Source organism: Rodentibacter trehalosifermentans (assembly GCF_002000545.1).
Taxonomy (GTDB): Bacteria; Pseudomonadota; Gammaproteobacteria; order Enterobacterales; family Pasteurellaceae; genus Rodentibacter; species Rodentibacter trehalosifermentans.
On record NZ_MLHL01000006.1, the window covers coordinates 109,844 to 150,530 of the forward strand.

The 40,687-nt window shown below is 37.9% G+C and carries 40 protein-coding genes, 2 tRNA genes and 1 pseudogene (1 of these 43 only partly in view); 15 read left to right on the plus strand and 28 right to left on the minus strand.

The window, feature by feature from the left end; genetic code table 11:
* Positions 1–306 carry the final stretch of a tyrosine-type recombinase/integrase gene (locus BKK52_RS01365; protein WP_238327066.1) on the plus strand. The gene continues 570 nt to the left of window position 1, outside the view, so the window shows 306 of its 876 coding nt (coding positions 571–876); its start codon lies off the left edge, out of view; it ends in the stop codon at positions 304–306.
* A 661-nt stretch (positions 307–967) separates the two neighbouring features.
* Here BKK52_RS01365 and BKK52_RS01370 read toward each other — a convergent pair.
* From BKK52_RS01370 to BKK52_RS01390, 5 genes are read right to left on the minus strand one after another with little or no spacing between them, the layout of a single operon-like run.
* The gene (locus tag BKK52_RS01370; protein WP_077474812.1) at positions 968–2,506 is read right to left on the minus strand and encodes an NAD(P)-binding domain-containing protein; all 1,539 of its coding nucleotides are present in this window, start codon (positions 2,504–2,506) and stop codon (positions 968–970) included.
* The gene (locus BKK52_RS01375) at positions 2,503–2,772 is read right to left on the minus strand and encodes a SemiSWEET family sugar transporter (protein WP_077474811.1); all 270 of its coding nucleotides are present in this window, start codon (positions 2,770–2,772) and stop codon (positions 2,503–2,505) included. The genes BKK52_RS01370 and BKK52_RS01375 overlap by 4 nt, the downstream gene beginning before the upstream one ends.
* Positions 2,773–2,778: 6 nt before the next feature.
* Positions 2,779–3,795, minus strand: a complete 1,017-nt coding sequence (locus BKK52_RS01380; RefSeq protein ID WP_077474810.1) for a Gfo/Idh/MocA family protein — start codon at positions 3,793–3,795, stop codon at positions 2,779–2,781.
* Complete coding sequence (locus BKK52_RS01385; protein ID WP_077474809.1) at positions 3,792–4,625, minus strand: HAD-IIB family hydrolase; 834 nt, start codon at positions 4,623–4,625, stop codon at positions 3,792–3,794. Before BKK52_RS01385 ends, BKK52_RS01380 begins: the two co-directional genes overlap by 4 nt.
* Positions 4,606–5,835 (minus strand): DegT/DnrJ/EryC1/StrS aminotransferase family protein, encoded by a 1,230-nt coding sequence (locus BKK52_RS01390; protein ID WP_077474808.1) that lies wholly within the window; start codon positions 5,833–5,835, stop codon positions 4,606–4,608. The genes BKK52_RS01385 and BKK52_RS01390 overlap by 20 nt, the downstream gene beginning before the upstream one ends.
* 675 nt (positions 5,836–6,510) lie before the next feature.
* On the opposite strand from BKK52_RS01390, the gene BKK52_RS01395 reads away from it, so the two are divergent.
* Positions 6,511–6,586 (plus strand) — tRNA-Lys (locus tag BKK52_RS01395).
* A 515-nt stretch (positions 6,587–7,101) separates the two neighbouring features.
* Here BKK52_RS01395 and BKK52_RS01400 read toward each other — a convergent pair.
* From BKK52_RS01400 to ettA, 4 genes are all read right to left on the minus strand, one after another.
* The gene (locus tag BKK52_RS01400) at positions 7,102–7,443 is read right to left on the minus strand and encodes a SirB2 family protein (RefSeq protein WP_077474807.1); all 342 of its coding nucleotides are present in this window, start codon (positions 7,441–7,443) and stop codon (positions 7,102–7,104) included.
* Positions 7,444–7,532: 89 nt separating this feature from the next.
* Positions 7,533–7,994: an FkbM family methyltransferase gene (locus tag BKK52_RS13740; RefSeq protein WP_208606135.1), complete on the minus strand. Its 462-nt coding sequence runs from the start codon at positions 7,992–7,994 to the stop codon at positions 7,533–7,535.
* Complete coding sequence (locus tag BKK52_RS13745; protein ID WP_208606136.1) at positions 7,906–8,358, minus strand: class I SAM-dependent methyltransferase; 453 nt, start codon at positions 8,356–8,358, stop codon at positions 7,906–7,908. Before BKK52_RS13745 ends, BKK52_RS13740 begins: the two co-directional genes overlap by 89 nt.
* 57 nt (positions 8,359–8,415) lie before the next feature.
* Positions 8,416–10,086 (minus strand): energy-dependent translational throttle protein EttA, encoded by a 1,671-nt coding sequence (gene ettA / locus BKK52_RS01410; protein ID WP_077417908.1) that lies wholly within the window; start codon positions 10,084–10,086, stop codon positions 8,416–8,418.
* Between the two features lie 184 nt (positions 10,087–10,270).
* Here ettA and BKK52_RS01415 point away from each other — a divergent pair, with 184 nt between their 5' ends.
* From BKK52_RS01415 to zevB, 7 genes are all read left to right on the plus strand, one after another.
* The gene (locus tag BKK52_RS01415) at positions 10,271–10,540 is read left to right on the plus strand and encodes a hypothetical protein (RefSeq protein ID WP_077477640.1); all 270 of its coding nucleotides are present in this window, start codon (positions 10,271–10,273) and stop codon (positions 10,538–10,540) included.
* A gap of 42 nt (positions 10,541–10,582) precedes the next feature.
* Positions 10,583–11,104 carry a hypothetical protein gene (locus BKK52_RS01420; RefSeq protein ID WP_077474804.1) on the plus strand — a complete coding sequence of 174 codons (522 nt, stop codon included), beginning with the start codon at positions 10,583–10,585 and terminating at the stop codon, positions 11,102–11,104.
* 36 nt (positions 11,105–11,140) lie between these two features.
* A complete protein-coding gene (locus BKK52_RS01425) occupies positions 11,141–11,566 on the plus strand; it encodes a hypothetical protein (RefSeq protein ID WP_077477642.1) in 426 nt (141 codons plus the stop codon).
* Complete coding sequence (locus tag BKK52_RS01430; RefSeq protein ID WP_077477644.1) at positions 11,556–12,581, plus strand: cell envelope integrity TolA family protein; 1,026 nt, start codon at positions 11,556–11,558, stop codon at positions 12,579–12,581. The genes BKK52_RS01425 and BKK52_RS01430 overlap by 11 nt, the downstream gene beginning before the upstream one ends.
* A 9-nt stretch (positions 12,582–12,590) precedes the next feature.
* The gene (locus BKK52_RS01435) at positions 12,591–12,881 is read left to right on the plus strand and encodes a hypothetical protein (RefSeq protein ID WP_077477645.1); all 291 of its coding nucleotides are present in this window, start codon (positions 12,591–12,593) and stop codon (positions 12,879–12,881) included.
* Between the two features lie 343 nt (positions 12,882–13,224).
* Positions 13,225–13,875 (plus strand): zinc transporter binding subunit ZevA, encoded by a 651-nt coding sequence (gene zevA, locus BKK52_RS01440; RefSeq protein WP_077474351.1) that lies wholly within the window; start codon positions 13,225–13,227, stop codon positions 13,873–13,875.
* A gap of 4 nt (positions 13,876–13,879) precedes the next feature.
* Entirely contained in the window at positions 13,880–14,848 is a 969-nt protein-coding gene (zevB, locus tag BKK52_RS01445) for a zinc transporter permease subunit ZevB (RefSeq protein ID WP_077421637.1), read from the plus strand.
* Between the two features lie 104 nt (positions 14,849–14,952).
* Here the strand turns inward: zevB and BKK52_RS01450 are convergent.
* Positions 14,953–15,028: transfer RNA gene (locus BKK52_RS01450), tRNA-Asn, on the minus strand.
* Positions 15,029–15,426: 398 nt separating this feature from the next.
* On the opposite strand from BKK52_RS01450, the gene uvrB reads away from it, so the two are divergent.
* Positions 15,427–17,463, plus strand: a complete 2,037-nt coding sequence (gene uvrB / locus BKK52_RS01455) for an excinuclease ABC subunit UvrB (protein ID WP_077421633.1) — start codon at positions 15,427–15,429, stop codon at positions 17,461–17,463.
* Between the two features lie 83 nt (positions 17,464–17,546).
* On the opposite strand, the gene BKK52_RS01460 is transcribed toward uvrB, so the two are convergent.
* From BKK52_RS01460 to BKK52_RS01470, 3 genes are read right to left on the minus strand one after another with little or no spacing between them, the layout of a single operon-like run.
* Positions 17,547–18,290 carry a YdcF family protein gene (locus BKK52_RS01460; RefSeq protein WP_077421632.1) on the minus strand — a complete coding sequence of 248 codons (744 nt, stop codon included), beginning with the start codon at positions 18,288–18,290 and terminating at the stop codon, positions 17,547–17,549.
* Positions 18,287–19,246, minus strand: a complete 960-nt coding sequence (locus BKK52_RS01465; RefSeq protein ID WP_077477647.1) for a polysaccharide pyruvyl transferase family protein — start codon at positions 19,244–19,246, stop codon at positions 18,287–18,289. The genes BKK52_RS01460 and BKK52_RS01465 overlap by 4 nt, the downstream gene beginning before the upstream one ends.
* Positions 19,243–20,766, minus strand: coding sequence for an MATE family efflux transporter (locus tag BKK52_RS01470; RefSeq protein WP_077477648.1), 1,524 nt, complete (start codon positions 20,764–20,766; stop codon positions 19,243–19,245). Before BKK52_RS01470 ends, BKK52_RS01465 begins: the two co-directional genes overlap by 4 nt.
* A 128-nt stretch (positions 20,767–20,894) precedes the next feature.
* Here BKK52_RS01470 and BKK52_RS01475 point away from each other — a divergent pair, with 128 nt between their 5' ends.
* From BKK52_RS01475 to BKK52_RS01495, 5 genes are read left to right on the plus strand one after another with little or no spacing between them, the layout of a single operon-like run.
* Positions 20,895–21,665: a glycosyltransferase family 25 protein gene (locus BKK52_RS01475; protein WP_077477649.1), complete on the plus strand. Its 771-nt coding sequence runs from the start codon at positions 20,895–20,897 to the stop codon at positions 21,663–21,665.
* Positions 21,666–22,865, plus strand: a complete 1,200-nt coding sequence (locus tag BKK52_RS01480; protein WP_077477651.1) for a hypothetical protein — start codon at positions 21,666–21,668, stop codon at positions 22,863–22,865. It begins immediately after the preceding gene.
* Positions 22,858–23,742, plus strand: coding sequence for a glycosyltransferase family 2 protein (locus BKK52_RS01485; RefSeq protein WP_077477653.1), 885 nt, complete (start codon positions 22,858–22,860; stop codon positions 23,740–23,742). The genes BKK52_RS01480 and BKK52_RS01485 overlap by 8 nt, the downstream gene beginning before the upstream one ends.
* Before the next feature lie 11 nt (positions 23,743–23,753).
* Complete coding sequence (locus BKK52_RS01490; RefSeq protein WP_077477655.1) at positions 23,754–24,557, plus strand: glycosyltransferase family 2 protein; 804 nt, start codon at positions 23,754–23,756, stop codon at positions 24,555–24,557.
* A gap of 18 nt (positions 24,558–24,575) precedes the next feature.
* Complete coding sequence (locus BKK52_RS01495) at positions 24,576–25,679, plus strand: lytic murein transglycosylase (protein WP_077477657.1); 1,104 nt, start codon at positions 24,576–24,578, stop codon at positions 25,677–25,679.
* A 42-nt stretch (positions 25,680–25,721) separates the two neighbouring features.
* Here the strand turns inward: BKK52_RS01495 and BKK52_RS01500 are convergent, their stop codons facing one another.
* The 15 genes and pseudogenes from BKK52_RS01500 to BKK52_RS14140 all read right to left on the minus strand — a co-directional run bounded on the left by BKK52_RS01500 (position 25,722) and on the right by BKK52_RS14140 (position 40,420).
* On the minus strand, positions 25,722–26,309 hold the full coding sequence (locus BKK52_RS01500; RefSeq protein ID WP_077477659.1) for a lipoprotein HlpB: 588 nt from the start codon (positions 26,307–26,309) through the stop codon (positions 25,722–25,724).
* 103 nt (positions 26,310–26,412) lie between these two features.
* Complete coding sequence (locus BKK52_RS01505; RefSeq protein ID WP_077477661.1) at positions 26,413–26,730, minus strand: c-type cytochrome; 318 nt, start codon at positions 26,728–26,730, stop codon at positions 26,413–26,415.
* A 9-nt stretch (positions 26,731–26,739) separates the two neighbouring features.
* A complete protein-coding gene (locus BKK52_RS01510) occupies positions 26,740–27,225 on the minus strand; it encodes a TlpA family protein disulfide reductase (protein ID WP_077474342.1) in 486 nt (161 codons plus the stop codon).
* Positions 27,215–27,886 carry an ABC transporter ATP-binding protein gene (locus BKK52_RS01515; protein WP_077477663.1) on the minus strand — a complete coding sequence of 224 codons (672 nt, stop codon included), beginning with the start codon at positions 27,884–27,886 and terminating at the stop codon, positions 27,215–27,217. The genes BKK52_RS01510 and BKK52_RS01515 overlap by 11 nt, the downstream gene beginning before the upstream one ends.
* A 45-nt stretch (positions 27,887–27,931) precedes the next feature.
* Positions 27,932–29,065 carry an ABC transporter permease gene (locus tag BKK52_RS01520; RefSeq protein ID WP_077477664.1) on the minus strand — a complete coding sequence of 378 codons (1,134 nt, stop codon included), beginning with the start codon at positions 29,063–29,065 and terminating at the stop codon, positions 27,932–27,934.
* Positions 29,052–30,383, minus strand: a complete 1,332-nt coding sequence (locus BKK52_RS01525; RefSeq protein ID WP_077477666.1) for an ABC transporter permease — start codon at positions 30,381–30,383, stop codon at positions 29,052–29,054. Before BKK52_RS01525 ends, BKK52_RS01520 begins: the two co-directional genes overlap by 14 nt.
* A gap of 2 nt (positions 30,384–30,385) precedes the next feature.
* Positions 30,386–31,792, minus strand: a complete 1,407-nt coding sequence (locus BKK52_RS01530) for a Fe-S-containing protein (RefSeq protein WP_077477668.1) — start codon at positions 31,790–31,792, stop codon at positions 30,386–30,388.
* Positions 31,793–31,903: 111 nt separating this feature from the next.
* Complete coding sequence (locus BKK52_RS01535; protein ID WP_077415632.1) at positions 31,904–32,422, minus strand: iron transporter; 519 nt, start codon at positions 32,420–32,422, stop codon at positions 31,904–31,906.
* Positions 32,423–32,440: 18 nt separating this feature from the next.
* Positions 32,441–34,342 (minus strand): FTR1 family iron permease, encoded by a 1,902-nt coding sequence (locus BKK52_RS01540; RefSeq protein ID WP_077477670.1) that lies wholly within the window; start codon positions 34,340–34,342, stop codon positions 32,441–32,443.
* A gap of 392 nt (positions 34,343–34,734) precedes the next feature.
* The gene (locus BKK52_RS01550) at positions 34,735–35,400 is read right to left on the minus strand and encodes a HEPN domain-containing protein (RefSeq protein WP_077477672.1); all 666 of its coding nucleotides are present in this window, start codon (positions 35,398–35,400) and stop codon (positions 34,735–34,737) included.
* Positions 35,401–35,535: 135 nt separating this feature from the next.
* Positions 35,536–37,236, minus strand: a complete 1,701-nt coding sequence (locus tag BKK52_RS01555; protein WP_077474334.1) for a LeoA/HP0731 family dynamin-like GTPase — start codon at positions 37,234–37,236, stop codon at positions 35,536–35,538.
* Between the two features lie 11 nt (positions 37,237–37,247).
* On the minus strand, positions 37,248–39,446 hold the full coding sequence (locus tag BKK52_RS01560) for a hypothetical protein (RefSeq protein WP_077474333.1): 2,199 nt from the start codon (positions 39,444–39,446) through the stop codon (positions 37,248–37,250).
* A 74-nt stretch (positions 39,447–39,520) separates the two neighbouring features.
* Positions 39,521–39,832 (minus strand): WYL domain-containing protein, encoded by a 312-nt coding sequence (locus BKK52_RS14305; RefSeq protein ID WP_482822346.1) that lies wholly within the window; start codon positions 39,830–39,832, stop codon positions 39,521–39,523.
* Positions 39,833–39,898: 66 nt separating this feature from the next.
* A pseudogene (locus BKK52_RS14310) lies at positions 39,899–40,039 on the minus strand (WYL domain-containing protein); the annotation flags it as partial.
* Between the two features lie 6 nt (positions 40,040–40,045).
* Positions 40,046–40,420 carry a DeoR family transcriptional regulator gene (locus BKK52_RS14140; protein WP_306291868.1) on the minus strand — a complete coding sequence of 125 codons (375 nt, stop codon included), beginning with the start codon at positions 40,418–40,420 and terminating at the stop codon, positions 40,046–40,048.
* Between the last annotated feature and the right edge of the window lie 267 nt (positions 40,421–40,687).

The following is a 40,687-nucleotide window of genomic DNA, read 5'->3' on the forward strand; positions in this document are numbered from 1 at the left end:
AGAATAGGGGATGATGAAGATGCTCAATTTTTTAATGTAAATCGGTTTTCAACGACCAATTATCGCCAAGGTGAAATGATGAGTAATCATCAGCTATCTCATATTTTTTATGTATTATCTAAAGAGATTCGTTGTAAAGTATCCCCTCATCGTTTTAGACATACTTTGGCAACAAAACTGATAAAAAATAAAACGAGTATTTACGATGTAAAACGAATATTAGGGCATTCAGATTTGAAAGTGACGATGAGTTATATTGAAGAAGACCCAGAAGATCTTCGTTCTGCATTAGATTCGGTGTATTAGAATAAAGGCTTTGCAAGCAGTATAAAAAGTGTAGGATTGGATCCGTCAGTAGTGTTTTTTACTTCTGACGGATCTTCTTCATTAATTTGTAGTATCAAACTTCCTAAAACTGCTGACATCATCGTTCAAAAACCATTTTGCAGTAGATACTATGAAAATCCTATCGACTTTAGTTTCATAATTGCTCGATGCTACTATTGTTATAGCTAGACAATGTTTGGCATATAAAACTATGCGCATGTCAGTATTCACATGCCCTTTGAGGGGATGTGAAGTATGAGACATTTCTTATAGGGTAGCCTAAAAATCGCATGTTTCATGTGCGGATTGTTATTTCTGATCGAGGGTGCTATTGCTAAACCTTGTGAGAGTTAATTTTAAACTATAAAAAGATTGTATTCTTATACTAGGAAAGAGAGGTTCAAAAGAGGAAACGATGGTTGGATTGGTATTTTTATCACTGTAATATTTGATTGAAAATTCATTTTTAAAACAATACCGAGTCATTTCGACTCGGTATGATATACGGTTATACTTCACTAGCATTTACCTTTCTATATGGTGAAACTAGGAAGTTATATACAAAAGATCAACAACCTATAATATAAAAACGCTTTATTATGCGTAATAGGCTATATTCGTAACTGGTAAATTTTGTTACTTATTCCAAAATATATTTTTGGTCGTAAAGTAATTTGGGATCAATCACATATTCCGTTGTTACGTGTAAAGCTGATTCATATTCTTTTATATTAATATCACCTTTCTTAAGTAAGAAATCTAGGATATCCTTATTAAAACCTCCAAGTATTCTTATTTTTACATGTTCAAAGTTAAAAAAATTATCCATTATACCTTTATCAATATTTGTAGGTGGTTGTAATAAATATTCTGGCCGCATGACACTTGTTATGATATTCCAATAGGCTTTAAAATCAGTTTTAGGATCTGGAATAACGTTTGATTCTAATCCAATCCTGATGGTTTCAAGCCAGCTATCGTAGAAGCGTTTCACATGGAGTGAGGACATATTTTCTTTACACCATTCATTCATTGTTTCTGATGGCGGTAGTTTTGTTTTTCCAGAAAATACATTAATAATCCACCGACTAATTACATCGAAATATGGGAATGCAGCTCCAAAACCATTTGTATCAACTGGAGGATTTAGTATCGCTAAAGATGGATCCTTAAACCAGAAAAAATGCTCAAATAGTTCATCTCTATTAAATCCTTCAATAAACGAATAATTTGGCATTTCATATCCCATGCAGGATATAATTGTATCATATTTCATATAAGAAAAATCTGAAAATTCTATACTTCCATTTTCTAAAACTTTGTTAATAACAGGTTTAATACCTATATTCTTTGATGCTATATGAGGAATGATTTTTTCGTTAACATGTACTGCATTATTATTAGCATTGATAGGAAGTACTCCTGACTGACGATATATCTGCATATAATCAGGTAATAATTTATCCAAATAATTAAGAAAATCATTAAATGAGAGGTTATTTAATAAATATCGTCCAAGATAAGAATGCATTAAATCATTAGGACCATTAGGATATTCTCTAGGCAAAAATAAACCAAGTTTTTTTATGGATAAAGTTACTGAATTTGCGTAGGGAACTAAATCGGATGCTATATCTGCCCCACTGACACCACCTCCAATAACTAGAACATTTTGATCTTTGAAATCTATTGGAGATTGATAATCAAGGGAAGTAAGTAAATTACCTGAAAAATTTTCTATTCCCGGAACTGAAAACTTTCTTGGATTCCAAAGTTCTCCTATTGTTACTATAACTTTATCAAAAATTTCAGTTGTGATATGTGTTCCACATTGAAGTGTTAATAACCAGCCCTCTGGAGTTTTTTTCAAATTATTTATACTTGTGTTTAACCTAATTGCTATGTTTTTATTTTTACCTAAAGGTATATTTGATAAATAGCTATGAACATCTTTAACACTTAAAAAATTATTTTTACTTTCACTAGGGATCTCAGAAAAGTAAAAAGTATACTTAGAATTTTGCATTTTTGTGTGATAGTAGGCTCCTCCACTATCAGGATTCCATATCCCTCCTACATTTGCTAGTTTCTCAAATAAAACTACCTCAATATTATTTTGTGCAGCATTATAAGCTGAAATTATACCTGCGGGACCCGCACCAATAATAGCCAATTTCATTTTTTACCTCTCTTGTAATTTATCAAAGTAATTAATAACACAGGGGCAGCTAGAAAGAATGTTATGACATTTGCTATAAGTACTGCAATATCTGACCTTAAAAATCCATAAACAACCCAAGATATAACACCAGTTAAGAACATTATATACATAGTTATTGAAATACCCTCGGTATTACGAGTTTTCAAGGTTTTTATACTTTGTGGAGCAAATGCGAATGTTGTAAAAAAAGCAGCAAGTAGCCCAACTAATAGTGTCGTATCCATAGATAATCAAAACTCTTCAATTATTTTTTGTATATATAGCCCTTCCGTAATTTTAGGAACTAGTTTACTACATTCTGAATTCTTTAATAGTTGACACCAATCACGGTATAGGTATATGAATGAATCGGCCCAAAAAGGTAGTTCTTTTGGAGGATCTGAGATTATTCTTTTTTCACTTAATAAAATCTCTACAACTTCTTTCTTATCAAATTTAAATAGATAGATTGTATTTATATTACGAGTAGAATATCTTATCTCGCCTTTTTCAAAAATTAAATTAAGATGCAGACCTAGAGAGTCTACTGTTTCCGATTTACTTGCATGGAGTCGAAAAAAAGCATTATTAACGGAGGAACCAAATATATATCCATTATCATCTACCTCCACATATCCCCCTTCCTTAGTTTTAACCCTGGTTCCTTTGACTACTTTCAACTGATTAATATCAGTTTTGCTTTCACTAAAGATATGAAATAAATCTATGAGATGACATGAAAGATCTCCTAAAGCCCCACTACTTTTATTTTGTTGCTCCGAATCTCTCCAAGTAAGATAGTTGCGTGTTAAAGCAGAATTTTTATTAAAATCAGCAGAAAAAAATACTAATTTACCTAACTTTTTTGAATCTTTTAAGAACAAAATTTTTTTAACAATACGATTATATCTATAATTAAAAGAAACAATACTTTTGGGAGGAGAGATCTCTACTAATTTACTGGCTAACTCAAAGTTAGTTGATAAAGGTTTCTCACAAAGTAGTGGAATTCTATTGTAATGTAAAACCTCCTTTGCAAGAGAAAAATGTAGATTATTGGGAGTGCAAATTACAAAAGCATTACTAGCCTTAGCTAGTTGTTCGATATTTTCACATAATGTAACAGGTAAAGTCGCTATTTTCTTTAGGTTAAGCATATTATTTCTATTTATATCATAAAAGGCTAGCCCCTTAATTTGTTTTATTTGAGAAATTGCTAATACATGGGCATGAGCTATTCCTCCACATCCAATAATACCTATAATCATTTGCCAAGCTCCTTAAGAATATCAAGAATACCATAACAATAAGGGCGATTAAGACTGCTGCCATAAGTATCAATGGCCACTTTGTCTGCATTAGAAACCAAATAGCCCTTACCTGAATTTGCAAACATAGGGAAATCATTTGCACTATCACCAAATGCTAATATATTCTCCTTAGCTAGACTTAATTCGTCTTTTAAAAACAAAATAGCTTGATCTTTTCCACAACAAGTAGGAATAAATTCAACATCGTAGCAGTCCTCTGGATCTCCTGCTGCGGGATTGCATTTTGTAAAAACAACTCGAATATGATATTTTTCTGCAAGATCTCTTATCCAATTAAAATCATCTTCCATTCCTTTTTGAATATAATAATAGAAACTAATTTTGTATGGGCCTTGATAATCATCAGGTTGTTTTTGAAGTAAGACTCCTTTTTTAGAAATTTTTTCTAAAATAATATTAACATTTTCGTGAGAAAAACCTGATTTAATAATTCTATCTTTCCAAGACTCTGATGGTATTAATTTCCCATTTTTAATCCAATAAAACTCTGTGCCTAGGCTACAACATAAAAAGTGTGGGCTATATGAAATATAATTATTTGCTTTTCTTAAAGCTGAGCTGAGATTTGTACCTGTTATCCAGCCAATAAAAATTCCTTTCTTATGCCCTTTTTCAAGCATAAATTTTTCTAAATCTTTTATACCACCGTTCTTCTTATTTTCTATTGAATATGGAATATATGTTTCATCTAAATCGCAACAAACTAACGTATTGATTTTAGTTGGTTGTGGAAACTCTAATGGTAAATTACTTTTGGATAAAGTCATATAGCACCTCAATTACAATATTTTGTTCTTCAATTGACATATGATTATGGAGAGGGATATGCACTAGTTTTGAATGGATATCCTCAGATAGACTAAACTGTTCCTTATTAAAGTAATTTTCAGAAAACGGATGCTTTCCAAGATGGGATAGAACAGGGTAATAAATATCCAATTCTACATTCTTGGATTGAGCAAATTGGATTAACGATTCTCTATTTTGTTCTTTAAGCAAGATAGGGAAAAGGTGCCAAGTATTGCTTATTAATTCTTTAGGAGGAAGTACTTTATCCTTAAGCTCCTCTAGTAAAAAAATGTATCTAGCTGCGAGTAAACAGCGTTTCATTGCATTTTTTTCAAAATGTTTAAATTTACATTGCAGAGTTGCAGCTTGTAAGTTATCCATTCGGCTATTAAATCCCCAATTTTGAGCTTTAATATTTTTCTTACCTTCAAGAAAACCATGATAGGAATATTGACGTGCTAATTTAGATAACTCAGAATTACGGGTAATAATAGCTCCAGATTTTCCAAAAGTACCTATATTTTTAAAAGGATTGAAACTAAGAGCTATGAAATCACCGTAATTTATAATGTCTTTTATACCGAAACATTGTGCCGCATCAATAACAATGGGCAAACTTGATTCTTTAGAAACTTTATATATTTCATGTAAATGGTAGGTTGAACCATATAGGCATACAGGGAGCACAGCTTTAGTTTTACAAGTAACTAATCGATTAATTTCATCAGGAATCATATTATAGGAGGAGTCAATATTAGCAAAAACTGGGGTTGCACCTATAGCCATAACCGCATTTTCTGTAGCAGCAAAAGAATTAAGCGGAAGGATAACCTCATCACCATGGGTTATTCCCAAAGCTTTTAATGCTATCTTAATAGCATCTGTGCCACTGCTTGTAGCGATACAAGAATCAGCATAATAAAAATTTCTAAGAAATTTCTCTATTTCATTAATAAATGGTCCACTAGTGAAGTTACCTGTATTAATAACTTGAGAAATAATATCGGAACAATCCTTTCTTTCTTGTAAAGAATTTAATCTAGAAAGTGGTAGAAAAGAAACCTTGTCTGAAAAATCGTATTCACTTTCTTTATTTATATTAAATATAATATCTTGATTTTCTTTAATTAATTCTTCTTCTGAAGAAAAAGAGAAAAGAGTTTTATTGATCTCGGATACATCTTTCATGGTTATCCCCCTCAAATTAAGTGGCAAATGGATATTTTTTAAATACCTAGAATAGGGTATCTAAGTTTTCCTAATAGTCAATTTAAATGTTGCAAAAATGTGATTTATTTCACACTTTTTTTACAAACGCATTATGAAAATCGATTCTATGTTTAAAAATAGGAAGTTAGTAGTCAAGACAAAACACTAGGTTTGAATAGCGTAATAATGTATTCATATAAACGAATAAGATAGAGTTTTATCAGTCGTTCATTTATATCGATTTAAATAAAAAATTATTTGATTATAGGGAATGTTTTATAATTATATGTAGTTTCATTCAGCTATTAATTTGATGAGAAAATGCCTTATGAATGTCAAAAACTCAAATAAGTTTTGATGATGTTGTAAGTAATGGAGTTATACACAGTAGATTTGGTATACTAGAATAAAGGCTTTACAAGCAGTATAAAAAGTGTAGAATTGGATCTGTTAGTAGTGTTGTTTTACTGCTAATCGATCTTTTTTATTTTCATCGTGCAAATTTGATGATGAGTCTGTGCGGTATTTTTTAAGAAAATAGCATAAAGGATTTAAAATCCCTCGCCTTTCGAGGCGTGCCAGTTCAAGTCTGGCTTCGGGCACCATTTTATAAAATCTTAATTTTGTAAAAAACTCCTTTAAAATCCTACATTTGGGTCGTTAGCTCAGTCGGTAGAGCAGCGGACTTTTAATCCGTTGGTCGAAGGTTCGAATCCTTCACGACCCACCATCTAATACAAACTGGCGGTAAAGTGGCGGTTTGTTTTTCATGGTCTAATTTCCTATATTTTGTAAGTGGCGATAACCGCCAGTCTAGTTTTTAACTGAAATTAATTTTTCTAAAAATTCTCACGGAAAATAAATAAACTGTTTATAAATCATAGTGTTATTGAAATTTCGTTTTATTTTACGATCTCTTTTAAGTGTAAAACACTGTAAAAACTTGTAATTCTTACAGTTAAGATCACTATTCTGTCTCTTAGATGATCCCTTTTACTTCAAAGAGTTAGCACTATTTCAGACCTGAAATTTAACTGAAAAAACGCCAATTTTGAACGTAAATTCAGCGGGGGAGGAAGGGGATTTTTCGCCACTTGGCGTTAGCCTAAAAATATTCTTCCTTTATGACCCCATATATTTATGGTAAAACTTAAAGGACTAGCCTTGGAATACAGGACACAGTCCTTGAATTAAATTAGTCTAACTTTTTGGGGACAGAACGATGGATGGATTTTTTATCGGTATTTAATGAATGTAGGCAACAAGAATTGCCCCAATAAAGCTTGCCAAAGCAAGTAATAAAAACATTGGATTGGCTTTTGTTACTTTTTTGCTGAAGAATTTTGCTGAAAAAACAACGTATAAAATCAACAGACAAAGTTTCGTGATAAGCCAAGTTTCTAATTCAAAAGGCAAGAGGAAAAATATCGTTAAACCACTTATTATTAAAAGGGTATCAGTCAAGTGCGGTAAAATTTTTAATAATTTTATGGCTCGCCAATCTTTCCCACCTAATTGCATTCCTCCACGAACGATCAAAAGCCCTAAACTTAAAAATGCACAGAACACATGTAAGGAAATTAACATAATCACTCCAATAAATAATGAGTAGCGTAATGCTACTTAAGATAAAGCACTATTATATAGAAGTTACTTTCTTTTTAATATTTAAAATTTTATTGTGATGATGAAGAAATATGTTTCAGTGTCGGGTCATCATTGTGAATTGCTAAGATATTAATATCCATAGGAAAAAATTGATAGCCTAAAGGTGAAAGTAGATCAACAATTCCTTGATGTCCGGATTTTAGGACTTCAACAGATAGTATTGGTAAATGTTGTTTAATGGTTCTTAGCCCTCCGGTTAATGTTTCTAACTCCATTCCTTCGACATCAATTTTTAGGAAATCTAAGCGTTTAAGCTGGAGAGAATCAACAGAGATAAGAGGGATTTTTTGCGTTTTTTGATAATCGATAGGTTGACCGATAAATTCGTTATTTGTATTTTGACGTAGCTCTAAGCTACCAAAGGAAGAGGGAGTATTGTAGTCAACAATCGGTATGTCTATCATTGGCTGGCTGGCTGGCTGGCTGGCTGGCAACGGGATTGCCGATTGCTGAATAAATTGCTTTGGCATTAAAACAGTTATTCAATGCAATGTTACCTGCAAGCGCATAATAAATACGCTCTTGGGCTTCAATAGCGATAACTTCTCCCCATCCGGTCATTTCTATGCTCCAAGGAATGGTATGAGCACCAATATTGGCACCGCAATCCAAAGCCACGACATTATCTCCAAAATATTTGCGACGTAAATTCAGTAAGGCTAATACATTTCGAATTTCTTTAGGATCGAAAGACCCGGTAGATAAAAATTGATAACCTACACCATATGTATGCCCGGCAAGGTTGGTTTGACGATCAAGATGATTAACGATAAGTGTGCCAAAATTAGTTGCACTAAGAACAAAAGGTTGGGGTCTATTAATGTGTTTCATCATATTTTCCTTTTTATGAATGAAAGAACTTGGTGGTTTTTTCCACCAAGTTAATAAAGGTTACTTCGCAATACGCTTATATTTCATACGATGCGGCTGTAAGGCTTCAGCACCAAAGGTTTTCTTTTTCCACTCTTCATAGTCGGAGAAGTTACCTTCGTAGAAGGTGACTTTACCTTCATCACCATAGTCTAAAATATGAGTTGCAATACGGTCTAAGAACCAACGGTCGTGGGAAATCACCATGGCACAGCCCGGGAATTCCAAAATTGCATTTTCTAATGCACGCAAGGTTTCTACATCGAGATCATTGGTCGGTTCATCCAGTAAGAGAACATTCCCCCCGGCTTGCAAGAGTTTGGCTAAATGTAAACGCCCACGTTCACCACCGGAAAGTTCGCCCACCCGTTTTTGTTGATCAACCCCTTTGAAGTTGAAACGTCCCACATAGGCACGGCTTGGAATTTCAAAGTTACCAATGGTAAGAATATCCTGCCCATTTGACACTTCTTCCCAGACGGTTTTCTTATCATCCATCGCATCACGGAATTGATCCACCGAAGCCAGTACAACGCTTTCCCCCATAGTGATCGAGCCACTGTCCGGTTTTTCTTGCCCTGAAAGCATACGGAATAGAGTGGATTTACCTGCCCCGTTTGCCCCGATAATCCCCACAATCGCTCCCTTAGGAATAGAGAATGAAAGGTTATCAATCAAGGTGCGATCACCATAGGATTTCGTGAGGTTTTGCACTTCGATCACTTTATCACCTAAGCGTGGACCTGGTGGAATAAAGAGTTCGTTGGTTTCATTGCGTTTTTGATATTCGCCGGAATTGAGTTCTTCAAAACGTGCCATACGTGCTTTGCTTTTCGCTTGGCGGCCTTTCGGATTTTGGCGAACCCATTCCAACTCTTTCTCAATGGATTTTTGACGGGCAGATTCTGCTGCCTGCTCTTGGGCAAGGCGTTTTTCTTTTTGTTCTAACCAAGAAGAATAGTTCCCTTCCCAAGGGATACCCTCACCACGGTCAAGCTCTAAAATCCAACCGGCAACGTTATCTAAGAAATAACGGTCATGGGTAATCGCTACCACAGTGCCTTCGTAATCATGGAGAAAACGCTCTAACCACGCCACGGATTCTGCATCCAAGTGGTTGGTTGGCTCGTCTAACAACAACATATCCGGTTTTTCTAACAAGAGGCGACAAAGTGCCACACGGCGGCGTTCTCCCCCGGATAAATGCTCAATTTTAGCATCCCAATCAGGCAAGCGTAGCGCATCGGCGGCTCGTTCTAATTGATTGTCTAAATTATGTCCGTCTTGCGCCTGAATAATCGCTTCCAATTCCGCTTGCTCTGCCGCAAGTTTATCAAAATCCGCATCAGGATCGGCATAAAGTGCGTAAACCTCATCAAGACGAGTTAGGGCATTTTTCACTTCAGACACCGCTTCTTCCACCGCTTCACGCACCGTTTGCTGTGGCTCAAGTTTAGGCTCTTGTGGCAGATAGCCAATTTTAATCCCCGGCTGTGGACGGGCTTCTCCCTCAATCTCTTTATCAATCCCCGCCATAATGCGAAGTAGGGTAGATTTCCCAGCCCCATTTAAGCCAAGCACCCCGATTTTCGCCCCCGGGAAAAAACTCAAAGAAATATTTTTCAAAATATGCCGTTTCGGAGGCACAACCTTCCCGACACGGAGCATGGTATAAACAAATTGTGATGACATAACGCCTCTTGTTTTATAAGTGAAAAGTGCGGTCAATTTTACTTGAATTTGCGGGGGAAATATAGCCTTTGCCTGCAAGCAGTTCAATCATCAAAATTTTTTCAAAACCTTGTCAAAAAAAGGCTTGACTATCGTTTTTTTTTTTTAGAATACGGAAGATTTTAGGTTTTTTAGCAGGAGTAACATGGCGGAAATTAATGCTCTGATTATTCAGTGTATTGAAGAAAATTTTAATAAGGAAAAGGATTGCATTCCTATGGGAGAACCCTATTCCGGTGTGGATTTACAATATATTCTTAGTTATTTAGCTCATTATCAAAAATTTCCGGATGAACAAGAACTAAGAGAAAGGCTAAATTTTCTTATTAAGAATAATAGAAATAAATATACGTTAATTGACCCAGTTAATAAAATATTTGTTGCTTATACATCAACAAATGCAAATTATCCATAAGATTTAAACTTACAATTAATTTAAAATAAAAGGTAAAATTTCATGTCTAATAAAATAGGTAAATATAAAATTCATAGGGGAGTTCTCTTTCCTATATTAAGATATTTTAGGGAGAGATATGATTTAAGCTTTAGTTTTTCTGATGAAGAAAATGCTTTTGTATGCGATAAGTATTATAGGTCATATAGTTATGGAGCTTCATTTTGTATTGGCATAAGTAAACTTGATTGTGTGTTTTTTACTACCCGAGTCTACAGTTCGAATGATTATTTTATTTCAAATATGATAAAGAATGATAATAAATCCCTTTTTGAATTTGTTAACGGTTGGAATAGCACTAATGGTTTGCTGCTTCCCGTACATCTAGATGAAGATGACTTGGGGTTATATTTGTATCAAGGATTTTTGGTTTCTTTTGGGGTATCAGAAGATTATTTGAAATATAGTCTTGAGATGTGTTTAGTTCATTCAATAGAATTTTTAGAAGAATATTATCCTAAATGTGAAGAAAAATTTGTAGAAAAATTACAAGAGTCTGAAAATGAAATTGAATTTACTAAATAATTTATGTTGGGGTAAATAAAATGCTGAGAGGTTGTTATGATTAAAGATACTGAATTTACCATAAATATTAAAGACATTACCTCTATTTTATCAAAAGTAGAAAAAGAACTTGACGTTAGATTTGAAAAAGATGAAAGTGATTATCTTCTTAAGATAAATCAGATAGAAGAAAGTGGGATTTTGGTCTCAATAAATCAAGAAAATACTGCAGTAGTATTTGGTGCAATTATAAAGATACCTGATATTGAATTAGAGTTAATTAATAATTTTAATGCTAAATCTAAACTTGGTTTTTCTATTTCTTGGCGAGAGGATAAAAAAGCAATGGTGTCTTACTATCCAATTTTCTTAAAAGGTGTATCAGAATACTATGTATATCAAGAAATGAAAAGATTTATATATGGAATACTTAGCTTTATTTCATACTTAGAGGATAATGGAGTTATTTTAAATGAAAAATAAAAACCTTCCCCCATCCCCTAAATTTTCTGCTCTTAAACTTTATCTTAAACCCTATATTCCCAGACAGAAATTACGAGGAGCATTAGAAAGCTATGTTGCAGATGAGAATGTAGAAGCGGATGATATTTTATTATTAACGGATGATACGGTATTTGGATCTGCAAAACGTGGTTTAGTATTCACAAATAAACGTTTCTTTTATTGGGATAATAATGGTTCCGGATATGGTTCAATATCTGACATTAACGCTATTGACGTTGAACCTGGCACACTTTCTCACGATATTTATTTTAAATATAAAGGAGAAGAAAATGAGTGGTGGCATTTGAACTTTACTCAAGCTAGGGCTAATGACATTAAACTTTTAAAAAAATATTTAACAGAAGTTGTTGAACAACTCCAAGCTGAAAATATTGAAGAGGACGTTAAGGTAGAGGAAGAAATTGTAGAGCAAACTCAAAAAGAACAAGCACAATTTGATGAAGAACAGCTACGTTTGGAAATTCGTAAACAATTAATTTTGGAAGAAGAAAAACGTAAATTTGAAGAAGAGCAAAAACAAAAAGCACAGCAACAAGCCTTAATAGAGATTGAGCCGAATAATAGCGTCAATACTTTTGTGCAACCGGGGTTAATCTCTCAACAATTGGTGAAATCTCGTTATATTGGTACTCGGATTAATGATGATGGATCGCCTGAACCTAGGTATCTTGGTGAGCCGATAGAGGAAGATCAGTTTAATACTGGTGATATTTCTATTAATGCAGGAAATCAAGATACTCAGAGTAGTCTAATTAGTTTCTTACAAAATAATAGTGATGGCATTATTGCGAAGTTAAAAGATAGTGGATTGTCACTCACAGCTTCGGCATTACAAAATGATGAAAATATTATTAGGATAGCGGGTTTTATTTATAATTTTCTTCCTATGCCTGTTCGTTTTTTTGTCAGTGTTAATACCTTAGAACAATTCTTAATGAATAACAGACAATGGTTAATTAATAAATTAAATTAAGGAGTTTTTATGTCTAAAGAATATTATTTCAAAATTACTTATAAAAACACTAGAAACAATAATTCGGTGAGTAGTGAACGTTTGATAGCAAGAAATATGAGTGATGCGAAAAATCAGTTTCGTACAAAAAATTCTCTCAGACCGGAATATAAAATTATTGCTTGTGTTCGGGAGCAGGAATATGGCTCAAATGCTCGTTCGGATAATCCAACGAGTAACAGTTTGGGCGGGGCATTACTGGGGTTGGCTGCGGTGGCAGGCGTGGCTTTAACCTCTAAATTTTTTGGAAATAAAAAGTAATCAAGGTTTTTAAAGAAAAAATCAAAGTTATATTTTTTCTTTGTGATAGGGTTATTGAATGTTATTTTTTGATATTCAATAACCCTTTTTTTTCCAAAAAATAAATAAAAAAAACCACCCGAAACGGGTGGTAGGAAAGTAGTTTAGCTATATTTATGATTATTTTATTTAGGAACTTTATGAATATCAAGCAATCACTTGACGGAGCGAATGATACAGAAAATTCCTCTTTAAATAAAATCCAATCTTATTATTTATTGATTTATATCAATAAATTTAGGTGATTTACTCAGGTTTGTTTATAAAATAAGCGTTTTTTTAGAATCTTTTTGTCTATGCTAGAATGCTGAGAATTTTTAATTGGGAGCACAATGTGAAAAAGCTATTCCTATTTCCTTTATTTTATGCCGGTACGGTATTGGCGCATCCTCATGCTTTTATTGAGATGGAAAGCAAGGTATTGGTTGAACAAAACCAATTAGTCGGATTTTCGATGAAATGGACGTTGGATGAGCCCAGTTCTTCAGCCGTTTTGTACGATATGAAACTGGCAAGGGAAGAGGCAGAACAGCAAAAATTGATTGATGAAGTGATGAATAATGTGGTAAACGAACATTATTTCAGTTATTTTTTTGATAAAAATAATAATAAAATCAAATATAAAAAGCAGGCGAAAAATTATGGGGTGAAAACGAAAGGTATGCGTGTTCAGTATTATTTCGATTTCTTTCTCTCTCACCCACAGCCGTTGCAAGATAATGAATTGACATTGATGACCTATGATCGCACTTATTACGTTTCTATGTATTATCCCGAAGGTCAACGTGCGATGGATTTTTCCGCACTTCCGGCAAATTGTCAGGGAAGCATTGCGGCGCCGAATGTGGATGAAAAAATACAATCTTACGCCGCCTCTTTAGATAAAACGAAGAAAGACGAAGATGATTCTTTAGGAGTGATGTTTGCTCAAAAAATCAAAATTCAGTGTGAGTAAAATGATGAAATCGGTTTTTCCCTTTAAATGGCTTGTCGCCTTCATTTTAGCTTTTGTAGCGATCTTTTGGTTTTTCCCTTGGCTTTTTGTGAAAGTCGTGATTTGGCAGCAGTTGTTTAATCAATTAATTTCTGACAATCTCCACGAGATTCAGCAAGATTCCGTTTCAGCAGGCATATTATTAATCGGTGTGAGTTTTCTTTACGGCGTATTACACGCAGTCGGGCCAGGACATGGAAAATTTATTATTGCAAGTTATTTGTCTACGCACGAAAGTAAATTGAAACAAAGTGTGAAACTAAGCCTATTATCTTCTTTTATGCAAGGTATCGTGGCAATTACGGCGACCTCTCTTGTTGTGGTGATTCTCAATCTTTCCTCTCAATATTTCAAATTAAGCCAAGTATGGCTGGAACGCAGCGCATTGATTTTATTGATGGGGTTAGGCGGCTATTGGATTTATCAAGGCATTCGCAAGCCGATGGCTTTTCGCATTAAATCCATTAATCCTCGCCCTGTAGCGTTACAAAGTGCGGTCAAAATCAACCGCACTTTTAAAGAGGATTGTGGCTGTGGGCATCAACATTTACCGAATGTCCTTCAATTAAAGCAAGCCGATACCTGGAAAAGTCAATTTTTAGTGATAATGAGCATTGGTTTACGCCCTTGTACGGGCGCGATTTTTGTTCTTTTTTTGGCTTATATGATGGAGCTCTTTTTTTGGGGAATTTTTGCGACCCTTGCGATGTCTTTTGGGACAGGGCTGATGTTAGCTTGCTTTGCAATGCTTGTGCGTTATGCAAAAAAATCAGCAATTCGGATTGGAAGATGGTATGACGTGAAAGCCTTAAACCGATATAGCGGTCGAGCAGTGAAAATTATTGTGGGTGGTATAATGCTGTTTTTTGCGGTTAGTTTGCTTTATGCTACAACCCTTGAAGTGAATGGAGGAGCGGTGTTATTTGGAAAATAACCAGATAAAAATAAAGCCCATCAACACGACGGGCTCAAAATCTTTTGGTTGCTAATTTAGGATTCGTAAAAGGAGACAAACGAAAACTAAACCAAAAGAGGAATTGGCTCCTCCTGCTGGACTTGAACCAGCGACATATGGATTAACAGTCCACCGTTCTACCGACTGAACTAAGGAGGAATAATTCTGTATCACAATGAATCGGCGCGCATTTTAATGATCCCACTTCCCCTTGTCAACAGGTCAAAATAAAAAAATTTAAAAAAAATTGCGGCATTTTTCTATCCACAAAGGCTGTGGATAACTTTGTGGATTAAAACAAAATAAGATCTTGAAATACTGATAAATACTGGGGTTATAGCGAATCCGGTAAAAATTGATTGTAAAATAACATTTCTTTATTTATCAATTGGTTAGATAAAGTCCAGTAAAAAGTTTAAAAAAAATTTTCGATTTTATAAGGTTTTTCTCTTGACATCGCTAACACTGTGTAAAACTTGCCTTTTTCACTCTATATGGCGTAAGAAATATGTTAGAATGCCGCCAATAAAAACGCATTCAATTTTAACCGCACTTTTATGGCAGAAAAAATTAACAGTAAACCTTTTATTCTTCATTCCGATTTTAAACCTTCCGGCGATCAGCCCCAAGCGATTGAAAAACTTGCTGAAAATTTAGAAGATGGGCTTGCCCATCAAACCCTACTTGGAGTGACAGGTTCAGGGAAAACTTTCACCATCGCCAACGTTATTGCAAAATTAAATCGTCCGGCGATGTTGCTTGCCCCCAATAAAACCCTTGCCGCCCAGCTTTATGCCGAAATGAAGGCCTTTTTTCCGGAAAATGCCGTGGAATATTTCGTTTCTTATTATGATTATTACCAACCCGAAGCCTATGTGCCAAGCAGTGATACTTTTATTGAAAAAGATGCCTCCATTAACGATCAAATTGAGCAAATGCGTCTTTCAGCGACCAAATCCTTTTTAGAACGTCGTGATACGATTGTGGTGGCTTCTGTTTCTGCCATTTACGGTTTGGGTGATCCGGATAGCTATTTAAAAATGATGTTGCATTTGCAACAGGGGGCGATTATTAATCAACGCCAAATTTTGGCAAAATTGGCAGAATTACAATACACCCGTAATGACCAAGCCTTCCAACGGGGAACATTTCGTGTGCGGGGTGAGATTATTGATATTTTTCCGGCGGAATCTGATGATATTGCCATTCGTATCGAATTATTTGATGATGAAATTGAACGACTGAGTTTATTTGATCCGCTGACCGGGCATCATTTAGGCACGGTACCTCGTTACACGGTCTATCCGAAAACCCACTATGTCACCCCTCGGGAACGCATTTTAGATGCAATTGAAAAAATTAAAGCCGAGCTCGTACAACGCCGTGAATATTTCATCAAAGAAAATAAATTGTTGGAAGAACAACGCATCAGTCAACGCACTATGTTTGATATTGAAATGATGAATGAATTGGGCTATTGCTCGGGCATTGAAAATTACTCACGCTATCTTTCCGGCAGAAATGAGGGCGAGCCGCCGCCGACCTTGTTTGACTATATGCCTTCTGATGCCATTTTGATTATTGATGAATCTCATGTGACGGTTCCGCAAATTGGGGGAATGTACCGTGGCGACCGCTCTCGTAAAGAAACCTTAGTGGAGTATGGTTTCCGTTTGCCTTCCGCGTTAGATAACCGTCCGTTGCGTTTTGAAGAGTTTGAACGCCTTGCGCCACAAACTATTTATGTTTCTGCCACACCGGGGCCTTATGAATTAGAAAAATCCGGTGATGAAATTATCGATCAAGTGGTTCGCCCTACAGGCTTGCTTGATCCGGAAATTGAAATTCGTCCGGTTGCGATTCAGGTGGATGATTTGCTTTCCGAAGCCCGACAAAGGGCAGAAAACAATGAGCGTGTTTTAGTGACAACCCTCACCAAAAAAATGGCAGAAGACCTCACCGATTATCTGGACGAACACGGCATTCGGGTGCGTTATCTCCATTCGGATATTGACACCGTAGAACGGGTGGAGATCATTCGTGATTTACGTTTAGGGGAATTTGATGTGTTGGTTGGTATCAACTTATTGCGTGAAGGGTTAGATATTCCCGAAGTTTCCCTCGTGGCTATTTTAGATGCCGATAAAGAAGGTTTCCTGCGTTCCGAACGTTCGCTGATTCAAACTATTGGGCGGGCGGCGCGTAATTTGAAAGGAAAAGCGATTTTATATGCCGACAGCATCACCAAATCCATGGAAAAAGCCATCACGGAAACCAATCGCCGCCGTGAAAAACAAATGAAATACAATGAACAAAAAGGCATTGTTCCGCAAGCGTTAAACAAAAAAGTGGGCGAGTTGTTGGATATTGGTCAGGGTGTGACAAATAAAGGGAAAGGTAAATCACGAGCCAAAACTGTGGCAGAACCGACCGCACTTTATAATGCCCCGAAAAATGCGAAGGAATATCAGCAACAAGTCAAAAAACTGGAACAGCAAATGTATAAATTCGCGCAGGATCTGGAATTTGAAAAAGCCGCTGCAATTCGAGATCAACTTCACCAATTACGGGAACAATTTGTGATGAGTGAATAGGGAAAAGTGCGGTAATTTTTTTGGTACTTTTCTTTTCAGCAACCAAACCTACCGGCGCAAGCATTTTGCTTGTGCCAATGAGATTATTTCTCTTTCCAATAACCAATCCATTCTTTCAACAGTTGCATATTTTTCGCCATTGCTCCGCCTTGTGGAATGAAATGCATAAGCGTTAAGCCGTATTCCTTTGGTGTGATACCTTCGCCCACACCGGCGGGGAAGACGTTAAATCCCTGTTGTTGGAAAAGCAATTTGGCCCGTTGCATATGCCATTCATTGGTAACAAGAATAATGTTGTTAATCCCTTCTTTTTCTAAGATTTGTTTGGTAAATCGTGCATTTTCTTTAGTGGTTAAGGCCTGAGGCTCAATCCATGTGGTCGGCACATGAAAGAATTGCTGTAATTCTTCTGCTGCCACCTTCGCTTCGATAGCACCGGTCGGGCTTCTTCCACTGATGAGAAGCGGTAAGCCCGTTTCTTTTTGTAAATAGGCCGCATAACGTAGCCGTTCAAGTTGAATTGCGCTGGAAGCAAACGGCGCATAAAGCTCTTTACTGTCTCGTAATCCTCCGCCTAATAACACAATAGCTTGGGCATTTTTGTAGTCATTGAGTGTGAAATGATCTTCTGTCACCAAGCTATCCTTTAAGGTTTGAGCGGTAAAGGGAATACTAAATAGATAAAGCATCGCAATCCCAAGTGCGGTGGAAATTCGGCTTAATTTTTTGAAATTAAACCGGGCTAAAACTAATGCCAAGAGCCATAAAATTAAACTATTAAATGGCGGGAGTATCATGGCGGTGATGAGCTTTTTGAGTTCCATCATTTTTTATCAATTTCCACAAAGTCGATATTTTTCGTCCATAAATTGGCATAGCCGGAATTTTTACCATAAGCGTTGTCACACACTCGGTTTGGTATTTCCAGTAAGCAGGAGAAAATATGACCGTGTAATCTGGTGGTGATCACCTGATCATGTTGTAAAAACACGCGAGCCACCCGTTTTACGATACCTTTGGTATAAGAAAACCAAAATTGATGGAAACCATTTTTCAGCCAGCTCCAATTTCGTTGGTTGGCAAATTTACTCACACGCCAACTGAGAGCCAAAACGATACTGTCTAATCGGGTGAGAATATCCTCCCAATCTTTCACATTGGCATTTATCGGTAGGGTGGCGAGGATATTTTTTTCCACTTCACTTGCTTCAATATCTTTGCGTAAAAAATAAAGCTGTTCGCCTGTGTTGCCTTGTTTTGTCGGCAAGGTGCCGTAGAGTTGGTGTGCCATATCCGGTGATAAGGCGATATTTTGGGAAAATGGTTTGAAGGCTTCTGCTGTGCGTTCATCACGGGCTAGCAGGTGGCAATCGGTATGTTGATTAAAAAGTGCGGCTGATTTTTCGAGATTTTTTTGATCCTTAAAATACAGGGTTTGTGGCAACACAATAATGCGATTATTGGGAAAATGTTGCACCATCGCTTCACGAATTTTTTGATGTTGTGGATAGAGATCGCCAAAGTTGCCCCCACCGTGCAGCAAAATGGTGGTGTTCGGAGTGATCTTTTGTCTGACCTCATTAATATCCAAATCAAACTCGCAACGTCTTAAGGTCACATTAATATGGTGATCCTTAAAAAACTGCTCCGTTCCGTGATAGATCAATAAATCCCCTACATTCAAATGTAGCGGGTAATCAAAATAAAACACATCGTTTTTATCTTTAATTAAATCCGCAAGAGGGGCGAGTTGTTGCTTTAGAGAAATTAATGTTGTATTCATTTTTTTACCTTTTTCAAAATATAGCCAAAGAGGAAGTTTTTTTCCGCTCGATTTAGCCCAAATAACAAAATCACGCTCACCAGCACTATTTCCAATAATACGGCTTCACCGATAAATTCAAAGAATGTATAGGTCTGCTTAGGGTTTGAAAAATAAACCAGCCCTAATAGTAGGCTGAAGATAAGGCTGATGTGGCACAAATAAGTGACGAATTCTTTGCGGTTAAACCGAATTTTTTTATTAATAAAGTAAAAGCGATAAATTTGCATAGAAAGTGCGGTAGAAAACCGCCCAATAAAGGCATAAATCGGGCTATAACCCAAAGTAAATAAAAAGTAAGCAAGCGGTACGGTGCAAAGATCAATCATCGCAATCACGATATTATATTGTTTAATTTTGTTTGTGCCGATAGCCAGTGCTGTCATCCAAAAAGAGCCAGCCATTGCGCTTATCAATGAGCAAAGCAAAGTGGTCTGCACCAAGGGTTCCACATATTGGGGCAATTGCTCGCCCAGCCAAAAGGTGAGTAATGGGTGGGTGAAATAAAGCACCGGGGCAGATAAAATCGCAATCAGATAAAAGGAATATTTTGATGTACCGAGAATGAGACTTTTGTTACGTTCTTCCTCTTTTGCCGCATAAGATTGCACCAGTTGTGGGTTAAACGCCACTTGAAAGTTATTCACAAAGCTATAAATGGCGGTATCCACTTGCGTGGCGATCCCCACTGCGGCATTGACGGTAACACCAAAAAACAGGTTGATCACCATATTTAAGCCTTGTGTAGAGGCGACATAAGCGGTTTGTCCAAGTAACATCCAACCGGAAAAACTTGCCATTTCCTTTGTTTTACTTAAATCTTTATGGAAATGAAAACGGGTTTCCGGGTAAAAAGTACGGCGGGTAAAATTAAAATAAAGCAAAAAGACCAGTAGGCTGACAGCCAATAATAATAGGCTATAACTGATGAGTTTATCGTATTGCTCTATCTGCATTAAAATAAAAATAGCGGTGAGTTTGAATAGGGTTTCACTTAAGCCAAGCCATGCATAAAATGCCATTCGCTCATGGGCGACAATCATCGCATTAAAAGGCACTTTAATGATTTCAATTAAGGCAATGAGAAGGGCAATTTGATAGACGATATTGGCAGCGTCTCTTCTTTCTGTTGGAATATTCAGTTTATGGTTTAAAAACCAGAGCCCCACGGTTTCCGCCAACACCGTTACCACCAACATAATAAAAAGATGATTTAACAGGCTGATATTAAAAATCATATTGATGCGGCTTGCATCATTGGCGGCTTTTTCTACATTAATAAAACGTTGTGTGGTCGCCGTCATGGTTCCGTTAAAAAAGGAAAACAAAATCACCACACCCATCACAATGTTATAAATACCAAAATCTTCTACGCCTAAAACCTGCAATACCACCCGTGAAATATATAGCATTGCCCCCATATTGAAGAGCATACGGATATAGAGAAATAAGGTATTTTTAGCAATGGTTTTGTTTGACATTGTGATTGATGAACGCCTTAAAATTGGTGGGGAATTATAGATTTCTTTAGTATAATCAGCAATCTTTTATGCAACTATTTCCCATTTGAACGATCAAATAGACGATAGAATTTTAAATCGAGAAAATAATGAATAAATATTTGATTTCCTTAGATAAAGATGAACAGCGTCGTGTGCTTTTCTTCGCACAACCCGATACCGCAGATTTTTCTGTCTTCTCTGCTATTAACACCATGCAACGGGAATGGGACGAATTGGCTCAACAGTTTGATTTGGTACAATTTGAGCAGCGTTACGGGCGTAAAGTCACCAAAGGTGAAATCGGTTGTACGCTTAGTCATCTTGCGGTGTATCGTTTGATTGTGGAAGATATGGCAGTAGCTGAGGATGATTATGCCTTGGTATGCGAAGATGATGCCTTGTTTGCGCCTAATTTTCAGCAGAATTTGACCGCACTTTTAAGCCAACCTCATACCATGCCGATTGTGCTTATTGGGCAATCCAAAATTGCTCAATTTAATGATGTTGAGTTGGAAATTAATTATCCGACAACCCTTTCATTTTTATGTCATCAAGCGGGAGGCGTGGCTTATGCCTATCCTTATAAAAGCTATTTTGCCGGTACGGTGGGGTATTTAATTAAAAAATCTGCAGCCCGTGTTTTTCTAAAACAACTTGAACAAGGAAAACCTTTTTGGCTTGCTGATGATTTTTGGTGGTTTGAAACCCAATTTGGCTTGCCAAACCAAGTGGTTCGCCCATTAATGGTGATCGAAAATCCTCAATTAGTGAGTAATCTTGAGGCAATTCGAGGCGCTGAGGCCAATAATCTTGCGAAAAAATTGGTGAAATATCCGTTGAAAAAAATGATGGCGATTCAGAAAAATTTAGGAAAATAAATGACCGCACTTTTTAATCTTTTCTATCTTTACGATCCCTGGTTTTTCCATGTTGTGCGTATGTCTGTTGTAGTGGGGATTGTTGCCTTTGCCCTGTTAATTTATCGCACAGTGAAAAAGCAAAACAAACAAGGGATTGTGGTGCCAATAGACAGTTTAGCCGTGTTGTTAGGGCTTATTTTATTAAGTGCAGTCCCTTTGTTGATAAATGGCACAAAGGATTTTTCTGTGATTATCATGTATGTGAAATCACTAATATTATTTCTTTTCGGTATTGGGGTTTATAACGCTTTTTATCGGCTACCCAACGGGCAACAACGGCTTGTGTGGGATTTGCAAATTGGGGTGGGCGTGCAGTTTGTATTCGGTCTATTGGCTTTGCTTGGTGTTTCTTTTTTGGTGGAATTTTTACTTTCAACCAATGCGATCTTACCTGCACGGTTTTATGGCTCGGAACAAGAATATCGCCTGTATAACATCACTGCGACTGCCTTTTTCCAACTGAGCTTATTTTACTTAATGCTGTTCCACTTTTTATTGGCCTATAACGCAAAACATAACAATATACCGAGTATTTTGGTCTTTTTGATGCTTTGCATCGGGTTGATTTCCGGCAGAACTTTTTTATTGCTTTCTGTGGTGAGTATTGCGGTCTATTTTAAATGGCGATATGTACCTTCATTGGTGGCATTTTTGCTCTTAGTGTTGGGGTTGGCTTATTTTATACCGAAAAATCCTTATGTGGGTCATGCCTTAGAACCGGTGATTAATTTATTACATGGTGCCGGTTTTGTGAGTTCCTCTACGGATACCCTCGTTAAAAATCATTTATTTATCCCAACCTTAAAACAGTTTATCAGCGGGGATGGTCTGTATATGACCGGGCAGTTAGAAACCGGGCGTTATTATGGCAATACAGACTCCGGCTTCTTACGCCAAATTCTATATGGTGGGATAGAATATATACTGGTTTGTTTTTTTGTCACCTTTTATTTTGTCCGCAAAGTGGCATTAAATTGGTTTGATGGCAGCTGGAAATTTGTTCTTTCCGCCTTTGTGATCCTTACCGTTTGTCATATTAAAGCCGATACCTTTGCGTTTCCGGGGATTATGTTTGTGATGCTGATGTTTTTGTCATTATTTGGCACGCACGGCAAACAACGCATTTTCTTCGCACAGAATGAGGGAAAATATGTTTAGTATTATTGTGCCGTCTTACAATCGAAAATCGGAAATTCCCGCTTTGTTGGCAAGTTTAGCACAGCAAACCTATAAAGATTTTGAAGTGGTGATTGTGGATGACCACTCAAAAGAACCGGTGGTGGTGGATGATACCTATCCTTTTAAAATTAAGGTGATCCGTAATGAAACCAATCAAGGGGCGGCGGAAAGCCGAAATATTGGTGCTCGTGCGGCAACAGCACCATGGTTGCTATTTTTAGATGATGATGATCGCTTTGCTGAGAATAAATGCGAGCAATTGGCAGAGGTGATTAACCAATATCCTGATATCAATTTTATTTATCACCCGGCAAAATGCGAAATGGTAAATGAAGGTTTCAGCTATGTGACCCACCCAATTTCACCGCAAGAAATTAGTGTGGAACGCATTTTACTGGCTAATAAAATTGGCGGTATGCCGATGGTGGCGATTAAGAAAGAGCTTTTTCTAAAAATAGGCGGATTATCGACCGCACTTCGTTCCTTAGAAGACTATGATTTTTTATTAAAATTAGTTAAAGATCCGAGTTTTAAACCCTATAAATTAGAGGAAGCTTTGACTTATTGCACCTTCCATACTCAACGTTCCAGTGTTTCAACGGATACCCATAATACGGAAAAAGCCATTGATTATATTCGTGAACATTATGTGGAAACTGCACAGCAGGCTCGCAATTTTAATATCAATGCCAGCTATATTTTGTCCTATCCGCATATCATGAATTTATCACGCAAAGCGGCATATTATTATTTTGATATTTTTAAACAAACCAAAAGTATTAAACAACTTGTGATAGCGCTGGTGGTGCTGATTTCACCGAAGCTGGCACTGAATTTGAAACGCTTTATGTCATAGAAAGAGGCATCATGAAATTTTCAGTTTTAATGTCTTTATATATTAAGGAAAATCCACAATTTTTACGCGAATGTTTTGAAAGCCTCGTGGCGCAAACCCATCCGGCAGACGAAATTGTGTTGGTATTTGACGGTGCGGTTACCGAAGAATTAAAAGCGGTGGTGGCAGAGTTTGCAACCCGGTTACCGTTAAAATTAGTGAAATTACCGCAAAATCAAGGCTTGGGAAATGCCTTAAATGAGGGGCTGAAACATTGTACTCACCCTTGGGTTTTCCGTATGGATACGGATGATATTTGCGTGTCGGAACGTTTTGCCAAACAGCTGGCATTTATTGAACAGCACCCTGACACCATTATCTTTGGCGGACAAATTGCCGAGTTTGGTGAGAATGTGAATGATATTGTTGCTTATCGCTATGTCCCAACCGATGCGGCAGATATTGTGAAATTTACCCAAAAACGTTGCCCTTTTAATCATATGACGGTGGCGTATCAGAAAGCGGCGGTGATAAATTGTGGAGGGTATGAAGATCTGCAGGAAGATTATTATTTATGGATTAAACTGGTGGCACAAGGTCAAGCAGTGGCAAATTTACCGGATATTTTGGTTTATGCTCGGGTCGGTAACGGAATGGTCGGACGTCGTCGTGGTTTGAATCAGGCGAAAGCGGAATGGCGGTTATTCAAACTCAAATACCGTTTGGGCATACAAGGTTTTGGAGCAGGAATGTTGATTTTTATATTGCGTTCGGCTTCCCGTTTGTTGCCGACTTCATTGCTCAAAGCAGCCTATAATCAATTCTTAAGAAAATAACATTAAAAAGGAAAACAAATGAAAAAAATCTCGTTATTATCAACCGCACTTTTATCTTGTTTACTGGCAGGTTGTGCAGGCAGTAGCCAAAGTTCATCGAATAGGATTCCGACAATTAGCGCGAATTCAGCCTATACCAAACCCCGCACATTGGATAATTTCCATGACTATGTGCAATTTTTAAAAGGTAAAGCGGCAGCAGAAGGGGTTTCGATTGCCACTTTGAATGCACAAAATAATATCCGTTATGTAGAAAAAGCGGTGGCATTAGACCGGGCTCAGGCGGGCAGAATTGTCAAACGTGATCCAAACCAACCGCCGGTATTAAACCCAAATGGTACAACCAATTACCTCAATAAAGTTCTCACCAATAATAAAGTGAATGTGGCAGAAGATCGTTATTGGGAAGTGCAAGTGCCTTTGCAACGGGCAAGTCAACGTTATGGTGTGCAACAAGAATATATTCTTGCGTTATGGGGTATGGAAAGCAGTTTCGGGTATTATCAAGGACGTTATGATGTGTTATCAGCCCTCGCCACTCTCGCCTTTGACGGCAGACGTGAAGCCTTGTTTAGCAAAGAATTTGTTAATGCGATGAAAATGCTGGATCGTGATCATATTCAACGCACTAAAATGTTGGGCTCTTGGGCCGGTGCTATGGGACAAACCCAATTTATGCCAAGTGCTTTCTTAAATTATGCCGCTGATGGAAATGGCGATGGGGTGAAAGATATTTGGACAAACCAATTTGATGCCTTTGCCTCTATTGCCAACTATTTGCATACCGTTGGTTGGGACGATAAATTGCCGTGGGGAATTGAAGTCACCTTGAACCAACCGCTTGATTTGGCCCTTTCCGGTATTGAGAAACATAAAGCCCGTTCTTTGCGTGAGTGGCAAGCACAAGGGGTGATGCCGTTGGGGTTCAGTGCGCAAGAGCAAGAAAAATTGACCGCACTTTCCAATGCGGATCTTTGGCTTGTCCAACCGGATAAACAGGTTGGAAGAGCATTTTTAGTCTCCAATAATTTCCGCACCCTTTTAGATTGGAATAAATCCAATTATTTTGCGGTGAGTATCGGAATGTTTGCCGACAGAATAAAGGGAAGGATAGGATTATAAAAAAGCAGTCAAATTGACCGCTTTTTCTGTCTGATGAATGAATTATTTTGCAGCCGGAGCTTGTGTAGGTTGCTCTGTTGCAGGTTGAACCGGAGCTGGGTTAAATTTAGCTTTAATTTGTGCATCCAGTTCCGCTAAAGATTGTATTTCAACTTGTAATTGCATTGCTTTCTCAGCGTAAGCTTTTTGATCTTCTTCCGTTTTCACGTTTGCTTGAGCAACTAATAATTCACTTGCAAGGGTTAATACTTCTTTTGTTTTGTTCTTCGCATTGCCGATTAAATCAGATTTCACATCAAGGGCATCTAGGCTCGCAATACTGCCTTGAACAGATTTATTAAATTCTTCCACCGCTGCTTTAGCTTTGTTTTCATCTTTCTCTGCAATTGCAGCTTGTAATTCTTGCTGTAATTTTTGTTGGCTTTGAGTTTGCATCGCACCTTGATCTTTATTCCAAGCGACTAATTTTTCATAATCGGCTTTTTCTTGTGCTTCAGCAGTCATTGCTGGTGCTTCCGCCGGTTGGTTGGTTTCTGGTTTTGCGGTATCTGCTTTGTCTGCCGGTTTATCACAAGCTGTTAAGAATAACGCAAGTAATGCGGTTGCACTGATTTTTGTCAATTTGTTCATAAGCAATCCTTTAAGTTAAATTAAAAATAATTTCTTGGCGGTATTACCAAGCCTTTTGTAAGACCGCCTATTTTCTGATTAGTTTGGCGTTTTTTCAAGAAATTTATTTTAGGGTCGGCACAAATTCCGCTAGGATTTTGATTTCCTTTTCGGTTAAACGTTGTTTTGCAGAATTGCCCGCGCCGATAACTTTTCCTTTTTGTCTCTCCCAAAGTGCGGTTGAAATGGCTTCTGTTTTTAATTGATTAATGATTTTTGATTCGCCCATGGCGGGTTTTTCCCCTTTTTTTCCATGGCAGGTGGCGCAGGAACGCTTGTAAATCTTTTCTGCTTTAGTGAAATCAGGATGATTTGCGGTTTCGGCTTGAACCCAAAAGGAAAGAAAAAATAGGCTGCCAAGAAATAGATGAAATGCTTTCATTGGGGATCCTTAATGTGGTTTAAATAATTTATCTAATGTTTCCTGCCCAATTTTACCTTCAAATTTTGCTTGAATATAGCCTTTGCCATCAATAATAAAAGACGTGGGCGTACCTATAAGTTGATATCGTTCAGCCGTGATGTTCATTTGATCTTTAATTACCGACTGGGTGAGTTGGTGTTTGGCGACCACAGCGTTGGTATCTCTTTTTTCCCCATCAACATTAATGGCAATGAGTTGAACTTGATTGGGATAGGCGGCATTAAGCTGCTCAAAGGCTTTTAGCTCTGCCATACAATGGCCGCAGGTTTCCGACCAAAAGGTGAGCAATCGGGTGCCTTGCCAATCTTTCAAACTCACGGGGTTGCCTTGCAGATCATAGGCGGCAAGTTCCGGGGCTATATGACCCACTGTCGCTTTTTCTTCTTTGCAAGAAAGGGTGTTGAAAATGACCGCACTTATACAGAGTGATTTGAGTAAAGCTTTAACGTTCATTTTGTGCTTCCCGTAAAAATTTGCCATGTTGAAGATAAATGGTGCGATCTGTGAGTTTGCCGAGTTCAGGATTATGGGTGACCATTACAATGGTTCTTCCTTGGCGGTTTAATTGTTGTAATAAATCTAAGATCAATGTCTCATTTTTTTCGTCTAAATTCCCCGTGGGTTCATCGGCGAAAATGACAGGGGGCTGATTGACAAGGGCACGAGCAATGCAAACACGCTGTTGTTCCCCCCCGGAAAGTTGGCTTGGGCGGTGATCGATACGATGGCCTAATCCCACTTGTTCTAATACGGCTTTGGCTGCGGCTTCATCAATCACACTGTGGTAATGCTGAGCGAGCATCACATTTTCAAGGGCGGTTAAATAGGGGATTAAATGGAATTGTTGGAAGACAAGGCCGATTTTTTCTGCCCGAAAATGTTGACGGCCCACTTCATCTAATTGTGCCGCATCAATTCCATCTAAGATCACTTTTCCCTCGCTGGCAGTATCTAACCCGGTGAGAATGTTCATCAAGGTGGTTTTTCCCGAGCCGGAGGCACCCATAATGGCAACAAATTCCCCTTGCTTAATTTGAATTGTGATATCTTCAAGGGCAGTAACCTGACCAAAGCGTTTGTATAAATGTTTTGTTTCGATAACAAATTGAGTCATATTGTTCTCTTTTCTTTTTAGGCTGATATTCGCTATTTACAAGGCTTATTCGCCTTTTAATACATTGGCTGTTTGAATACTTAATGCACGGCGTGTTGGAATAATGACGGCGATAAAGGCAACCAGTAAGGCGAGCATGACCGTAATCGGGAAAACCGGTAAACGCATATCAATGTAAGATTTAAAAACCGTTAAACCTAATATCTGCGCCAGCAAATAACCGAGCATGAATCCCATAAAAATGGCACAAGTGGCGATGATCAGAATTTCTGTGCAGATTTGTTTGATAATATCCGATTGCTTTGCCCCCAAGGCTTTTTGCAGAGCGAATTCTTTGGCACGTTCACCCACAATCGCAACCAAGGTAGTATTCACACAAAGGGTAGCTAACACTAAAATCACCAAAGAAATCAGCCCCATTAATCCTTTTATTTTGTCTAAAATTTGCCCCTCAGAAGCGGAAACTTTACGAATAGGACGGGCGGTAAGCTCGGGATATTGCTGCATGATTTTTTCCGCAAATTGATCTACTTGCCCCAGTTCATTTTTGACATTAAGTAGGGCATTGTTGGCAAGCCCTTCTTTTTCTAACCAATTTTGTGCAAAATCAAGATTGACGATGAGCATATTGTCTGTGGCATCACCGGCTTCTACGATAGCTTTAATGGTAAATTGATGTTTTTCTACGGCATTTTTAGAAAGTTGGAGTTTATCGCCGATTTTTAAATTAAGCCGTTCTGCAAGGGTCTTGCCGATCATGGCATTGCGATCATCAAAATCCACATTAATTGCCGAGCCGCTAATTTGCCAATAGGGCGCTAAAACCCGCATATCGGCAAAACGAACGCCCATAATGACAATTTTTTCCAATTCGCTGCGTGTGACACCATAAAGATAGGGGCTGGCAGCGGTGATTAAGCCTTGTGGGGCTTGTTGTAAAATATCATCAATTTGGCTTACCGAAATCATTTCGCCTTTTGTAGAGCCGATATAGAAATTAGCACCAAAGGTACGGAGTTCTTGGCTCATTTTGGTGTTAATGTCGAAATATACCGCCGCCATCGCGGTAACAATGCTTGCGCCCACAGTTAATGCGGAGAAAATAATCATCACCCGTTGTAAACGCAGGCGCAGTGCACGGAAAATTAATCGCCAAAACATATTTTTATTGTCTGCCATAAAGCACCTCAACAGGATAAAGTTTGGCAATGCGATGAGCCGGGAACCAAGTGCCTATGAGGGCAATGAGGATTGAAAGCATAAGCACGCAAGGAATGACGATCCAAGCAAAACTCAGCGGTGCACCGAAAAGGGTTGTGCCAATAAATTTGGCGAGTCCCCAACCGGCTAAACAGCCTAATATACCGCCAATCAATGCACTTAATAAGGCTTCGCAATAAAACAATAGCATGATTTGCCACGGGTAAGCCCCCAAGGCTTTCATTAAACCGATTTCTTTGCTGCGTTCAATGATGCTTGAACTCATCAGTGAAGCAATACCCATGGCCGCTGCAATGACCGCTGCCAAAGTGACCACCGAAAGTAATAATTGGATTTTGCTGATCACCACCCCTTCCGAGGCGGCGACTTGCCAAATTGGGCGTACAATGGCACCGGAAACGGCTTCTTCCAGTTGATGAGAGATGGAAGACACATAGGCTGTGCAATACCAGCGATCATATTCTTCTGCATCAAGGGCATCGGTATTGGCTCGAGCCTTACGGGAAAGGGCATTTTCCGGCACGGTCAGTGCAGACACTTTCACTGATTGCACTTTGCCTTCTACGCCTAATAAGGCTTGGGCTGCACTTAACGGCATCACAATTTGATTATCTTCCATGCCACCGGTGGTTAAAATACCTTGAATTTTGACCGCACTTTGAGCGGAAAAATCCTTTTCTTGATAGTTTAAATAAAGGATATCACCTATTTCCCAGTGGTTCACCTTGGCAAGTTGCCGGCCTACAAGGACGGGAATGGTCTCACCGAAATCGTCATTTTCATCATTCACCCAATTACCTTGCACTTGCCAATAGGGGCTGATAATACGTTGCCCGGTGTGATAATCCTCTTCATCGGGAATCGCTATTTGATGATCGAAAAATGTCCCTAAAATGCTGACAGAGAGGGAAAGTGCGGTGTTTTTTTCCGCTGTTTTGGAAGCATTGACTTTCGCCGTTAATTGAGGGGCAAAGCCGACAATATTATTCCGCCAGAAAATATCTTTGATATTTGGGAGTTCTTTTTCATCAATAAAATCTTGACCGGAAAGGGAAATATTGGCATTGAGTTCATCGGGTAATGCGGCGTTGCTTGCCGGCTCAATCAAAATGTTTGCACCATAAGATTTCAGTTCTTTCGCCATTTTATCGCCGATATCAATGGAAACGGCAAGCAAGGCAGAAACCAACCCTGCGGCTAAAAAAAGGGTGACAATGGCAAGTAATTTCCGTTTGAGGCCAAAACGCCAAGATTGAAATAACATTCTTGCTAACATTATTATTCCTCTTGTTCATTTCCACGGTTTAAATATTTTTCAGGCTGATTGCGGAACTGTTCGAGATTTTCTTCATTTTCAAAGAAATAAGTACGGTTCTCAACGCTGTATTTATACTCCGTTTGGGTGTTCTTTAATGTTTTACCACTAATGGGATCCTGCACTTCAATTTCTACAATGGTACTGAATAAATTAAGTCCGTCTTCTAATGAGGTGCGGGGAATAATGAGCGCATTGTTGGTTTGTTGCCAATTTTCAATCGGCACGGGATTGCATCCCCCCGGTTTGCCAATGGACGGAATAAACATATGCACCCCACAGCCGACACAGACCACTTGATTGCCTTGCATCACATAACCTTGATCGCCACATAATAAGCAGGCATCAAAAACGGCGGCAAGACTGAGTTTAGCCGGCTGACGATTAATAATAAAAAAGCGTACGGCTTTGCCATCATCGGCAATCCAAACAAAGCGGTGGAGTTTACCGTCTTTCACTTGCTCAATCGGAATATGTACTTGCTGGGCTTGATCCAAGGTTACCGGTGTGGCTTCAGACAGCTGCGGAGGACGGGAGGCAACTTGCTGCCAATAAATCTGCGCAGTTGCGATAAGCAACATTACCACGATCCCCCAATGAATAAGGCGTTTTGAGGTTTGCACCAAGGCCAATTTTTTTCGTTTTTCAATAGGATCTTGCTCAATTTGGGCGTGTAACTTACGTTTAAGATGTGTTTGAAAGATAAAAATGCCTAAATTGACGAATATCACCGCAAGACAGAGGGGATTAAGCCAACCGGTGATCGCTCCTGATTTTGCCACAAAGCTTAACCGAAGCTTGGTGAGATCGATGATTTGTAATTTCATCAAAATAAGGAAAAGTTCGCCTACAAGCGGTATCACTAAGGCAAACCAAAGTAGAAATGTCAGCGCAAAAAGTGCGGTGGATTTTCCCGTTGTTTTTTGTTGTTGCTTCACTAAAAAGTAAATCCACATTGCAACGGCAAAACATAAAATGACCCCGAAAATGACGGCACTGAGATTTAAAATAAAGTCTGTATTAATAATATCTGTATTGGTGAGGGCGGTGATATTGGGATCTTTCGCCCAAGTTATACCTGCAATCAACATAAAGATAAATTGCCAAGCTAAGCGCAATTTAGGAAAGTTTACCCGCTGACTGAGGGCAAAGCATAAGAATGCAGTGAGAAAAAAAAGCGTCAGGCTCAGATTGACGATTTGACTATTAGGCAAGCCAAAACGCAGTGCCACACCACTTATTAACCCCAAAAGACTTAGCCAAATGATCGTTTTTGCCGCCGGTGCTGTCGGTTTTATTGCCCAAGAGGCACCGAGTAAAATGGAAAGAGGCAAGAGTGATTGAAGCAGAAAAACGAAAAAGTAAGTCATAAGTTAAAAAATATCATGGTGACAAAATCGGTTGGCACAATAGATTGTTTTGTGACATAGATGTATCAATTTGTGCGTGAATATCCGCTATTCACGCACATTGTAAAACAGTTATTTAATACCCGTGAATTTGAATTCATAGCTCACATCAAAAGGTTTCCACCAACGGCCTACGCCGGTTTCGCCATCAGTATGACGGTGTAAACCTGCTTTTGATGGCGGATCGATATGATAGGTTAATTTATAGTTACCTACACCCATCATTTTGACGTTTGCCCCGTAATGTGGGCCGTCACCTGCTACCATTGGCATAAAGGTGCCTTCTTGTTTTTCGCCGGTATCGGTATTCACTAAGGTGTAATTAATGGTGAGATAAGGCATCCATTCGCCATCGCCAAAGCCATTTTTATTGCCTTTTACGGCGTGAATATCCGCTTCTAAGTGAATGTCCGATTTGGCTGCCGGTAAGCCCATACCACGGGGTTCCATATCAATAGGTTTGAGATAAACGGCAGCAATTTCCATATCATTCATTGTTACGGCTTCGCCGATTGGGTATTCGGTAAAGGCTTGTGCGCTTGCGGCGAATAAACCTGCTGCGAGGGTTGTCGCAATGAGTGCTTTTTTCATATTAAGATCTCCTAAGATTTAACGTAAAGCTGCTTTTTTGCTTTGGTATTTCATAACCGCAAAGGCAAAAAGTGCAGCGATGATTAAAATGCCTTGTGGAACGAGTGTTTCAACATAAGGGTAAACGCCCAACCAAGCAATTTCCGGTATGCCGTTAATTAGGGTTGGCTCAAATAATTTTCCTTCGATCAATTCCAAGACGGATTTTCCGGCAAAAACAAAGGCCATCATATACATAAAGGTGCCGGTGAACATAAAAAACGGTTTAAGCGGAAGTCTTACCACGCTATATCGCATAATGAAGTAACAAATAGCCAGTAGGATAACGCCCACCACAAAACCCGCAAAAAGATAAACTAAACCGACCGCACTTTTGGCATCGCTTGCTAAGGCATAATAGAATAAAACGGTTTCCGCCCCCTCACGATAAACCGCTAGAAAGCTGGTGAACCATAGGCTGGCTAAAGAGCCTGCTGTTAACGCGGTGGAGAGCTTACCTTCTAAATAGCGTTTCCAATTTTGCGCTTCCACTTTTGAAAGGAGCCAGTAACTCATCATAAAAAGCATGACGACGGCAATCATCATGGTGAAGCCTTCCAATAATTCCCGATGTTGACCGGCGTTTTCAAAAATCAATTGGAAAATAAATGCGGTGATGACACTTGCCCCCAACGCAACATAAACCGACTGGCGGATTATCGATAATTTGTCTTGATGACCATTTTTGACGAGATAGGCCACAATCGCGGCGACAATAAGTAAGGCTTCCAAGCCTTCGCGTAGAATAATTAATAGGCTGTATAAGAATAAGGACCAATCGCTTTGTTCTGTGCCCTGTAACATACCGACAGCTTTGGATAAGTTTTGGGCGAGCCCTTCAGCTTGAGCCGTTAATTTGTCCCCTTGATTGGCTTTCATTAGGCTGACCATTCGGGTGAAATAGCCTTCAATCTCTGCTTTGAAATTGCTATCACGGGAGCCGATTCTATTTTCCATTCCACTGTTCTCAAATACATCAAAATAGGTGTCTTGTACCGAAAGAATGGCTTTTTTCTGTTCGCCTTTTTCATAAAGGGAAATGGCTTGTTGAATTCCTTGGTTCACCTGTTCGGCAATTTTCTGCCAATCTTGTTGCGCATTTTCCACAGATTGTGTTGAGTTATCCGATTGATTTTGTTCTTCACGAGTTGCCGGTAGCGCCGGTAATAAGGCTTCAAGATCTTGCAAAAGATTGGTGCTTTGATAAGCAATTTCCGTCATTTGATCCGTTTGCTCGCTTAGACGAATTAAATTGTAAAATTGTTGGTTGATAGCGGCGGATTGTTCGGAAGAGCGGTGAGTTCGCACTGCCATTTCCATTTCTGAGTTTTTATAGCCGTCATATTGCGCTTGTTGGAAAGATTGTTTGGCTTTGGCAAAATTGCCTTTCTCATAAGCCTCAATGGCTTGTGCCACGAGATCATCGATGGTTTTAAAGCTTTGTTGCCAATAAAGCAAAATTTGATCATTTTGATAGACATTGTGTTGCCCGTCTGCATTGAGTTGATGACCTTCAGCCAGTGCAGGTAAGACCTCTTGTAAGGCTTGTTTTAGCCCATTAATTTTGGTTTGAATTTCATCAAGGGATTTTCCTTCGCCAATCATCTTACGGATTTCACCAAAAGTGGCTTCCATTTGATAGCTTTTTTGTGCCGAAAAATTAATGCGGATAGGGCCTTCTAAATTCTCAAAAACTTCAAAATACGCCATTTGCACTTCCGTGCGGGCATCATCAGGATTATTTTGTTGAAGAAGTGTGGCGGTTTTATCTAACCGTTCAGTAATATCGCTTACCCATTGTTGATAATTATCTTGTGCAAAAGTGATTTGGGAAAAGAGAAATGTGAGTAATAGTACACTACAACGTAGGATACGCAGCATTGAAATCTCCAAATGCAATCTATTCTTATTTGAGGTTGTATTATCCTTAAATAAGAAAAAATCTCAACAGAGACTTTCCTATTTTGTGATGTAGGTCAAGTTTTGTGAAAAGAAATAAAAAAGGAAATGCGGTTAAAAAATCGGGTGTTTTCTAACCGCACTTTAGACATTAGAAATGTGATGTTTTTGCCTAAAACAGCGATCTTAATTTTTCCCAAAAAGAATTTGTTTGGCTCTCTTTCAGTACGATTTCACCAGCGCATTTAGGACAACATTCGGGGGAAGGCAAAAGCACATCACTTTTTTGCAGGAACGAATCTCTCCATTCACATTTTTTGCAAGCCCATTGCATTGGTTTTTGAAATGGCACCGGCATTTTTACCTCCTGAATTTTAATTGGCGACAACGGGATAATAGGGTTTTCCCCAGTTTATTTCCTGATGATTTTCCATCATAATTTGCAACATTTCAGAGATAAGCAAAGACAACACACGGCAACCGTCTTTTAATTGCGCGCGGTTTGCACTGCTATTGTAGGTAGCCCCACCGTGCAAAATTTGATTACGCAAGGTATATAAACAAGAAAAAATCACCTCTAAAATATATTGGGTTTTTCCTTTCTCTAATGCGGAATAGGCTTTTTCTTTACTTCTTTCAAAGGCAAGCTGAAATTCTTTTTCTGAAATTTTGCCATTGTGATAATCCCAAAATGGTTGATAAACAAATTGATTTTTGATGAGTAAGCGGATGGATTGGGAAAATTTATTCCACACTAAATCATAAATACGTTTTTCTTTATCACAGTGACAAATTAAATTTAAAAATAGATTAAATGTACTACGATCGCCTATATTAACATTAATTTCTCTGGCATAGGCCGAATTAAATGAGATCCATAATGCAATAAATTGTGTATCAAAATCATCGGATGCTTCCGCATTTTCAGATTTTTCTAACCAACTAATTGCACGGTGAATCCGTAAGCGAAAATCTTCAGAATATCCATCAATATCCCGATGTTCACGGAAATAGGTTTTTAGGGTTTGGGAGGTTATCATAATAACTCCTTGAATTTTAAAATAAAAAATAATTGTTTAATTTCTATTTAGATCGGCTTTAATTCTTCTATTCTAAGTGGGGAACGCTTAGTTTTTAGAGAAGCAGCTCTTTTACGACTAAAGATTCCACAGCAGTTATTGCTCTAAAATTCGATACTCCCCTTCAATAATTGCACCTTCCTTCTGCCATTCGTTAAATGCTTGTCGTCGATCAGCTGTCTGCGAATTAGTAGTTTGAATGGCTTGGAATTGTTCTTTTAGCTCAACAAATCGTGGAAAAAGTTGACTGACAAAATTGTCATCATTCAAAGAATTCAATAACCCCTCTCTTTGCTCTTCCAACATGGTAACAATCTCTTTAACCATTATTGCAAAATCTTCTTCAGCCTTTGCTTTTTTATAAGAATCTAATAATTCTAAGCCAATGCCTACGGTAGCAAAGAACACATTTACTCGGGCTGCAAGATTTGTCGCTCCCCAAGGTTTAAATTTCAAATATTTGGCTAAATCCGCTCCGACTATTTTGCCCATTGATACAATCCCATCACGAGCAGCTAATATATGTGTACTGGTCAATTTTTGTTTGCTAAGGAAACCTAGTCCTTTACTCATCAATGTTGAACCGAGTGATGTTTCAAATCGGACCATTTCATTGTTGAAATCTAAACTGATCCTCTGCAGTGAAGTGCTGATAACTTGGCATTGTCGGTCGAATTCCTGCTCAATTCGTGTATTCAAAACTATGCCATCATTGCCTAATTCACTCTCATAAAAATCAGAAAATGTATTTAAATCAGTTCCTTTTACCTGTCTGATTAATCCACTGAGGTAATCTAATACAAATCCTTTTAAACTTGCCCGCACATTATTAATACGGGCGGCCATAGGCTCCAATTCTGTGCTCAAATGCTGGGTAATATTAGCCAAATGTTCCAGCTCTACATCAAGTGTTTCTTGTGTTTTCTTTAAAATTGGTAATTGCTTACCCAAAACATCTTGAATCATACTTTTTTGTGCCTCAAATACAATCGGCATTACACCTCCATTCTTTTCAATGGTATGGCGTGTTGCATCTTGAAGTGTACTGATACGAGATAATTTTTTAAACTCATCCAAATTATCCAGCCAATAATCAGTACCTTCCCCAAATGGATTTGCAGAGACACCAACAATTTTAATTTGTTCGGCTTCTTTTTCTGTCAATCCGATCATGCTTTTCAGACGGCTTAAAACATTTTCCGTCTTAGTTTTCAAATTTTCACGGTAATCCCAGTCATCCTCAACATCTGCAACCTCATCAAACCGACTGAGTACAAATACTGTCCGCGGCAATAAATTTAAATCACGGAACAGCCATTGCAAATCCTCCTGATGGCTCTCTTTGATAGGATTCGCCGAATTCATCACATATAAAACCAAATGCGCTTCACTAACATATTTTTTGGTCATTTCTTTATATTTTTCAATCTGACCGACACCGTTTTGCTGCTCTTTAAAACCAAATAATCCGGGCGTATCAATAAGCTCGATTTCACCATCAACCGTATAAATCTTCACCTCATTAGAAGATTCCTGCTGGCTGATCTTCATACTTTGGTCTAAACGCTCTAACCAAGCCGAAGCAATGGAGGTTTTACCTTCAGAAAAGCCGCCTATCAAAGCCACTTTCAAGACACTACCTTCAACTGATTTTGCAGCCGTATTCAATTTTTCTAATAGATCCGGATTTGGGCTCAACCCAAATTCTCGCCCTCTCTCAATGAACTGTCCCAATTTTTTCAACATTTTTTGGGATTTTTCCTGCTGGATTTTAAAAGTATTTAATGTATTAGACATTTCCATTTTCCTTAATATTTAATTTGTTGAGAAATAAGCTGTAATTCTTTATTGGCTGAATCCAACACTTCTATAACTGCTTTGTACTGCTTCAGAGGAGTTTCCAATTCTAGAATAACCGGCTGGATTTGCTCACGCATACCATTTTTAATTTTATCTAAAATTTTATTTATTTCAGGTTCCATTCGGGATTTTGCCTCTCTAATTGCCTTATCTGCCTGCTTACGCTGTTGCGATTGCTTATAAGATGAGCTGAAAAAGCCGATCACTGATTTTGCAGCACCAATTAATGCTCCTAATAAAGCCAATACGCCACCGACAAATGCTAATGTCCAACCAACAGGATTACTCGCAACTAAAATAGCCCCGGTAACGACACCAACACCGCTTGAAATCAACCCAAACAGCTTCACACCGTTATCTACTTTGATTTCCATATCGAATTTATCCAAAGTCAACGAATGATTTTGTATTTTGACAATATTTTTCAAATGATTATTTGCACGCTTAATGATATTTGAAATTTCAGTTTCAAAAGTTGTTGCTTCTTTTTCAATTTTCTTACGAAGATTATCTTCCAAGTTTTTGGCCTGTAAATCCATTGAGTTTCTCAAGTAATGTTTAAATTCATCATTACTAATGTCTGAATCAATTGCTTCATAAATTTGCTCACCTACATCCCTTTCAAAATTGCGAATGATTTTACTGCCTACAACATTCAAACTACCTTCAAATTGTTCCAGTAATACTTTGATTTGCACCTGGGCATTTTGAACTTCAGAACGAATTTCTTTACGTTCAATATCAAATTTCTGATTTAATGTTGTCAATTCAGAAATGGCACTTTCCAGAACCTTACCAGCTTTATTTTTATTAGAGCGTTTGATTTTATCCTGGTAATTACCAATAATTGTGGAAGAGAGTTTTTCCGCAAAATTTTTCAAACCACTCAATTCCAATACTTTTTCTTTTGAAGTAAAGCGCGCCAAAAATTTTCTTTGTTCGTCTGCCTCTTTACTACCGGGAACAATGCATTGTGTTAAAGCCAGATAAGCCGGTCTTGCGCTGACGACTAGACTTTGACAATATTTATCTTCCAATTCGATTTTTAACTTGTTATCCAAAGCACGCAGTCCTTCTTCCTCATCCTGATTGATTAGCGGTATTTTTAATTGCCGTGGATTATTAACAGCATGGTTATAAATTGTCCATACTTCCGTCTGCACACCCAACTGCTCCTTCATTTTTTCCATGGTTCCTTTTTTACCTGATTCGCCTTCATGCGTTTGCGGAGGGCGTGGCGTGCGTGTTACATAGAAAACTGCATGGGCTTTTTTTATTGCTTCTTCAATGGGGCGAAGAACAATATTTTCATCACCTTCAATGCCCGGAACATCAATTAAAGAAAATTCATGTTCTTTATACTTAAAATCAAAAGACGTATTATCTCGAGTAAAATCAGAACGACCATCGCCAATAATTTGGCCGTCTGCAAATTGTTTCAGCTTCTCAGCTTCCTTCAATATCCGTGCATTTTCACTTTCAGCTTTTTGTTTAGTTTGCTCTAAAGATTGTAGTTTTTGCTCCATCTCAGCTGAACCTTTATGTTTTTCTTGCTGAATTTCGCTTAACGTTTTTTTAGCAGCTGCCAATTCAAATTTTTCTTTTGGTGCGGAAAACCAAGAAATCAAGCGTTGCCACCAATTTTGCTTAGCCTTAATTTCTACCAACAGATCATTTAAGCGGTTAACTTCCACTTCCGCTAGCATCAAGGGCTCTGCATATTTTTTAGTAAGTAGTTGTAAATTATCCTCTACATTAGCAATAGCTCGTTCGGTTTCCATAATTTCTTGGCGAATTTTGTCAAAAGAATCTTGTGTTAATCCGCTTTTTTCAGCCAGCATTTTAAATTGACGCTGGCTTTCTAATTTGGTCGGCTCGCCTAAAAGTAAACGCAATGCTTCAATTAAAGTTGACTTACCTGCATTGGTTTCACCATAAAATGCGATAGTAAAACGCTTCCATTCACTCAACCGCTTTAATTCATCATATTCTTTTTGGATTTGCTCATTCAAAATATTCAGATTTTTAACTGCAACGGCAACATTTTTTTCGACCTTATCATCATATTTCTGACTTGATAATCGCTGAATAACCTGCTCAATGCTATTTTGTAGGTTTTCATAAATTAAATTGGATTGTTCGCTCATTTTTACCAACCTTTTTTAAAAAATTACTTATATTACAACTAACAAATAGGAATAAGACCTTATATTTTGTATCGTCAATGTTGCTTTTTACCGGGTAAATTCACATATACCCGTAATTTCTCCACCATTTTCCCTTGTAACCCTTCCGGGCTAATAATCGTCAAATGCGGTATCCAATATTGCACTAAGGGGACGATATCCAGTTCGTGAACATTTTCACTGGATAAAATCAGTTCGCCATTTTCTGCTTTATGTACGAGTTTTTGATTCGGCAGCAAATTTCGGCGTAAGAAATAGGGTGCGGCAAAAGCGGAGACTTTAATAATAACCTCGCTTAATTGATTGCCATGAGAGAGACTGTCATTTTTTGTAATTTCTTCTATCAATTTTGGATTAGGTGTGAAAAATTCATCTAAAATTTCGACCGCACTTAATTGGGTAAAACAAAAGGTTTTTTGCCTGTCTTGATCTGTACCAATGAGATACCAAATACCGTTTTTATTAATCAGGCTATAAGGCGCGATTTTGTAATATTTGCCTTCTTCGGCATTCAGTTTGGTATATTTAAAACTGATGAAATTTCGTTGCTGAATGGCTTTTTATAGTTGGTTAAATTCTTTTTCAAGATGATGAATACTTTCATATTGAAAGCCTTTGATTTGTACGCTTTGGGTGAGCTTTTCTTGATAAAACTGCCGGTCAATTTTAGGGAATAAATCCGCCACGCTGACAAAAAGGGCAAAGCGTTGAATATCTTCTTCTGTGAGAAATCCTAATTTTTGGCGGTTGATTTTGTAATATCTCGCCCCTTTTTCTTCCCATTCGAGAAAATCAAAGCGATTGATATCACGCTGAATGGTGCGTAATGATACGTTAAATTCTTCTGAGAGTTGATGGATATCAAGGCGGATTCCTTGATTGAGCTTGCTTAATATTTTCGCTAAACGTTGTGCAAGTTGGTTGTTCTTTTTCATTTTTTAAATCATTACGGGGTGGTGCGTATAATTTATCAGAAATTTTTCTGCACCATACGTCAGGTTGTGTCGCAGATAAAAAATATTGATTGTTTTTTTACTTTTAATGAGTTGAGGTTTTAAAATTTAGTCGGTGATTAATCGGCTTAATTATCAAATTTACCGATGTGATTTTTTCTTAGAGAGAGGATTGGATTTGAAAAAAGTGGTTGTGAAATAATAGATTTTTTAGAGAAGAAAGACGATGATTTGATTGATTGATTGATT

What these genes read in the sequence shown, in the direction of transcription:
- BKK52_RS01370 (WP_077474812.1), bottom strand. Translation starts at nt 2,506, where the DNA reads ATGAAATTGGCTATTATTGGTGCGGGTCCCGCAGGTATAATTTCAGCT.
- BKK52_RS01375 (WP_077474811.1), bottom strand. Translation starts at nt 2,772, where the DNA reads ATGGATACGACACTATTAGTTGGGCTACTTGCTGCTTTTTTTACAACA.
- BKK52_RS01380 (WP_077474810.1), bottom strand. Translation starts at nt 3,795, where the DNA reads ATGATTATAGGTATTATTGGATGTGGAGGAATAGCTCATGCCCATGTA.
- BKK52_RS01385 (WP_077474809.1), bottom strand. Translation starts at nt 4,625, where the DNA reads ATGACTTTATCCAAAAGTAATTTACCATTAGAGTTTCCACAACCAACT.
- BKK52_RS01390 (WP_077474808.1), bottom strand. Translation starts at nt 5,835, where the DNA reads ATGAAAGATGTATCCGAGATCAATAAAACTCTTTTCTCTTTTTCTTCA.
- BKK52_RS01400 (WP_077474807.1), bottom strand. Translation starts at nt 7,443, where the DNA reads ATGTTAATTTCCTTACATGTGTTCTGTGCATTTTTAAGTTTAGGGCTT.
- BKK52_RS13740 (WP_208606135.1), bottom strand. Translation starts at nt 7,994, where the DNA reads ATGCCAAAGCAATTTATTCAGCAATCGGCAATCCCGTTGCCAGCCAGC.
- BKK52_RS13745 (WP_208606136.1), bottom strand. Translation starts at nt 8,358, where the DNA reads ATGATGAAACACATTAATAGACCCCAACCTTTTGTTCTTAGTGCAACT.
- ettA (WP_077417908.1), bottom strand. Translation starts at nt 10,086, where the DNA reads ATGTCATCACAATTTGTTTATACCATGCTCCGTGTCGGGAAGGTTGTG.
- BKK52_RS01415 (WP_077477640.1), top strand. Translation starts at nt 10,271, where the DNA reads ATGGCGGAAATTAATGCTCTGATTATTCAGTGTATTGAAGAAAATTTT.
- BKK52_RS01420 (WP_077474804.1), top strand. Translation starts at nt 10,583, where the DNA reads ATGTCTAATAAAATAGGTAAATATAAAATTCATAGGGGAGTTCTCTTT.
- BKK52_RS01425 (WP_077477642.1), top strand. Translation starts at nt 11,141, where the DNA reads ATGATTAAAGATACTGAATTTACCATAAATATTAAAGACATTACCTCT.
- BKK52_RS01430 (WP_077477644.1), top strand. Translation starts at nt 11,556, where the DNA reads ATGAAAAATAAAAACCTTCCCCCATCCCCTAAATTTTCTGCTCTTAAA.
- BKK52_RS01435 (WP_077477645.1), top strand. Translation starts at nt 12,591, where the DNA reads ATGTCTAAAGAATATTATTTCAAAATTACTTATAAAAACACTAGAAAC.
- zevA (WP_077474351.1), top strand. Translation starts at nt 13,225, where the DNA reads ATGCTGAGAATTTTTAATTGGGAGCACAATGTGAAAAAGCTATTCCTA.
- zevB (WP_077421637.1), top strand. Translation starts at nt 13,880, where the DNA reads ATGAAATCGGTTTTTCCCTTTAAATGGCTTGTCGCCTTCATTTTAGCT.
- uvrB (WP_077421633.1), top strand. Translation starts at nt 15,427, where the DNA reads ATGGCAGAAAAAATTAACAGTAAACCTTTTATTCTTCATTCCGATTTT.
- BKK52_RS01460 (WP_077421632.1), bottom strand. Translation starts at nt 18,290, where the DNA reads ATGATGGAACTCAAAAAGCTCATCACCGCCATGATACTCCCGCCATTT.
- BKK52_RS01465 (WP_077477647.1), bottom strand. Translation starts at nt 19,246, where the DNA reads ATGAATACAACATTAATTTCTCTAAAGCAACAACTCGCCCCTCTTGCG.
- BKK52_RS01470 (WP_077477648.1), bottom strand. Translation starts at nt 20,766, where the DNA reads ATGTCAAACAAAACCATTGCTAAAAATACCTTATTTCTCTATATCCGT.
- BKK52_RS01475 (WP_077477649.1), top strand. Translation starts at nt 20,895, where the DNA reads ATGAATAAATATTTGATTTCCTTAGATAAAGATGAACAGCGTCGTGTG.
- BKK52_RS01480 (WP_077477651.1), top strand. Translation starts at nt 21,666, where the DNA reads ATGACCGCACTTTTTAATCTTTTCTATCTTTACGATCCCTGGTTTTTC.
- BKK52_RS01485 (WP_077477653.1), top strand. Translation starts at nt 22,858, where the DNA reads ATGTTTAGTATTATTGTGCCGTCTTACAATCGAAAATCGGAAATTCCC.
- BKK52_RS01490 (WP_077477655.1), top strand. Translation starts at nt 23,754, where the DNA reads ATGAAATTTTCAGTTTTAATGTCTTTATATATTAAGGAAAATCCACAA.
- BKK52_RS01495 (WP_077477657.1), top strand. Translation starts at nt 24,576, where the DNA reads ATGAAAAAAATCTCGTTATTATCAACCGCACTTTTATCTTGTTTACTG.
- BKK52_RS01500 (WP_077477659.1), bottom strand. Translation starts at nt 26,309, where the DNA reads ATGAACAAATTGACAAAAATCAGTGCAACCGCATTACTTGCGTTATTC.
- BKK52_RS01505 (WP_077477661.1), bottom strand. Translation starts at nt 26,730, where the DNA reads ATGAAAGCATTTCATCTATTTCTTGGCAGCCTATTTTTTCTTTCCTTT.
- BKK52_RS01510 (WP_077474342.1), bottom strand. Translation starts at nt 27,225, where the DNA reads ATGAACGTTAAAGCTTTACTCAAATCACTCTGTATAAGTGCGGTCATT.
- BKK52_RS01515 (WP_077477663.1), bottom strand. Translation starts at nt 27,886, where the DNA reads ATGACTCAATTTGTTATCGAAACAAAACATTTATACAAACGCTTTGGT.
- BKK52_RS01520 (WP_077477664.1), bottom strand. Translation starts at nt 29,065, where the DNA reads ATGGCAGACAATAAAAATATGTTTTGGCGATTAATTTTCCGTGCACTG.
- BKK52_RS01525 (WP_077477666.1), bottom strand. Translation starts at nt 30,383, where the DNA reads ATGTTAGCAAGAATGTTATTTCAATCTTGGCGTTTTGGCCTCAAACGG.
- BKK52_RS01530 (WP_077477668.1), bottom strand. Translation starts at nt 31,792, where the DNA reads ATGACTTACTTTTTCGTTTTTCTGCTTCAATCACTCTTGCCTCTTTCC.
- BKK52_RS01535 (WP_077415632.1), bottom strand. Translation starts at nt 32,422, where the DNA reads ATGAAAAAAGCACTCATTGCGACAACCCTCGCAGCAGGTTTATTCGCC.
- BKK52_RS01540 (WP_077477670.1), bottom strand. Translation starts at nt 34,342, where the DNA reads ATGCTGCGTATCCTACGTTGTAGTGTACTATTACTCACATTTCTCTTT.
- BKK52_RS01550 (WP_077477672.1), bottom strand. Translation starts at nt 35,400, where the DNA reads ATGATAACCTCCCAAACCCTAAAAACCTATTTCCGTGAACATCGGGAT.
- BKK52_RS01555 (WP_077474334.1), bottom strand. Translation starts at nt 37,236, where the DNA reads ATGTCTAATACATTAAATACTTTTAAAATCCAGCAGGAAAAATCCCAA.
- BKK52_RS01560 (WP_077474333.1), bottom strand. Translation starts at nt 39,446, where the DNA reads ATGAGCGAACAATCCAATTTAATTTATGAAAACCTACAAAATAGCATT.
- BKK52_RS14140 (WP_306291868.1), bottom strand. Translation starts at nt 40,420, where the DNA reads ATGAAAAAGAACAACCAACTTGCACAACGTTTAGCGAAAATATTAAGC.